At 68.9% G+C, this 56399-nt stretch carries 54 protein-coding genes and 2 pseudogenes (2 of these 56 running past the window's edge); 32 read left to right on the top strand and 24 right to left on the bottom strand.

Translation table 11 applies throughout. From position 1 onward, the window contains the following. The 3 genes and pseudogenes from AB0F88_RS32285 to AB0F88_RS32275 form a co-directional block, all read left to right on the top strand. Positions 1 to 702: the 3' portion of a DUF6596 domain-containing protein gene (locus AB0F88_RS32285; RefSeq protein WP_362692668.1), read on the top strand. It extends 534 nt beyond the left edge of the window; only the last 702 of its 1236 coding nucleotides appear in the window; its start codon lies beyond the left edge, outside the window; the stop codon is at positions 700 to 702. Between the two features lie 196 nt (positions 703 to 898). Continuing rightward, positions 899 to 1120 (top strand): annotated as a pseudogene (locus tag AB0F88_RS32280) (transposase); the annotation flags it as partial. A 1102-nt stretch (positions 1121 to 2222) separates the two neighbouring features. Further along, positions 2223 to 3230 carry an RNA polymerase subunit sigma-70 gene (locus AB0F88_RS32275; protein WP_362692665.1) on the top strand — a complete coding sequence of 336 codons (1008 nt, stop codon included), beginning with the start codon at positions 2223 to 2225 and terminating at the stop codon, positions 3228 to 3230. 377 nt (positions 3231 to 3607) lie between these two features. Here the strand turns inward: AB0F88_RS32275 and AB0F88_RS32270 are convergent, their stop codons facing one another. Then, positions 3608 to 4192 (bottom strand): dihydrofolate reductase family protein, encoded by a 585-nt coding sequence (locus tag AB0F88_RS32270; protein ID WP_362692662.1) that lies wholly within the window; start codon positions 4190 to 4192, stop codon positions 3608 to 3610. A 183-nt stretch (positions 4193 to 4375) separates the two neighbouring features. Further along, a complete protein-coding gene (locus AB0F88_RS32265; protein WP_362692659.1) occupies positions 4376 to 5272 on the bottom strand; it encodes a hypothetical protein in 897 nt (298 codons plus the stop codon). A gap of 727 nt (positions 5273 to 5999) precedes the next feature. On the opposite strand from AB0F88_RS32265, the gene AB0F88_RS32260 reads away from it, so the two are divergent. Further along, complete coding sequence (locus AB0F88_RS32260) at positions 6000 to 6545, top strand: DUF4232 domain-containing protein (protein WP_362692656.1); 546 nt, start codon at positions 6000 to 6002, stop codon at positions 6543 to 6545. A 7-nt stretch (positions 6546 to 6552) separates the two neighbouring features. On the opposite strand, the gene AB0F88_RS32255 is transcribed toward AB0F88_RS32260, so the two are convergent. Beyond that, the gene (locus AB0F88_RS32255) at positions 6553 to 7041 is read right to left on the bottom strand and encodes an Rrf2 family transcriptional regulator (protein WP_362692721.1); all 489 of its coding nucleotides are present in this window, start codon (positions 7039 to 7041) and stop codon (positions 6553 to 6555) included. A gap of 542 nt (positions 7042 to 7583) precedes the next feature. On the opposite strand from AB0F88_RS32255, the gene AB0F88_RS32250 reads away from it, so the two are divergent. From AB0F88_RS32250 to AB0F88_RS32240, 3 genes are read left to right on the top strand one after another with little or no spacing between them, the layout of a single operon-like run. Next, positions 7584 to 8981, top strand: coding sequence for a cytochrome b N-terminal domain-containing protein (locus tag AB0F88_RS32250; protein ID WP_362692653.1), 1398 nt, complete (start codon positions 7584 to 7586; stop codon positions 8979 to 8981). 20 nt (positions 8982 to 9001) lie between these two features. After that, entirely contained in the window at positions 9002 to 9241 is a 240-nt protein-coding gene (locus AB0F88_RS32245) for a hypothetical protein (protein ID WP_362692650.1), read from the top strand. Between the two features lies 1 nt (position 9242). Beyond that, positions 9243 to 9713: an FAD-dependent oxidoreductase gene (locus tag AB0F88_RS32240; RefSeq protein WP_362692647.1), complete on the top strand. Its 471-nt coding sequence runs from the start codon at positions 9243 to 9245 to the stop codon at positions 9711 to 9713. 19 nt (positions 9714 to 9732) lie between these two features. On the opposite strand, the gene sigJ (AB0F88_RS32235) is transcribed toward AB0F88_RS32240, so the two are convergent. Continuing rightward, positions 9733 to 10695 carry an RNA polymerase sigma factor SigJ gene (sigJ, locus tag AB0F88_RS32235; RefSeq protein ID WP_362692644.1) on the bottom strand — a complete coding sequence of 321 codons (963 nt, stop codon included), beginning with the start codon at positions 10693 to 10695 and terminating at the stop codon, positions 9733 to 9735. 152 nt (positions 10696 to 10847) lie between these two features. Next, positions 10848 to 13307: a pyruvate dehydrogenase (acetyl-transferring), homodimeric type gene (gene aceE / locus AB0F88_RS32230; protein ID WP_362692640.1), complete on the bottom strand. Its 2460-nt coding sequence runs from the start codon at positions 13305 to 13307 to the stop codon at positions 10848 to 10850. A 59-nt stretch (positions 13308 to 13366) separates the two neighbouring features. Here aceE and AB0F88_RS32225 point away from each other — a divergent pair, with 59 nt between their 5' ends. Beyond that, positions 13367 to 13978, top strand: a complete 612-nt coding sequence (locus AB0F88_RS32225) for a GntR family transcriptional regulator (protein ID WP_362692637.1) — start codon at positions 13367 to 13369, stop codon at positions 13976 to 13978. Between the two features lie 157 nt (positions 13979 to 14135). Here AB0F88_RS32225 and AB0F88_RS32220 read toward each other — a convergent pair whose 3' ends face one another. Further along, positions 14136 to 14864 carry a sigma factor gene (locus tag AB0F88_RS32220; protein WP_362692634.1) on the bottom strand — a complete coding sequence of 243 codons (729 nt, stop codon included), beginning with the start codon at positions 14862 to 14864 and terminating at the stop codon, positions 14136 to 14138. Between the two features lie 618 nt (positions 14865 to 15482). On the opposite strand from AB0F88_RS32220, the gene sigJ (AB0F88_RS32215) reads away from it, so the two are divergent. From sigJ (AB0F88_RS32215) to AB0F88_RS32205, 3 genes are all read left to right on the top strand, one after another. Continuing rightward, the gene (sigJ, locus tag AB0F88_RS32215; protein WP_362692631.1) at positions 15483 to 16442 is read left to right on the top strand and encodes an RNA polymerase sigma factor SigJ; all 960 of its coding nucleotides are present in this window, start codon (positions 15483 to 15485) and stop codon (positions 16440 to 16442) included. A 255-nt stretch (positions 16443 to 16697) separates the two neighbouring features. Next, entirely contained in the window at positions 16698 to 17582 is an 885-nt protein-coding gene (sigJ, locus tag AB0F88_RS32210; protein ID WP_362692628.1) for an RNA polymerase sigma factor SigJ, read from the top strand. Positions 17583 to 17968: 386 nt separating this feature from the next. Beyond that, the gene (locus AB0F88_RS32205) at positions 17969 to 18712 is read left to right on the top strand and encodes an isocitrate lyase/phosphoenolpyruvate mutase family protein (protein WP_362692625.1); all 744 of its coding nucleotides are present in this window, start codon (positions 17969 to 17971) and stop codon (positions 18710 to 18712) included. A gap of 271 nt (positions 18713 to 18983) precedes the next feature. Here the strand turns inward: AB0F88_RS32205 and AB0F88_RS32200 are convergent, their stop codons facing one another. The 3 genes from AB0F88_RS32200 to AB0F88_RS32190 all read right to left on the bottom strand — a co-directional run bounded on the left by AB0F88_RS32200 (position 18984) and on the right by AB0F88_RS32190 (position 22357). Next, positions 18984 to 19838: a type II CAAX endopeptidase family protein gene (locus AB0F88_RS32200; protein WP_362692622.1), complete on the bottom strand. Its 855-nt coding sequence runs from the start codon at positions 19836 to 19838 to the stop codon at positions 18984 to 18986. Between the two features lie 579 nt (positions 19839 to 20417). After that, entirely contained in the window at positions 20418 to 21287 is an 870-nt protein-coding gene (locus AB0F88_RS32195; protein ID WP_362692620.1) for a type II CAAX endopeptidase family protein, read from the bottom strand. Positions 21288 to 21694: 407 nt separating this feature from the next. Beyond that, a complete protein-coding gene (locus AB0F88_RS32190) occupies positions 21695 to 22357 on the bottom strand; it encodes a hydrolase (protein WP_362692617.1) in 663 nt (220 codons plus the stop codon). A 269-nt stretch (positions 22358 to 22626) separates the two neighbouring features. Between AB0F88_RS32190 and AB0F88_RS32185 the strand changes: the two genes are divergently transcribed. Then, the gene (locus AB0F88_RS32185) at positions 22627 to 22887 is read left to right on the top strand and encodes a LysR family transcriptional regulator (protein WP_362692614.1); all 261 of its coding nucleotides are present in this window, start codon (positions 22627 to 22629) and stop codon (positions 22885 to 22887) included. A 43-nt stretch (positions 22888 to 22930) separates the two neighbouring features. Here AB0F88_RS32185 and AB0F88_RS32180 read toward each other — a convergent pair whose 3' ends face one another. Next, entirely contained in the window at positions 22931 to 23896 is a 966-nt protein-coding gene (locus tag AB0F88_RS32180) for a chlorophyllase (RefSeq protein WP_362692611.1), read from the bottom strand. A gap of 115 nt (positions 23897 to 24011) precedes the next feature. Here AB0F88_RS32180 and AB0F88_RS32175 point away from each other — a divergent pair, with 115 nt between their 5' ends. Beyond that, positions 24012 to 24659, top strand: coding sequence for a TetR/AcrR family transcriptional regulator (locus tag AB0F88_RS32175; RefSeq protein ID WP_362692608.1), 648 nt, complete (start codon positions 24012 to 24014; stop codon positions 24657 to 24659). A 293-nt stretch (positions 24660 to 24952) separates the two neighbouring features. On the opposite strand, the gene AB0F88_RS32170 is transcribed toward AB0F88_RS32175, so the two are convergent. The 3 genes from AB0F88_RS32170 to AB0F88_RS32160 form a co-directional block, all read right to left on the bottom strand. Further along, positions 24953 to 25711 carry a MerR family transcriptional regulator gene (locus tag AB0F88_RS32170; protein WP_362692606.1) on the bottom strand — a complete coding sequence of 253 codons (759 nt, stop codon included), beginning with the start codon at positions 25709 to 25711 and terminating at the stop codon, positions 24953 to 24955. Between the two features lie 406 nt (positions 25712 to 26117). Continuing rightward, on the bottom strand, positions 26118 to 26474 hold the full coding sequence (locus AB0F88_RS32165) for a hypothetical protein (protein WP_362692603.1): 357 nt from the start codon (positions 26472 to 26474) through the stop codon (positions 26118 to 26120). Between the two features lie 436 nt (positions 26475 to 26910). Beyond that, on the bottom strand, positions 26911 to 27411 hold the full coding sequence (locus AB0F88_RS32160) for a MarR family transcriptional regulator (protein ID WP_362692600.1): 501 nt from the start codon (positions 27409 to 27411) through the stop codon (positions 26911 to 26913). Between the two features lie 97 nt (positions 27412 to 27508). Between AB0F88_RS32160 and AB0F88_RS32155 the strand changes: the two genes are divergently transcribed. The 4 genes from AB0F88_RS32155 (at position 27509) to AB0F88_RS32140 (ending at position 30673) form a co-directional block, all read left to right on the top strand. After that, entirely contained in the window at positions 27509 to 28579 is a 1071-nt protein-coding gene (locus AB0F88_RS32155; RefSeq protein ID WP_362692597.1) for an LLM class flavin-dependent oxidoreductase, read from the top strand. Continuing rightward, on the top strand, positions 28576 to 29244 hold the full coding sequence (locus AB0F88_RS32150) for an NAD(P)-binding domain-containing protein (protein WP_362692594.1): 669 nt from the start codon (positions 28576 to 28578) through the stop codon (positions 29242 to 29244). Before AB0F88_RS32155 ends, AB0F88_RS32150 begins: the two co-directional genes overlap by 4 nt. 120 nt (positions 29245 to 29364) lie before the next feature. Further along, positions 29365 to 30096 (top strand): pirin-like C-terminal cupin domain-containing protein, encoded by a 732-nt coding sequence (locus AB0F88_RS32145; RefSeq protein WP_362692718.1) that lies wholly within the window; start codon positions 29365 to 29367, stop codon positions 30094 to 30096. 1 nt (position 30097) lies between these two features. Next, the gene (locus AB0F88_RS32140) at positions 30098 to 30673 is read left to right on the top strand and encodes a TIGR03086 family metal-binding protein (protein WP_362692591.1); all 576 of its coding nucleotides are present in this window, start codon (positions 30098 to 30100) and stop codon (positions 30671 to 30673) included. Here the strand turns inward: AB0F88_RS32140 and AB0F88_RS32135 are convergent. Then, on the bottom strand, positions 30668 to 30868 hold the full coding sequence (locus AB0F88_RS32135) for a hypothetical protein (protein ID WP_362692589.1): 201 nt from the start codon (positions 30866 to 30868) through the stop codon (positions 30668 to 30670). The two genes, AB0F88_RS32140 and AB0F88_RS32135, sit on opposite strands and share 6 nt — an antisense overlap. A 170-nt stretch (positions 30869 to 31038) precedes the next feature. On the opposite strand from AB0F88_RS32135, the gene AB0F88_RS32130 reads away from it, so the two are divergent. Next, positions 31039 to 31959 carry an NmrA/HSCARG family protein gene (locus AB0F88_RS32130; protein WP_362692715.1) on the top strand — a complete coding sequence of 307 codons (921 nt, stop codon included), beginning with the start codon at positions 31039 to 31041 and terminating at the stop codon, positions 31957 to 31959. Between the two features lie 393 nt (positions 31960 to 32352). Here the strand turns inward: AB0F88_RS32130 and AB0F88_RS32125 are convergent, their stop codons facing one another. The 3 genes and pseudogenes from AB0F88_RS32125 to AB0F88_RS32115 all read right to left on the bottom strand — a co-directional run bounded on the left by AB0F88_RS32125 (position 32353) and on the right by AB0F88_RS32115 (position 34665). Beyond that, complete coding sequence (locus AB0F88_RS32125) at positions 32353 to 33165, bottom strand: methyltransferase domain-containing protein (RefSeq protein ID WP_362692713.1); 813 nt, start codon at positions 33163 to 33165, stop codon at positions 32353 to 32355. Then, positions 33166 to 33447: pseudogene (locus tag AB0F88_RS32120) on the bottom strand (GNAT family N-acetyltransferase); the annotation flags it as partial. A 15-nt stretch (positions 33448 to 33462) separates the two neighbouring features. Beyond that, on the bottom strand, positions 33463 to 34665 hold the full coding sequence (locus AB0F88_RS32115; RefSeq protein ID WP_362692586.1) for a low temperature requirement protein A: 1203 nt from the start codon (positions 34663 to 34665) through the stop codon (positions 33463 to 33465). Between the two features lie 717 nt (positions 34666 to 35382). Here AB0F88_RS32115 and AB0F88_RS32110 point away from each other — a divergent pair. The 4 genes from AB0F88_RS32110 to AB0F88_RS32095 all read left to right on the top strand — a co-directional run bounded on the left by AB0F88_RS32110 (position 35383) and on the right by AB0F88_RS32095 (position 38793). Continuing rightward, complete coding sequence (locus tag AB0F88_RS32110) at positions 35383 to 36840, top strand: arabinofuranosidase catalytic domain-containing protein (protein WP_362692583.1); 1458 nt, start codon at positions 35383 to 35385, stop codon at positions 36838 to 36840. Positions 36841 to 37094: 254 nt separating this feature from the next. After that, positions 37095 to 37370 (top strand): hypothetical protein, encoded by a 276-nt coding sequence (locus AB0F88_RS32105; RefSeq protein ID WP_362692581.1) that lies wholly within the window; start codon positions 37095 to 37097, stop codon positions 37368 to 37370. Positions 37371 to 37671: 301 nt separating this feature from the next. Beyond that, positions 37672 to 38256 carry a recombinase family protein gene (locus AB0F88_RS32100; RefSeq protein WP_362692578.1) on the top strand — a complete coding sequence of 195 codons (585 nt, stop codon included), beginning with the start codon at positions 37672 to 37674 and terminating at the stop codon, positions 38254 to 38256. An 18-nt stretch (positions 38257 to 38274) separates the two neighbouring features. After that, positions 38275 to 38793: a hypothetical protein gene (locus AB0F88_RS32095; protein ID WP_362692575.1), complete on the top strand. Its 519-nt coding sequence runs from the start codon at positions 38275 to 38277 to the stop codon at positions 38791 to 38793. 112 nt (positions 38794 to 38905) lie between these two features. Here AB0F88_RS32095 and AB0F88_RS32090 read toward each other — a convergent pair whose 3' ends face one another. From AB0F88_RS32090 to AB0F88_RS32080, 3 genes are all read right to left on the bottom strand, one after another. Next, positions 38906 to 42022, bottom strand: coding sequence for a Tn3 family transposase (locus AB0F88_RS32090; protein WP_362692572.1), 3117 nt, complete (start codon positions 42020 to 42022; stop codon positions 38906 to 38908). A gap of 136 nt (positions 42023 to 42158) precedes the next feature. Beyond that, entirely contained in the window at positions 42159 to 42323 is a 165-nt protein-coding gene (locus tag AB0F88_RS32085; RefSeq protein ID WP_362692569.1) for a hypothetical protein, read from the bottom strand. A 78-nt stretch (positions 42324 to 42401) separates the two neighbouring features. Then, positions 42402 to 43880: an alpha/beta hydrolase gene (locus tag AB0F88_RS32080; RefSeq protein ID WP_362692566.1), complete on the bottom strand. Its 1479-nt coding sequence runs from the start codon at positions 43878 to 43880 to the stop codon at positions 42402 to 42404. Positions 43881 to 44030: 150 nt separating this feature from the next. Between AB0F88_RS32080 and AB0F88_RS32075 the strand changes: the two genes are divergently transcribed. The 5 genes from AB0F88_RS32075 (at position 44031) to AB0F88_RS32055 (ending at position 48150) form a co-directional block, all read left to right on the top strand. Further along, the gene (locus AB0F88_RS32075) at positions 44031 to 44735 is read left to right on the top strand and encodes an alpha/beta hydrolase (RefSeq protein WP_362692563.1); all 705 of its coding nucleotides are present in this window, start codon (positions 44031 to 44033) and stop codon (positions 44733 to 44735) included. Between the two features lie 3 nt (positions 44736 to 44738). Beyond that, positions 44739 to 45092, top strand: coding sequence for a DUF5996 family protein (locus AB0F88_RS32070; protein ID WP_362692560.1), 354 nt, complete (start codon positions 44739 to 44741; stop codon positions 45090 to 45092). Between the two features lie 138 nt (positions 45093 to 45230). Next, the gene (locus tag AB0F88_RS32065; RefSeq protein ID WP_362692557.1) at positions 45231 to 46838 is read left to right on the top strand and encodes an alpha/beta hydrolase; all 1608 of its coding nucleotides are present in this window, start codon (positions 45231 to 45233) and stop codon (positions 46836 to 46838) included. A gap of 49 nt (positions 46839 to 46887) precedes the next feature. After that, complete coding sequence (locus AB0F88_RS32060; RefSeq protein WP_362692554.1) at positions 46888 to 47724, top strand: alpha/beta fold hydrolase; 837 nt, start codon at positions 46888 to 46890, stop codon at positions 47722 to 47724. A 171-nt stretch (positions 47725 to 47895) separates the two neighbouring features. Then, entirely contained in the window at positions 47896 to 48150 is a 255-nt protein-coding gene (locus AB0F88_RS32055) for a hypothetical protein (protein WP_362692551.1), read from the top strand. 105 nt (positions 48151 to 48255) lie between these two features. Here the strand turns inward: AB0F88_RS32055 and AB0F88_RS32050 are convergent, their stop codons facing one another. Further along, on the bottom strand, positions 48256 to 48672 hold the full coding sequence (locus AB0F88_RS32050; protein WP_362692549.1) for a (4Fe-4S)-binding protein: 417 nt from the start codon (positions 48670 to 48672) through the stop codon (positions 48256 to 48258). Continuing rightward, positions 48665 to 49099, bottom strand: coding sequence for a GNAT family N-acetyltransferase (locus AB0F88_RS32045; RefSeq protein WP_362692546.1), 435 nt, complete (start codon positions 49097 to 49099; stop codon positions 48665 to 48667). Before AB0F88_RS32045 ends, AB0F88_RS32050 begins: the two co-directional genes overlap by 8 nt. A 73-nt stretch (positions 49100 to 49172) precedes the next feature. Between AB0F88_RS32045 and AB0F88_RS32040 the strand changes: the two genes are divergently transcribed. The 4 genes from AB0F88_RS32040 (at position 49173) to AB0F88_RS32025 (ending at position 54018) form a co-directional block, all read left to right on the top strand. Further along, positions 49173 to 49547, top strand: coding sequence for a hypothetical protein (locus AB0F88_RS32040; RefSeq protein WP_362692543.1), 375 nt, complete (start codon positions 49173 to 49175; stop codon positions 49545 to 49547). 254 nt (positions 49548 to 49801) lie between these two features. Then, entirely contained in the window at positions 49802 to 50287 is a 486-nt protein-coding gene (locus AB0F88_RS32035; RefSeq protein ID WP_362692710.1) for a hypothetical protein, read from the top strand. A gap of 313 nt (positions 50288 to 50600) precedes the next feature. Beyond that, positions 50601 to 51689, top strand: coding sequence for an LLM class flavin-dependent oxidoreductase (locus tag AB0F88_RS32030; RefSeq protein ID WP_362692540.1), 1089 nt, complete (start codon positions 50601 to 50603; stop codon positions 51687 to 51689). Positions 51690 to 51858: 169 nt separating this feature from the next. Continuing rightward, positions 51859 to 54018 (top strand): alpha/beta fold hydrolase, encoded by a 2160-nt coding sequence (locus AB0F88_RS32025; RefSeq protein ID WP_362692537.1) that lies wholly within the window; start codon positions 51859 to 51861, stop codon positions 54016 to 54018. 229 nt (positions 54019 to 54247) lie between these two features. Here the strand turns inward: AB0F88_RS32025 and AB0F88_RS32020 are convergent, their stop codons facing one another. Beyond that, entirely contained in the window at positions 54248 to 54760 is a 513-nt protein-coding gene (locus tag AB0F88_RS32020) for a hypothetical protein (RefSeq protein WP_362692534.1), read from the bottom strand. A 502-nt stretch (positions 54761 to 55262) separates the two neighbouring features. Between AB0F88_RS32020 and AB0F88_RS32015 the strand changes: the two genes are divergently transcribed. Further along, the gene (locus AB0F88_RS32015; protein WP_362692531.1) at positions 55263 to 56270 is read left to right on the top strand and encodes a zinc-dependent alcohol dehydrogenase family protein; all 1008 of its coding nucleotides are present in this window, start codon (positions 55263 to 55265) and stop codon (positions 56268 to 56270) included. Between the two features lie 41 nt (positions 56271 to 56311). Here AB0F88_RS32015 and AB0F88_RS32010 read toward each other — a convergent pair whose 3' ends face one another. Then, positions 56312 to 56399, bottom strand: the end of a protein-coding gene (locus tag AB0F88_RS32010; protein WP_362692528.1) for a hypothetical protein. It continues 107 nt past the right edge of the window; only the last 88 of its 195 coding nucleotides appear in the window; its start codon lies beyond the right edge, outside the window; its stop codon occupies positions 56312 to 56314.

Raw genomic sequence — 56399 nt, 5'->3', positions numbered from 1 at the left:
GTCTCCGGCGTCCTGGCCGTCCTGTTCCTCGTCTTCAACGAGGGTTACCTGGCCAGCGGCCCCGACACCGATCCCGTACGCCACGACCTGACCACTGAGGCGATCCGGCTCACCCGCCTGATCCGCGCGCTCCTGCCGCAGGACGGAGAAGTGGCCGGGCTGCTGGCGCTGATGCTGCTCACCGAGGCCCGCCGCACCGCCCGGATCTCGGCGAACGGCGAACTGGTCGCGCTCGACGAGCAGGACCGTGGGGCCTGGGACGCGGAACTGATCGCCGAAGGTCATCGGCTGGTGCGCGAGCGCCTGGCCGCTGCCGCTGCCGGGGTGGCTCCGGGGCGCTACCAGATCCTCGCCGCGATCAACGCCGTGCACACCTCCGCCCGCGACAGCCGCGACACCGACTGGTCGCAGGTCGTCGCCCTCTACGACCAGCTCGTCCGCCTCGACCCCTCACCGATCATCGCCCTCAACCAGGCCATCGCCGTGGCCGAGCTCGACGGGCCGGAGGTGGCACTGGCCATCGTTGACCGCCTCGCCGAGGCGTTGGCCGGCTATCACGCCTACCATGCCACCCGTGCCGACCTGCTGCGCCGGCTGGGCTGCAGTCAGAAGTCGCGCGTGGCCTACGACAAAGCCATCGAGTTGGCGGGCAACACCGCCGAGACCGCCTACCTGACACGCCGCCGCGACCAGCTGGGGTAGTGCCCGTCGAAACCCCGCGCAAAGCGGCGCCCGGCCCCGATGGAACCGCGGTCTGGACACCGACCAGCACCACGCCCTCAGAGGGCGGTTCGCAAGCCGATGCCTGTGATGTCACAGTGTGATCGGGTGGACGTTTAGCGTTACAGCTGGCTGGCGGGCCAGGATGTGCTGGGATGACCGGTTACGCGAGCGCAAGCCGTACCCCAGCGACTTGTCCGACGAGCAGTGGGCGCTGATCAAACCGGTCATCACGGCATGGAAGGTCGCGCACCCGCCGGTCAGCGGCCACAAGGGCAACCACGCGATGCGCGAGATCGTCAACGCGATCCGCTACCAGGGACGAACCGGCGTCCAATGGAAGTACCTGCCGCATGACCTGCCGCATGACCTGCCGCCCAAGAGCGCGACGTACTACTAACTACTAAGAAATAAGCTCTGGGTTCCCGAGCGTCTCCCCAGGTCGCCCAGCCCCAGGACCAGGGCGTTTTCGCGTAGAGCGCGTTAGCCTGACAGCTGGGGGGATCTCGGGATCGGTGAAGTTTCTCCCTCGTTGCTGAGGTTTTTGTAGCGGTGGTGAAGCCGAGGAGTCGTGTGCCGGCCCTGGTCGAGGACGGCACGATCCGGTGCCGAGTGTTGCCCTGACAGAGAACGCCTGCTCACGCGGGGAGCGGCTCCGCACACGAGCTCAGCCGCTCGCGAGGCCGGGGCGGCCGCCGTCGTCTGCCCTGGGCACTGCCCGGTGCCGCTCCGGGACCGGCCATAGGAATCCTTGGGTTCTGACGAACCCAAGGGTGCATAACTTCCCAGACCACCCCAACAGCTTTCATATGCTCGCCCCGGCGGAGCCCGATCAGCGCCAGGTCCTCCTCATCCAAGAGGAACACCCGATCCAGGTCCGCCCGCGCCAGCGGTCCGGCGTACCAGCCGTAGCCCGCCGCTTCAACATCAGTCAAGAACTCCACCGGCATACGCCGCAAAGTAGGACCGACACGCCGGTAATCAACACACAGCGATCAAACCATTACAAGATCCCTGCCGGTTCGCCGTTCACCAACATCGGAACGGTGGATGGCGGCAACTCCACCCGAGTCCACTCGCTAACGCCACTGGCCGTTCCGTTGTCGCTCAAGGCCCTCGTCGAGGACGTGCCGCGGTTGTCGCCGTTCGCGCGCCACCACATCAGCATCGACGAGCTCACCTACCCGACCTCGGCGGCGACCACCGTCCGTTGCGTGACCCGGACGCCGAAGACGACGCATAGGGCTGCCTCTGGCCGGCCGGGATCGGCCGCCGCACCGGGCGATCAGCCAGACCGGCCAATATCCGCCCGATCTTTCCCCAGTACTACGGGGACCCCACCTCGACGTCCAGGGTGTGCCCGACCCGAACACGTCCCCTGGGTCGACCCGACCCATCCGGCCTGACGAACGGCCCGGTGCCGGCGGCTTCACCGCTCAGAAATCCTCCCCCACGTCGTCAGTTCTGGTGGCCCCTCGCCACCCGCGGAAGGATTGACGACCATGACCGACTCCAGACTGCTACGCGACGACGAGGCCGCGTTCATCGCGGCGGCCCGCTCGAATGACGCGGCACAGTTCGCGCTCATCACGGAGCGCTACCGGCGTGCGCTGCAGGTGCACTGCTACCGGATGCTCGCGAACTACGAGGACGCCCAGGACATGACGCAGGAGACGTTCCTGCGGGTGTGGAACAAGCGGGAGTCGTTCAAGGGCCACGCCGCGCTGCGGACCTGGCTGTACCGGATCGCGACGAACGCCTGCCTCGACTTCCTGGAGAAGCGCAACGACCGCACACCCGTGCCTGCCGAGCTGCCGGGCGCGGACTCGGAAGTGCGCTACCTGCAGCCCTACCCGGACCGGATGCTCCCGGAGGACCCGCAGGAATCGGTGGTGGCGCGGGAGACGATCGAGCTGGCGTTCATCGTCGCCGTCCAGCACCTGCCGCCGCGGCAGCGGGCGGTGTTCATCCTGCGCGACGTCCTCGGCTGGCCGGCGTCGAAGGCCGCCGACGCCCTCGAGCTGACCGTCGCATCGGTGACCAGCGCACTGCAGCGGGCGCGCGTGACGATGCGCGAGCAGCTGCCCGACCGCCGCCTCGACTGGCGGAGCCCTGCCGCGCACGAGCTGTCGGATGACGAGCGCGGCGTGGTGAAGTCGTATATGGACGCCCATGAGCGCAACGACCTCAACGGGCTGATGGCCCTGCTGCGCGACGACCTGCGCTTCGCGATGCTGCCCGAGCCGGGCACCTTGATCGTCACGGCCAAGGACGCGGTGGACGGCTGGGTCTCCGGTGGGCTCTTCCAGCGCGGCCACGACGACTGGCGCTGTATCACCACGACGGTCAACCGCATGCCTGCCGCCGCGCTGTACCTCCGCACCCCCGGCGATCCGGAGTACCGGCTGTTTGCCATCGCGGTCCTGCACATCGTCGACGGGAAGATCGCCGAGCTCACCGGATTCGACGCCATCGACAAACCATGGCTGGGCCTGCCCCCGGCACTGTGATCGGACGAGTCCCCGTCGTCGACGAGTCCAGCGCACGGGCCGCCGTCACCGAAGTCACCGCGGAATGAGCACCCCGACCGGCTGAACACCAACGCGACAACTCGAACACCACCGCCCCGCCGGCGTTGCCGGCGGGGCATCCGAAGAACATCGTCATGATCAACGACGCCGTCGTCCTCAGCTTCGGCGAGTCGGTCGGCAGCTCACTCGGAACGCGAGGAAGGGCCCGGGGAAGGTTCCCTCATCGCCGAGGGCCGCCGAGGGCCGCCGAGGGCCGCCGAGGGTCGCCGAGGGTCGCCGAGGGTCGCCGAGGGTCACGGTGAGCACGCCAGGAAGGATTTCGACCCGGCCTCACGAGCCGGGCATTCGGCCCCTGCTCATCGCCTCGTCTCGTACCTGGTCAGCACCACGCCGCCGGGAAACGTCCGGGTCTCCACCAGGGTCAGGTTCACCCAGCTGTCCAGCGCGGTGAAGAACGGCGTGCCGCCGCCCACCAGGACCGGATGGGTGACCAGCACGTACTCGTCGATCAGCCCGGCCCGCATGGCCGCCCCGGCGAGCGTGGCGCCGCAGATGTCCATCGGACCGCCGTCCTCGGCCTTGAGCCGGGTGATCTCGGCGACCGCGTCGCCGGTGACCAGACGGGTGTTCCAGTCGACCGTGCTGGTCGTAGAGGAGAACACCACCTTCGGCATGTCCCGCCAGCGGCCGGCGAACTCGATCACCGCCGGTGTGGCACCCGGCTGCTTGTCGGCGGTCGGCCAGTGGGAGCTCATCGCCTCCCACAGCTTGCGCCCGTACAGCGCCAGGCCCGTCGCGTCCACCCGGTCGGACCACCATTGGAACAGCTCGTCGCTCGACGATGAGTCCGGTCCCTCCCCCCCACTCCAGCCGAGGTCGTCGCCGGTCGCGGCGATGTAGCCGTCCAGGGTCACGTTCATGCCGAAGATCAGTTTTCGCATCGTGCCAGCCTCTCGTGAGTCGATCTCACACGTACAGACGGGCGCGGCGCGGAAACCTGATCGGTGCGCGACACACAAGGCGGCGCCCTCCGGGCGGAGGAGATACCTGGCCCTGCTCCTCGACGGGGATCTCTCACCTGAGCCGACCACCTGTCCAGACGATCGGCCTGTGGGCCTCGGGTGTTACTTGAGGCGGCGGCGGACGGCCCAGGCGATCAGCACGAGAGCGGCCCACCGCAGGGGCCGGCTCATGGACTCCGGCGGGGGCGCGGGAGTCCTCGCGCCGAGCCGCGGAACGGCGTAGACGAGCCTGATCAGCACGGGGGCCGACGCCGGCATCGCGAGGAGAATGACCGTGATGGCCAGCCAGGCGGGGGTGGGGTTCCAGTAGACGTCGGCATACGCCAGGAGCATCCCGAGCGCGATGGCCATCACGAACGCGTAGCGGACGGCGCCGAACGTGCCTTTCGACAGCTGGCGCGCGAGGTCCGTCGCCGCGGCCGTGCGCCGCAGCCGTATGCGGATCAGCACGATGACCGCCAGGATCGCCGCGAGGTAGGCGTACACCGAGGCGATCAGCCAGGTCGGTGGACGGGTGCCGAAGGAGACGTAGAGGTAGTCCAGGGAAGTGGTGAACAGCAGCACGATCGCCAGCACCGCCACGCCGTGCAGGACGGCGCGGGCCAGCCGCTCCAGGCCGATCGTCTCGTCCCAGACGTCGCCGTCGGTGTCCTGTTCGAGGTGAGCGGCGAGCAGCCAGACGATGCCGCTGGTAAGAGCCACGACCCCTACTCCCAGCAAGCCACTGGCGATCATTGTTTCGGACCAGATGCGATAGCAGGACCCGCCCTTGGGGGTTTCGCCGGCGATCACCGCGAACAGGTAGCTGTTGAGCGCCAGCGCTGCGAACGCGGCGACGAAGAGGCTGATGGCCGGGATCCTGCGCCGCTTGGGCCACGACTGGCTGAGCATCACCACGATGCTGGTGAACACGAAGCCGGCCAGGACTCCCGCCAGCTGGGACAGCTCGGGAGCGAGTGTGATCGGGTTCCAGCCAGGCTCCGGGCATAAATCGTTCACGACCGCCAGTGTGAAGGAACGCGCCACCCCCTGCCGGGGAACGGCGGGGGACGACCGGCGGGGGACGACCGGCGGGGGACGACCGGCGTGATCCCGCGCTCGCGCCGGGACAGGGGTGCCTGCCATACGGGACCACGCGTGACCAACCCATGTGGTTCTCGCCTGCCTCGCGATCTCCGGCCGGGGCCTGTCGCCGTGTACGCTCATCCGTTGATCACACACCTTCGAACTCCTATGATCACGCCATGCGAGGCCTCGACGGCCTGTTCCCCATCGTTGCGAGCCGAGGTTTGCCGTGCGTCACGATCGGATGCGTACCACCTCCCTCGGCCTTCCCGCAGTGCTCGCTGGAGTCCTGCTCCTCACGGCGTGCGGATGGGAGGGGACCGCTGTGCGAAGCGGCGGCTCGCAGCGGACGCCGGGGCCCGACTCGGCAGACCGGCGCGGTGACCCCTCATGCGCCTCGTCCACCGGTACGCCGTCCACGTCCGGCACCTCGGCACTTCCCGGCGGCTCCGCGGATCTGGAGAAACACGGCGTCAGGATCACTGGCCTGAGCGGACGGTCCCGAACCTGCGACCTCCCCCCGTTCTCCGCCGAGTTCCAGGTCACCAACCACGAGACCGAACCTTTCACGTACACCATCGCCTTCGAGTTCGTGTCTCGTTCCGGAGAGGCGCTGGCGGATACGAAACAGACGGTTCCATCGGTCAGGCCCGGTCAGACCGTGAAGCGTACGGTCGACATGGTCGAACTTCCCTCGCAGGCGTCCGCCGGGGTGCGTGTGCGAATCGCCGAGGTCAGAAGCGTCCCGGCGGACGAGGCACCCGCCCCGGCAGGTCCCTGCCCGCCCTCCGGCATCCGCGTCACATCCGGCAACGGTGACGCCGCCATGGGGCTCCGCGTGGTGGGGCTCCGTCTGGAGAACTGTTCGACCCGCACGTACCACCTCAACGGCTACCCGCGGCTCCGGCTCCTCGACGAGGACAGAAAGCCCGTCGCCGGCGTCAAGGTCCTGCACGGCAGCGGCGGCATCTCCGCCGTCACCGGCTTCGACGACCCGCCTCGGGCGGTGACCCTGAAACCGGGCGAGAGCGCGTCCGCCGGCCTGATGTGGCGCAACACCGTCACTGCCGGCACTCCCGTGAACCTGCCGTACGTCAGGGTGAACGCGAAGGCCGGTGCTCGTCCCGTGATGGTGACGCCGGAGCTCGATCTCGGCACCACCGGGAAAATCGGCGTCAGCCCGTGGAAGAAGGACGAGGTTCCGTAGATCCTTGCTAGGTTGCCGGTTCGGCCTCGCCCGCGTCCAACCAGGTCCTGATCCCGGCCAGTGCGCCGGGGCCGAGGTCGGAGCCGACGTCGTGGGCCAGATCGGTGACGGAGACGGAGCGAAGGGCCTCCCGCCAGGCCGTCTCGGCGCCGGCCATGGCGCGGGAGACGGCACAGGGCGTGGTGCAGGACTCCGGCGAGGCGGCCAGCGGGCCGCGCCGGCGGATCTCGGTGCAGACGAAGGGCGAGCCTGGCCCGTCGACGGCCTCGACGACGTCGAGCACGGTGATCAGCGCGGGGGAGCGGGTGAGGACGTAGCCGCCCGCCTTGCCCTGGACCGAGCGGACGAGACCGGCACGCGAGAGGGCCTGGAGCTGCTTGGCGAGGTAACTGGGTGAGACGTCGTGCAGTCGCGCCAGCCGCGCGGCCGGCACCGGTTCTCGCACCGTGGTCAGGACGACACAGCAGTGCAGAGCCCACTCGACCCCACTGGACATCTTCACGTGTTCACTCCGGTGCACCCCCTGCCGGCCCGGGCGCGATGCCCGCCGTAATCGCCGAAACCATCACATCGGCCGCGGCGACGCTTGGGCCGACCTTTCGACGTTCTTCGGAGACATCAAACCGCTGCCCCCGTTCCAGCCGACGTGACGAGGCGGATCGATGCCCTGCGGTGGACGACCCTCTCCGCGTTCTCACTCAACACGACGAGACAGGACCTCTTTTTGTGATGGTGCCGGACGGATATCCATGATCCGAGACGGCGCGGCTCGAAGCGCCCGATCGCCCGCTTCGGGGCGATCCCGCTGAGCGGGCCCGGTCGTGGGACCCGGCTTGACCGGCCTGCCCAACGTGATGGCGCATCCAGCCTCACCCGTCACCTGGCGCACAGGCGCCGTCCGAGACCGGCGCGGTCGTGTCCGGCCCTCATGACGCCGGTCCGGCGGTGGTGACGCTTGTCACCGTCGTCGACGCGCCGTCGCCGTCACAACCGCCGGCGCTGTTTCGTCATGTGAGTAAGGCAAGGTTAGGGGCCCGAATGCTTTCCTCGACGGCCAAGCGCCGCTCGTTTCAGTTCTCGCACTGGTCGTTCATGTTCGCGGAGATCGCCGTCTGGTCATTCGTCGTCCTGGCGGTGACCGGGGCGGTGCTGATGGTGTTCTACGACCCCGGCATGTCCCAGGTGACCTATGACGGCTCGTACGGCCCGCTACGCGGATTCCCCGTCAGCAAGGCCTTCGACTCGACCATGCGTCTGAGCCTGGAAGTGCGCGGCGGCCTGCTCATCCGCCAGATCCACCACTGGGCGGCGCTCGTCTTCGTGGCGGCCGTCGTGTCGCAACTGCTGCGCATGTTCCTCACCGGCGCGTTCCGTCGCCCGCGCACCGGGCAGTGGCTGGTCTGGGTGGCGCTGCTGGCGCTGGGCATGGCCGCGGGCGAGACCGGCAACGCCCTGCCCGACGACATGCTGTCGAGCGGGAGTCTGTGGCTGATCATGTCGGTCGCGCAGTCCGTCCCCGTGGTCGGAACCTGGGCGCTGTCGGTGCTGTTCGGCCCGGACTTCCCCGGTGACAGGGTCGTTCCGGTCATGTACGGGGGGCACCTGCTGATCGCGGTCGTCGTGGCCGTGCTGCTGATCGCCCGTGAACTGCTGGTGCGGCGGCACGGCCACTCCCGGTTCGCCGCCTCGCTGCCGGCGCGGCGGAGCGCGCGCCCGGCGATGGCGCTCGCGACGGTCGGCATGCTGATCATCCTCGGGTTCGGCTTCCAGATCGCCCCGGTATGGCTGTACGGCCCCGCCAAACCGACGCAGATCTCGGCGGGCTCGGTCCCCGACTGGTACATGGGGTTCCTCGACGGCGCCCTCCGGATCATGCCCGGGTGGGAACTCACCATCGGGGACCACACGCTCAGTCTCGCGGTCCTCGTCCCCACACTGGTGCTACCCGGGGTCTTCTTCACCGTCCTGGCCGCCTACCCGACGGCCGAGCGCTTCCTCGTCTCGCGACGCGGCCGCCGCGACGCGCTGGGCCGGCCCAGGACCACGAGCCGTACGGCCCGCGGGACGCTCGCGCACGGCCTGCTCGATCGGCCACGCGAGACGCCGGTGAAGACGGCCGTCGCGGTCGCCGGCGTCACGTTCTACGGCCTGCTGTGGGCGGCCGCGGCCAACGACCAGATCTCTCATCGGTTCCACCTCACCCTCGAGGCTGTGACGATCTTCTTCAGGTTCGCCGTGGTCATCGGCCCCGTCATCGCCTTCGTCGTCACCCGGTGGATCTGCCTCGCACTGCGGCAGACGGACCACCACGTGGCCGAGCACGGCGTGGAGACCGGGATCATCACACGATCCCCGGACGGCGGATACCACGAACGGCCGGCACCGGCGCGGCAGGAGCGCCGGGAGCCGGCGATCACCTCGGGGAGACGACGGTGACACCGGACAGGCCACAGGTTGTGATCGTCGGAGCGGGGGTCGCCGGATACCAGGCGGCGCTGACCCTGTCCCGCAAGGTGGGAGACGGTGCGGAGATCGTGCTGGTCAACCCGGCCGCCGTCACGCTGCCTCCGGAGTCGCTCCCGCAGCTGATGACGGGCGTCCTCGACGCGGGTCAGGTGGGCAGGCCGCTGGCCGCGATTGCACCGGCAGCCGATCCGCTGGATCCTGGCCGATCCCGCCGAGCGACTGCTGCCTGACATGCGGCACCGCCTGTCCAGGACCACGGCGCGGGTGCTGCGGTCGCGGGGCGTGGAGATCCGGACGCAGACCTCGATCGGCCAGCTCACCTCCCGGGGGCTGCGGCTCACCGACGGCGAGTTCGTCCCCACCCGCACGATCGTGTGGAGTTTCGGGGTGCGTCCCGATCCGCTCGTGACCGACCTCGGGCTGGCGGCCGAGCAGGGCAGGATCAGGGTGGACGAGTACCTCGCCGTACCCGGCGTTCCGAATGTCTACGCCTGCGGCGATGTGGCCGCCGTCCCCGACCCCGCCAGGCGCGGCAAGATCGCCCCGATGAGCGGGCGGCACGCGCTGTGTCAAGGCGGGCTGGCGGGCGCCAACGTCGCGGCCTCCCTCGGCTACGGCTCGCGCCGGCCGTACCGGCACCGGATCCAGGATTCCGTCGCGGACCTGATCCGCACGCCGGGGCAGCCGCTGCGTGCGGCCTGAAGCCGGCGGCACGCTCCGGTTACGAACCCGAAGGGAGGCCGCGTGTCGTTCGGCCGGCGCCCTGGCCGGTCCAGGCGTGCAGCTTGTCGGGGTTGACGACCATCCACATCCGGGTGAGCACCTCGCCGCGGGTTTCGGTCGCGATCACCGCCACGGTGACGCCGCCCCTGCGGATGACGGCACCGGGCCGTCCGTTGACGTCCTCCCCGCTGAATTCCATACCCGGTTGCTTGCGTAGCAGGCCGAGGAACAGACGGGCCGCCTTCCGGGCGCCGGCGACCGGGCGCAGGGCGGCGTGTGCCCTGCCCCCGCCGTCGGAATGAACGACCACGCCGTGATCCAGCGTGGCGACCAGGGCGTTGATGTCCCCGCTCTCGCAGGCCCGCCTGAACGCGGAGATGACCTCGCGGTGCCGCTCGACATCGTTCGCCGGGCGGGCCCGTTCCCCGGCCAGCCTGCGTCGTGCGCTGACGGCGAGCTGGCGGCAGGCCGCCGGGCTGCGGCCGGCCACCTCGGCTATCTCGGTGAACGGCATGCCGAAGACGTCGTGCAGCACGAACACGACACGTTCGGCGGGTGTGATCGTCTCCAGCACCGTCAGCATGCCCATGCTGACGGACTCCTGCAGCATCATCCGGTCGGCAGGGTCGTCGACCAGGCCGGCGGCGCTGGTCCAAGCGCCGTGGTCGCGCAGAGGCTCGGGGATCCACTCACCCACGTAGTGTTCGCGCCGCACTCTGGCCGACATCAGGTGATCCAGGCAGATCCGGCTCGTCACCCTGCTCAGCCACGCGATGGGTGACCTGATGTCGCGCCGCTCCCGCTCGGCCATCGTGTACCAGCGTGAATACGCCTCCTGCACGACGTCCTCGGCGTCGTGCACGGAACCGAGCATCCGATAGGCGAGCCCCAACAGGGTCCAGCGCTCGGCGGGAGCCGTGTCGCCGAGGATCCGCACCCCCCGCCGTACTTCGTCTGTCATGCACCTATGACGATGTGGCCGGCGCGGATGTGAGGATCCGTACCCGCCGGCTGCCGTCCTCTCACCGGAGGGGGTTCCACGGGCCGGCGCACACTGCCGCCGAACGCTGCCGCCGAACCGCTCAAGCTCGCCTCGACAGCCGGGCGACCCGCTCATCTCCGGCCGGCCTCCTCGACGGACTTGAGCACGGCGTCGGCGATCGAACGCGGGTCGACGCCGAAGTGCTCGCGTACGGACTCCCTGGTGCCGGAGAGGCCGAACCCGTCGGTGCCGAGGGAGGTCCACGGCCGGTCGATCCACGGGCTGATCTGATCCGGCACGGCGCGCATCCAGTCGCTGACCGCGATCACCGGGCCCTCGGTCCCGGCCAGGGCCTGCCGGAGGTAGGGCACCGCGGTGGAGGTCATCGCGTCGCGGCGCAGCTCGCTCCACGAGGTGACCGACCAGACGTCGACGCCCACGCCGTACTCCTCCTGGAGCAGCCGTTGCGCGGCCAGTGCCCAGTGGATCGCGGTGCCGCTGGCGAGCAGATGGGCCTGGCCGCCGCCGGAGGAGTACCGGTAGATGCCCTTGAGGATGCCCTCGCGCACGCCCTCGGGCATCGCGGGCTGGGGGAGCGGCTCGTTGTAGAGGGTGAGGTAGTAGAAGACGTCCTCGCCGTCGGGCCCGTACATGCGCCGGAGCCCTTCGCGCACGATCTCCGCGACCTCGTAGCCGAAGGCGGGGTCGTAGGCGAGGCACGCGGGGTTGGTGGAGGCGATCAGCTGGGAGTGCCCGTCGCCGTGCTGCAGCCCTTCGCCGGTCATCGTGGTCCGTCCCGCGGTGGCGCCGATCAGGAATCCGCGGCCGAGCTGGTCGGCCAGCGCCCACATCTGGTCGCCGGTCCGCTGCCAGCCGAACATCGAGTAGAAGATGTAGAACGGGATCATGGCCTCGCCGTGGGTGGCGTAGCTGGAGGCGGCGGCCGTGAACGACGCCATCGATCCCGCCTCGGTGATGCCCTCGATCAGGAGCTGGCCGTCGACCGCCTCCTGGTAGGACAGCAGCAGGTCCCGGTCGACCGATTCGTAACGCTGGCCCAGCGGCGAGTAGATCCTGGCGGTGGGGAACAGCGACTCCATGCCGAAGGTCCTGGCCTCGTCGGGCACGATGGGCACCCAGCGGCGCCCGGTCTCCGGCTCCTTCATGAGGTTCTTGACCAGGCGGACGAAGGCCATCGTGGTGGCCATCGGCTGCTTGGACCCCTTCTCCAGGGACCGGAACGGCCCCTCGGCCGGCGCCGGCAGCGGCCGGTGGGAGACGGTTCGGCGGGGGATGGGCCCGCCCAGTGCCCGGCGGCGCTCGGCCACGTAGCGGACCTCGGGCGAGTCGGCCCCGGGGTGCAGGTACGGCGGCAGGTCCGCGTCGAGCGCCTCGTCCGGCACCGGCAGCCCGAGCCGGTCGCGCAGCGCCCGGAACTCCTCCTGGGTGAGTTTCTTCATCTGGTGGTTGGCGTTGCGCGCCTCCACGCCGGCTCCGAGCGTCCACCCCTTGACGGTCTGCACGAGGATCACCGTGGGCGCGCCCCGGTGGTCGAGGGCCCGGCGGTAGGCGGCGTGCACCTTGCGCGGCTCGTGGCCGGCCCGCGAGCCGCCGACGATGCGCCGCAGGTCCTCGTCGGAGTACGGCACGTCCAGCCCGTGGAACAGATGCTGCCTGATGTAGGCCCCGGTCGAGGTGGCGAAGGTCTGGAACTGCCCGTCCGGCATCTCGCCCAGCCGGGACACCAGCTCGTCCGAACCGAGCAGCCCGTCCCATTCGGCGCCCCACAGCGCCTTGACGACGTGCCAGCCCGCGCCCCTGAAGACGCCTTCGAGCTCCTGAACGATGCGGGTGTTGCCGCGTACCGGTCCGTCGAGCCGCTGCAGGTTGCAGTTGATCACGAAGGTGAGGTTGTCCAGCCCTTCGCGGGCGGCCAGGGTGAGGGCCGCCGTGGACTCGGGCTCGTCCATCTCGCCGTCGCCGAGGAAGGCCCATACGTGGCTGAGTGAGGTGTCCTTGATACCGCGGTTGTGCAGGTAGTGGTTGAACCTGGCCTGGTAGACCGCGTTGAGCGGCCCGAGGCCCATGGACACCGTGGGGAACTGCCAGAATCCGCGCATGCTCCGCGGGTGCGGGTACGACGGCAACCCGCCCTCGGGCTCGCGCCGGAACAGGTCGAGCTGACCCTCGGTCAGCCGTCCCTCCAGGAACGCGCGGGCGTAGACGCCCGGGGACGCGTGGCCCTGGAAGTACACCTGGTCGTGACCGCCGTGGAAGAAATGGTTGAACCCGACCTCGTACAGCCAGGCGGCCGAAGCGTAGGTGGCCAGATGGCCGCCGAGCCCGAGCCTGCTGCCCCTGGTGATCATCGCCGCCGCGTTCCACCGGTCGTAGGCCGCGATCCGCTCCTCCAGTTCGAGGTCACCGGGGTAGCCGGGCTCCTCCGACGTCGGCACGGTGTTGATGTACCGGCTGCTCGTGGCCAGCCGCTTCAGCAGATACTCGGCCCGTTCCGGACCTGCCGCCCGGCGGACCGCCTCCAGCGACTCCAGCCATTCCGCGGTCTCCTGCGGGTCAACGTCCTTCTCCATATCACCATTAAACACCCGATGATCGATCATCGGGTGTTTTCATCTGCCATTATGGACCTGTGAAAACTGTCACACGACTCCCACTTCGTGATCAGATCCGGCAGGCCGTGCTCGACGGCCTCATCAGCGGCCGGTGGGGGCCCGGTGACCGCGTGGTGGAACGGCGCATGGCGGTGGAGCTGGGCGTCAGCCAGGCTCCGGTGCGCGAGGCGCTGCGCGAGCTGGAGGCGCTCCGGCTCGTCGAGTCGTCGCCGCACAAGGGCGCGCGGATCCGCCGGCTCACCGTGACCGACCTGCGCGAGATCTACGAGGTGCGGGCGGGCCTGGAGGAGACGGCCGTGCGGCTGCGTCACCCGCCCGTCGAGGCGCTGCGGGTCCACCTCGCCGGCCTGCACCAGGCCACGGCCGCCTCCTCCGTGGCCGACCAGGTACGTCACGGCGTCGCGTTCCACCGCGAGATCGTCGCGGCCTCGGGCAACGACGTGCTCCTGGCGGTGTGGGATTCACTCGGCATCGAGGTGTGGACACATCTGTCGATCCGGCTGTTCCGGATGCGGCCTTGCGAGAACGCCGCCGACCACGAGCCGCTCATGGCGGCGTTCGAACGCGGGGACCCCGACGCGGGGGCCCTGCTTCGCGACCACATCCTCGGCCACGCCGTGCTCGACTGAGGTCACAGCGAGGATCTCCCGCAGTCCGGGCAGGATGTCGTCACCGGCCCCGGCCAGGGTCCGGCTCACGACCGGCGGGGCGAACAGGCCGGACCGGCACGACCGGTCGCCTCGCGAGAACGTGAGTCCTTGCCGACGTCGTCCAGGGCTCACGGCATCATGTCCACGTCGTGCCCGCCGGAGGGTCCTCAGGCCCTCGAAACGCGCCGAGTTTGTCGGGGTTCATCACGATCCACACGTCCGAGACGAGGTCCCTGCAGAAGTGCAGGACAACGACCGCGGCCGTGGTGCCGGCCACGCGGACGATGAGCCCCGGCCCGCCGTTGACCGACGTTTTCACGAGGGTCACGCCGGCCTGACCGCCGAACAGATCGAGGATGTATCGCGCGGCCTGCTCGGTGCCGCTGACCGGCTGCAGCGGGACACGCACCCGGCCGCCGCCGTCGGTGATCACGATGACGTCAGGAGCGAGCAGGGCGGTCAAGCCGGTGATCTCGTCCGTCCCCTCGCAAACATCCTTGAACACCTGGACGATGCGATCATGCCGGTGGCCGGGCGCGGAGGAGCCCGCCGGCCGGCCACCGGCCGCGCCTTCCCGGGGACGCGGGTGCTCGGTCGCGTGCGGCGGACCCAGACGTGCCCTGTTCAGCCGGTCACAGCACAGGCGGCTCGTGACGCTGAGGAGCCAGGCGGTCGGCCAGCCGACCTCTTCCTGCACGTCCTCCGGCATCGCGTACCAGCGGGCATAGGTCTCCCGCACCACGTCCTCGGCGTCGCGTGCCGAACCGAGCAGACGCTCGGCGACCTCACCCAGCAGCCGCCGCTCACCCACGATCGCGCTGATCCCCGCGCCGGCACAGCGCACAGGCCGGTGCGGCTCAAACATGACGCACACGGCGACGGCGAACGGGCTCGGCCCGGAGGCAGGCGCCGGCGCGGCGGCGTTCCCGGGCCGGCGTACGGCGAACGTGCCGGTCGTCGATCTCGTCACACCCGGCGCCGGGTACGGTGCCGCGGGGCATGCCGTCGGCCGCCCGGATCGTTCCGGAGGGGCGGTCTGACACCACGTCCGCGTAACCGCCGCGCGCGAGGCGGGCTTTCCACAGTTGCGTGAGGCTCATACCCTAACGACGACGCAGGGGTCCTCCGAGTAAGGCGACGCGCGGGGATCGGCCGGCGATGTCGCGTGTGGCGGGGAGGAACCTCCGCGTCCGCCGTCGACGAAGACCGCGAGTTCGATGCCGGACCGTCGCCGCCGCATCTCGTTCCCCGGTCAGGGCGGCCGGCATGCGCCTCGACACCGGCCCCGGTGCCATGACCCGCTGCGCGTCCGTGGTCATGAACGGGCTGACCGCCCTGCCCGTACACCTGCGCCGAGTCTGGACGACGTCAAAGGCTCTTTGCCCGCGATGGGGGATGGACCTGGCGCACAGCGGCATAACTCGGGCAACGGGCGACATAGGGATTCTCCGTGGTAGGCCCACCCGGATCGCGAAGGAGTGCCGTGGTGCCACCTGACCGGCGGCAGGCCACCCCCTCCCTGCGCCCGATCTTCGACGGGCGCGGCGCTGTGACGCCTGATGATCGCGTCACCTTGGTCAACATCGCGTTCAGGATGCTCGGCTCCGCCAACGACGCCGAGGACGTCGTGCAGGAGGCCTACGCGCGGTGGTACGGCCTGTCCGACGAGGCGCGGCGCGAGATCCGGTCACCGGCCGCCTGGCTGGTACGGGTGACCTGCAGGATCTGCCTGGACCAGCTCAATTCGGCCAGGGTACGCCGGGAGCGGTATGTGGGGGACTGGCTGCCCGAACCGCTTCCGGACGAGGCCCGGTGGACCAGCGCCGGGAAGTCCCGGCCGGGCGATCCCGCCGAGCAGGTGAGTCTCGACGACTCCGTCAGCATGGGCGTGCTCGTCATGCTGGAATCCGTCACCGCCGCCGAGCGGGTCGCCTTCGTCCTCCATGACGTCTTCGACCTGCCCCACACCGAGATCGCCGAGATCGTGGGGCGCAGTCCGGCGGCCTGCCGTCAGCTGGCCGCCTCGGCCCGGCGCCACCTGCAGTCCGACCGGCGCCGCGCGGTGACCGCCCACCAGCATCGCGACATCGTCTCCGCCTTCAAGAACGCCTGCGAGCACGGCGACCTCGACGGCCTGATCAGCCTGCTCGACCCCGAAGTCCGCGTGCGCGCCGACGGCGGAGGAAAGGTTCGCGCGGCCCTACGCCCGATCCTCGGCGCCGAGAAGACCGCGCGTTACTTCCTCGGCCTGTTCAGCGAGCGATTCGCCCAGGAGATCGTCGAAGAGAACGTCAACGGCTGCCCCGGGCTGGTCGGCTACGCCGACGGTGAAGTCCACGCCGTCATGGCCATCGCCGTCCGGGACGGTCGCATCACCGACATCTGGAGGATCGTGAATCCCGACAAACTCCACGCCTGGAAAGGCCTCAGCCGCCGGATATGAGCGCTGAGCCGCCGTTCCGGGCAGAGATCCTTACCCGAACCGAAACCGCGAACGTCATCACAACCGGCGGTCCTGTTCCGTCAGAGAAGAAGGAGGAGACCGAAGGAGACAGGGTGATGGGCCATATGACGAATCGTGAGGCCGGGAGCACTTTCACTCGGCCGCGGAACGAGACGCGGGAGAGCCGTCGTGCCGGCTGACCGGCGGCAGGGCCCCCTCTCCCCGCGCCCGATCTTCGATGAGCACACCGCCGTGATGCTGGATGAGCGCGTCACCTTGGTCAACATCGCGTTCAGGATGCTGGGCTGCGCGCATGACGCCGAAGACGTCGTGCAGGACGCCTTCGCACGATGGTTCGCCCTGTCCGACGAGGCGCGGCGCGAGATCCGGTCACCGGCCGCCTGGCTGGTGCGGGTGACCTGCAGGATCTGCCTGGACCAGCTCAATTCGGCCCGGGCGCGGCGGGAGCGGTATGTGGGGGACTGGCTGCCCGAACCGCTGCCCGATGACTCCCGGTGGGCCAGCACCGGCAGGGACAGGGCCGGCGACCCCGCCGAGCAGGTGGCTCTCGCCGACTCCGTCAGCATGGGCATGCTCGTCATGCTGGAATCCGTCACCCCCGCCGAGCGGGTCGCCTTCATCCTCCATGACGTCTTCGACCTGCCCCACACCGAGATCGCCGAGATCGTGGGGCGCAGTCCGGCGGCCTGCCGTCAGCTGGCCGCCTCGGCCCGGCGCCACTTGCAGTCCGACCGGCGCCGCGCGGTGACCGCCCACCAGCATCGCGACATCGTCTCCGCCTTCAAGAACGCCTGCGAGCACGGCGACCTCGACACCCTGATCAGCCTGCTCGACCCCCAGGTCACCGTGCGCGCCGACGGCGGAGGAAAGGCCCGGGTGGCCCTGCGTGCGATCCTCGGCGCCCAGAAGACGGCGCGTTACTTCCTCGGCCTGCTCCGGAACAAGTTCGCCCAGGAACTCACCGAGGAGAACGTCAACGGCTGCCCCGGCCTGGTGAGCCATGTGAACGGCGAAGTCAACGGCATCGTGGCCTTCGCCGTTCACGGCGGCCGCATCACTCAGATCTGGGTGATCGTGAATCCGGAGAAACTCCATGCCTGGAGGGAGCCCAGCCTCTGAAGGTCACGACCCTCCGCAGGCCGGTGGCGTCCCGCCCACGGTCGCGCCGGGTTCGCGACGAGCCGCAGCGCTCCCGGCACCGCAGACCGGCACGCACGGTCGACCCGGTCGCGGGGGAATCATTCCGGTCACCCCCTCCCGGGTTTCGTGAATGGCGACGCGTGTAAGAGGGGGCATATCTCTGACGATTCAGCGGGGCGAAATGTGAGGTCCGGCAAATATGAGATATGACCTACTCACCGACTGAAGGAAATGGCAAGTCGGCCCACAGCGGACACCCGGGCAGCGGGCCGCTGTGGCGGTAATCACATCGCGATCCTGTCACAAACGGAGGCCCGATTTCTTCATACCTATGACGCACCGACCCCGACGACAAGGAACGGCCGATGACGAACACCCGGACCGCGCTGCTTCGCGACCTGCACAGATCCGGCGACCCGCTGATCCTGCCGAACGTGTGGGACGCGGCCTCCGCCACCGTGGTGGCCGAGGCGGGAAACCCCGCCCTGGCGACCGCCAGCGCGTCCATCGCGGCCATGCTGGGGTACGACGACCACGAGGGCGCGCCCGTGGACGAGATGCTGGACATCGCGTCCAAGATCATCCGTGCGGTGGACGTACCGGTGACCGTGGACGCCGAGGCCGGATACGGCCTGCCGCCCGCGGAGCTCGTCGAGCGGCTCACCGCCATCGGCGCGGCCGGGTTCAACTTCGAGGAGAGCGACCATCGCGCGGGCGGCCTGCTCGACGTGGACACGCAGGCCGCCCGCATCGCGGCGCTGCGGGCGGCGAGCCCTGACCTGGTGATCAACGCCCGGATCGATCTCTTCCTGACCGGTTCGCCCTCGGTGGAGGAGGTCGCCGAACGCGGCCGCCGTTACCTCGAGGCCGGCGCCGACTGCGTCTTCCCCATCCTGGCCCCCTCGGAGGAGGTGATCGCCGAGCTCGTCAGAGCCATCGCCGGACCGGTCAACGTGACCTTCCTGCCCGGCATGGACCTGGGCAGGCTGGCCGCGCTCGGTGTGGCACGGGTGTCGTTCGGCCCGATGACCTACCTCACGGCCCTGGATGCCCTCAAGTCCATGACCGGCCGGATCCGCTCGGGCCAGGACCCCTACAGCTCTATTTGAGGCAGCTGACGCCCTGAGCAGGCGCGATCGGTCTGATCCTTGTGAGCGAAACGAAGGTTCGCCTCATGTGAACCGCGCCGGGTTGTGTGGAGCCTCCAGCAATCCCGGCGCGGTTCAAGCCGGCTGCATCCGGAGCAGTCGACGGATGCGTTTGTGTTCCATCACCCGGAGGCCAAGTACTTCTCCGTGTGACCTCTGGGGCCTCGTGAACGCGGGTGCCGCTCGCGCGCCCCCGGTACGGGACACGCGGGCGGCCGGAGCTCGAGTGCTCTCAGCGGTTCCCGGGCGCCGTCGAGTTCGAGCGCTTGGAGCGCTTGGAGCGCTCCACGAGCCAGACCATGACGACGACCAGGACGTTCATCACCATGAGGATGATGATGGAGGCGCCGGGCCCGGAGCCGACGGCACGGTCGATCACCGACGGGCCGCCGCCTGCGAAGAGGCCGTTCACGATGCCTGCGAGAACGTTATTGGAGACGTGGAATGCCATCGCGGCTTCCAGCCCGCCGCTGATCAGGCCCATGAGCGCTGTGCACGCGGAGAAGACGAACAGATAGCTGACGAGCCACGGGTCCAGGGACACGTGGACCACTGCGAAGAGCGCTCCGGAGACGATAACGCCGAACGCCATGGCGAGACGGATGCTACGGAACCAGGAGCCGGCGGCGGGGATGGCCGCTCCTCGGAAGGCTATCTCCTCACCTGCCGACTGCAGAGGGGTGGCGAGAAGAGTGGCGATGAGGATGGCGACGGTGGATGCCCCGATCTTGAATTCCCCCATCCCGGTGGACCCCGGCTGGATGAGTGCCGTCACGATGATCGTAAGACCGACCAGGCCCGCAGATCCGAGGAGATAGACCCCGACGCGGCGCCAGTCGAAGGTGCGGGTGTGACGGAACACCGCCCGCCACGGCACCTTCGCCATCTTCGAGACCAGTATCGTCGTGAGCAACGCGGTGATGGCGGTGCTGAGGCCCGTGGCGACGATCGTGAGCGGTGTGAGCGCAGGCTTGTTCGGGTCCGCCGGGCCTTCGATCAGGACGACCGGTTGGAACACGATGATCTGGACCAGGAGCAGCATCGCCGGTATCGCGATCAGGACGACCAGGGACTTCCAGCGCACCATCCGGAAGTGGACGCCGAACGGACGTTCGGGCAGTGTCCCAGGCAGTGCGACGGCTGCGTCACCGGCGTGAAGAGGAGCGGCGTGGCCCTGCTCCGCGGGCCCCGTCACTGTTCGGCTCCCGACCAGCGCGATCCGCTGTCGCCGCCCGTGACGACTGGTGCCTGCCCCGCTGCAGCCCGGCTGATGGGTGCCGCGGGGCCGGGTCGGGGATCCGCGCTCTGGGGCCCACAAGGCTCTGGTGTGCGCACGATGAACAACCTTTCTTGAGGAGGGATCGATTGATCCGCTCTTGAGTGGACAATCCGCCGTAGAGGCAAACACAAACGGTCAACGGTGTGGCCCCAGGAAACACTGAACCGCCCCCGAGACTGCTGCAACAGGGCTGCACCAGGCCTGAGCGCCTCGTGTGGCGCTCCTGGTACAACGAGCTCTCCGCCTGACCGCGGCCTCGGATCGTCCTGATCGATGGACTACCCGTCAGTCGGGGAGCACCTGGACCGGGCGGGGCCGAATTCGCCGCGCGCTCGTGGCACTGGTTCTCCTCGCCCAGCCGCACCATCCCGGAGCGTCCGGGGACCTCTAGACAGTCGAGGTCTGCGCAGGAGCCCCTGCCGCCCTCGGCGTCAGAACCGTCCCTGTGCGTCGAGTACGGATCGCCACGACGATGACGACGCCGATGACGAGCGGAACAGGGATGAGGACGCTCAGGTCGATCGCGCCGGCGGAGCGGTCGGTAGCCACGGTCGGGTCCACCTGGAGCGCGGCGTCGATGACGAACTGCGTAGCGTTGTACACCGCATGGAGCGCGACGGCGATCTCGAGCCCGCCGGTACGCCAGGTGATCCACGCGGTGCCGACCGCGAAGACGATGTACCAGAGGTTCAGCAACCCGCTCGTGGAGAAGTGGACCGATGCGAAGAGCACGCTCGAGATGATGATGGCGAGCACGAGCCCGAGGCGGGCATTGCGCGTCCAGCTGCCCACGACGCGGAAGATGAGACCGCGGAAGCCGTACTCCTCGCCCGCGGCCTGGAACGGCGTCAGGACGAGTGCCGTGGCGGCGAGAAGCAGGGTGTCGTGCCATGTCCAGGTCGTCTGCGGCAACGGCGTCCAGTAATACACGATCTGGAACACGCCAATCACCGGAAGGAGGACCACGAGGGCGCGGCCGAAGACGTCGAAGCGGAAGTGCGACAGCACCGAGGACAGCGACCCGCCGCGCACGCCGTAGAGCCAGCGCTGGATCAGCATGCTCCACGGGATCAGGAAGGTCACGGACAACGCACCCGCGGCGTTGACGAGTGGGGTGTACCCCTTTCTGGCCTCGGTGCCGATCGCCGAATCGATGAGGGTGGCGATGATGGCGAGCGCAAAGATGAAGATCTGCATGCCCCCGAGGAGGAGGGCGATGGCGAGGATGCCTCGCCCGATACGGCGTTTGTCGCTCACGAGCCCACGGTGGTACTCGACAGGCGTGATGGGGTGTTCCATCATGTTCTCTCTGTTCTCAATGGGTAGACGTTCTTAATGGGTGGGCGCGAGGTCGGTATGGCGTAAGCCGTCGGACGCCGATGCCGTCGAGGAGCCAGTTGCCTCTGAGGTGGAGGACACGCTCCGAGACCGGTCCCGCTCAGCGTCGCGTGCTCGATCCACACGCTCCAGGAGCGGCACTGCCAATATCCGCGAGGATGGTGACACGCCCACCTTTCGTCGTTGTGAGTACTGGCCGCGATGCCGAGGCATCTCGGCACTTTCCCAGTTGAAACCGTGCCCTAGGGACCAGGTCAAGTCTGAGACAGGAGGCGGCCTGGCGCGCCACGAGCGCCAGGCCGCCTCCAGCTCAGCGACAGACCGGACTACGCACCGGCACCGTCGGTGGTTGGCGTGGCCAGCAGCTGCAGCTCCCACGCGAGCGCGACGCCGGTGGCGCCGCCGTGCTCGAAGAGGATCGGCCCGAGCTGGTTGGCCGTCTCCTCGCGCGCCCAGTCGCGCTGCCACTCGCTGGACACGACCAACCAGGTGACCGGGACGACGCCCGCGCGCTCCATACGGCGCACCGCCATGTCGTGCGCCTCGGCGCTGACCCCGCCACTGGCGTCCGTGACGACGAAGACGTCATACCCGTCGGCGAGCGCGTGAATGGCGGGCATGGCGACGCAGATCTCCGTCCACAACCCCGCGATGATCAGCTTCTTGCGCCCGGTCTCCTCCACGGCCTCGACCACACGACGGTCCTCCCAGGTGTTGATGGAGGTGCGGTTGATCGGCTTCTGGTCAGGGAAGACGTCCTGGATCGCCTGGATCAGGTGGCCACCCCGCTCCTCGATGACGGTGGTCAGGATGGTCGGCACGCCGAACACCTTGGCGAACTTGGCCAGGCCGACGGTGTTGTTGATGACGAGCGTCGGTTCGTGGCTGTGGAGGTTGGCGACCTGGAAGGGCTGGTGGTCGATGAGCACCAGGACGCTCTCCTCGGGGGTGAGCAGTGCGTCGAGTCCGACCTTTGGGGTACGCGTCACGATGATTCCTTCTGTGTGATGGGGGCGATCGCCAAGAGGAAAGGGCAGGCTCAGAGCTGCCAGGCTGTGCGGGAGGCCGTTCGGTCACGCCGACCGGGACCGGTTCCGGGCATGCCGGACCGGCGTCGACGAAGTGGGGCGAAGTCCCTCCCGTGGCGTGACCCGACGCTGTGGCGGGCGTCCCGCGGGCGTCCAAGACTTGGCCCGACGCCCGACGATAGGATCTGCCTATCGATATCGGCCCGCGCCTCCTGCGCTACTTCCTGGCCGTGGCCGAGGAGCTGCACTTCGGCCGCGCGGCCATGCGGCCCTACATCTCCCAGCCGTCCCTGAGCCATCGGATCCGTAAGCTCGAGGAGATTCTCGGCACGCCGTTGTTCGTGCGCTCCAGCCGTCGGGCAGGGCTCACCGCTGCGGGGCGGGCTCTGATCATTCCCGCGCATATGCGCATTACCGCCATCCGTGCGCATCCGCCTCGGGGAACGGCGCCGCGGCGCGCGAGGGATGATGCGGCTCAGGTCGGTCGCTGACGACCCGGTCGAACCAGTCGCGCTGGGGACTACGTGCCCGGGGCTACTTGCTGTCGATGCGGCCGAGTGCCGCACCGGTCTCAGCCAGCGCTGCGGTGGCCTTCGCCCATCCGGTATCGGCCGGGTCCAGCGCGCTGCGCAGGTAGGCAGTGGTCAGTCGCTGCAGGACCGCGACGCGCTCCGGGTTCTCGTCGGTGGTCTCGGCGGCTTCCCAGCTCGGGATGCCGCCCAGGGAGTGCTCGGCGCCGAACAGGGTCAGCAGGTCGGTGGCGCCCGGGCTGTGGGCGTAGGCGTCTGTGAACCAGTCCGGGCCGCGGCTGGACATCTTCGACTGGTCGTGGTCGCCGGCCACCACGAGCGTGGGCGTGGTCAGCTCGGTGAACGACGGGTTCATGAACGGGAAGTGCTCCCGGGCGAACGGGTACAGCTCTTCTCCCCTGATCCCGGTCGCGGCCAGCAGCACGCCGGCCTGCACGCGCCGGTCCGCGTAGTCCTGGCCGGCCTTGCCCGTGCTGTCGAGGACGCGGGCGCCGAGCAGCATCTGCACGGTCTGGGCGCCCCAGGAGTGTCCGGCCGCGACGGCCCGGTCCTGATCGACCCGCCCGGCAAGGCCTGGCACCGCACGTTCGATCGCCTCGAGCTGGTCCATGGCTCGCACGAGGTCGGCATGCCGCTCGGTCCAGACGTGGCCGAACCCGGGGTCGTCGAACCCGATGCCGTCACGACGGGAGTCCAGGTGCGTCGGCTGGACGACGACGAACCCACGAGACGCCCAGAAGGCCGTCAGGGGTGCGTATCCGTCGAGCGACCACCCGTTGCCGTGCGAGAACAGCAGCACCGGCAGGTGCTGCCCGGTCACGGGGGCAGAGACGCGCACGTCGAGGGGGAGCGCTCGCCCTGGCGCGTCGAGGCGCACCGGGGCGACCGAGACGACTGGGGCACCGGGGCCGACGACGGCGTCGAGCATATGGACGATCGGGGTGTCGGCCGTTGCGGGGGTACCACTCATGGGAGATCACTTGTCCTTTGCGTTCGGAGCCCCCGCCGAGGACAATTTAAGCGGAGCGTCGCTCCGAAACGATACGGAACAGTGCTCCATTTCGCAAGTCTCGACGGAGGTTCCCATGACGACTCCCGGTCCTGCCGGCTCGACACCCCGCGCGAAGCGCGTCGATGCCAGGCGCAACGAACAGGCCCTGTTGGAGGCCGCCGCCGCTGTTTTCGTGACGGACGGCGTGGACGCGCCTGTGCGGCTGATCGCCGAACGTGCGGGGGTGGGCATGGGGACGATCTACCGGCACTTCCCCACGCGTCCCGCATTGGTGGCGGCGGTGTATCAGCACCAGGTGGAAGCGCTGGCGGAAGCAGGCCCTTCACTCCTGCGCGAGTCCGGCGACCCCGGGGTCGCCCTCCAGCGATGGGCGGCCGGCTTCGTCGACTTCCTCGTGACCAAGCACGGGCTCGCCGGCGCTCTGGGGTCCGACAAGGAGGGCGTGAATACCCTGCATCAGTACTTCGTCGACCGGCTCGTCCCGGTCTGCGACGCCCTGCTTGACGCCGCGCTCGAACCGGAGACCACCGGGCGAGTGTCCGGGTACATGCTCATGCGCGGCATCGGCAACCTCTGCATCGGCGGCGGCAACGATTCCCACTATGACGCCGCCCGCCTGGCCGCCCTTCTGGTGACAGGGGTGCTCACCGGGGCACGGCACGGCCGCGGTTCGGACACTATCGCTCCGGAAGACGACTCCAACCCGCCGCGCGGCAAATAGTGACCCGAACACCGATCACGGACGTCGCACTCGATCCGGCGGCTGCACTATCGGTGAGTTGTCGGTTCGCCGATCGGAGAAACGGCGGCGCCAGGGCCGGCCGTCCGCTCCAGCGTGACAGTCGCTCCCTGGCACCAATGGCCGAGTTTCTGCAGCTGGGATTCGGTGATCGCCGTGGCGACCGCGACGATTGTCGCCGTATTGCTGATGCGCGGCGAGGCGGCAGGTTCCCCATCCTCCCGGCTCCGAACGGGCCTTGCTGCCCTTGGTCGTGAGTTTCCCGACGGGAGGAGTCAAGCGGGATCTGTGTCGTCCTCGGCCGCCTGCGCGAGGCCCAGTTGCCGGTGCGCGAGGACGCTGGCCCGGGTGAGCACGTCGATCTGCGCGGTGTTGTAGAGCGCGGTTACGGCGTCGACGAACGTCTGCTGAGTGGTGTGCTCGCTCCTGGACAGGCGCCCGGCAGGGTTGTTCAGCCACGGATAGTCGATGAGGTTCTGGGCGATGAGCGGTGCAAGTCTCTCGGCGAGGCTCTGCCGGGTGGCCTCGTCCGCGTCCGGAGGAAGGGCGTCCACCTCCGCGTTGACGGGATCGGTGTCGGTTTCCGCCATGCGCTGCAGGTCTTTCAGGGCGTCGTCGTCATACAGCCGGGTGTAGACGTGGATGAGGGAGGTGTCGGCCGCGGACAGGTGCCCAGCGGCGGACTCGAAGCCCGCCGGGGTGTCAGCCGGCACGCCATCGCGCAGAATGACGGCGATGTCGGAGCGGGCCCTGCGCAGGCGCTCCATCTCGGCTGCGAGCTGGGCGTCGACCTGGCGCAACACCTCCAGGGGAACGTCCCCGTTCGACTTCGCCACGCCGATCTCGGACAGTGGCACCCCGAGCTCCACAAGGCGGCGGATGCGCAGCAGGCAGACAAGATGCGGTACGCCGTACTGCTTGTATCCGTTGTACCGGCGCTCCGGGTCCTCGAGCAGGCCGAGCCGGTGGTAGTGCCGGATGGTGTTCACCGTGGTGCCGGCGAGCTCGGCGAGTTCTCGGGTGCTCCAGGCCATGTCTGTCCCTTCCTGGATCACATCGGACACGGATGCATGTCGTGGCCGACGCCTGGAGGTCCACGCGATGATCTCGATGCGAGTTTACGGGATTCGACGTGATCCCACCGTCGAGCCAAGTCCACAGGAGAGTTCTCGAAACTGTGTTCCCATCGGTCCTCGCGGGCACGACAGCGGATGCGGTTGCGTCCACGGAGGTAGTGTACGAGTTTTCCCAGGTGGCAGGCGTGACGTCGTGAAATGAGGACGGCCATCGCGTGATCCTTCAGGTTGCTGAACCAAGATCGAAGGAGCACAGAGCGATGGCCGTGAACATACGTCCCCGCCACCTGGGACGCCGCCTACGCCCGGTCCGATCAGATCCTGCCCCGCAACATGGGCCCGACGCAAAAAAGGCGGCCCAGGGTCACGGGCGCCCGGGCCACTTGAGGGAGCAGACATTGACGGTGCGGGTCGAGAACTTCGGGATCTGGATGAGCCTGGATCTCGGTGCGATCCGTCCGTTCGCGAGGCGCTTCACCCGGTAGGCGCCGGGCCGGCCCCGGAAGTAGTACGTGCCGTTTTCGTCGCGCGCGCTGCCCGCGACGCCCGGACCCACGACCGTGACCGACACGGCCCCCACGTGGGCACACCTGAAGACCAGCTTGAGGAGTCCGTACGGCGGTGTCGCCGCGGCCGAGGGAGGTGCGAAGCCGACGGTGGCCACGGCGAGGCTCATCGCGAGCGCGCCTGCAAGGGCAGAACGCCGGACAATGCTGAGCATGATGATCCTTTCCTGGAGAACTCGGCCACTCTAGCCTCGTCTCCCATATGCACAACATGGTTCGGAAAATGGGCCAGGGTGGTGTCCGGCAGGGCTCTGGCAACGGCGAGCCCGTCCAGGACATCGCCGCCTCCAGCGCGGCAGCCGCCGTCAGCGTTGCGATCGCCGTCCGATAGTCGAGCGAGGCTGCGCGCCTGTCGCATCCGGGAGTGGTGGGGTCGGTGAGCTCACGGGTGGGTGCAGGACCAGGACAACGATCACGAGCACGAGGATCATGGCGGTCAGGGTGATGGGGACGGGGATGAGCGCGGGCTCGATCTCGGTATGACCCCGCCCTCCTCCACGACGAAGCCGCCCTGCGACGGCGAGTCGAAGGTGAATCTCACCTTCGGCCACCCCCTGTCGAACCTGTAGGTCTTGCCGACCATCTGCGTGGTCATGGAGTTCCCTTCTCCTGATGCACGCGCTGCGGCTCGAGGTCGAGGTGTCGGCGTAGCGCCTCAGTGAACTCGTCGACCTGTACCAGCTGTTGTGGGGAGAGCGCGTCGACGAAGAGCTCGCGCACGTCACGCAGGTGCGGCACCGAGCCGTGCCGGAACGACTCCGCTCCGAAGTCGGTCAGCCGCACGTCGATGCCGTGGACGTCGTCGGGGCACGGGGCTCGGCGTACGAGCCCGCGCTTCTCCATCCGCCCCAGGTGGTGTGACAGGCGGCTGCGTTGCCAGCCGATCAGTTGGGCCAGCTCGGAGGAACGCATCGTCCTTCGATCCGCCTCGCTCAGTGCGAGCAGCACTCGATAGTCAGCGGAGGACAAGGACGACTCGCTCTGGAGCCGTCCCTCCAGGAGGGTGCGCAATGTTTCGGTGGTCTCGATGTAATTGCGCCAGATACGCAGCTCCTCGCGCGTGGGCATCACGCGGCGCTTCTTCTGCGCCATGGTACCTCCCGGAATTGACACGTCAACTCTGCACGTTACAGGATTGACACGTCAATCCCAATCACGGTGAGACCCGTATCCCGCAAGGAGCGAACCCATGACCGACAGCACCGCCGTCCAGTTCGGTATCGACAGCTTCGGTGACCTACCTCGCGACGATCAAGGAAATGTCGTCTCCCATGGTCAGGCGATCCGCGCCGTCGTGGACGAGGCTGTGCTCGCCGACCAGGTCGGCGTGGATGTCATCGCCCTCGGTGAGCACCACCGCCCCGAGTACTCGATCTCCACTCCCGAGACGGTGCTGGCCGGCATCGCCACCAGGACCGAGCGCATCCACCTCGCCTCGGGTGTGACAGTCCTGTCCTCCGACGACCCGGTGCGCGTCTTCCAGCGTTTCGCCACGGTCGACGCGCTCTCGAACGGGCGCGCCGAGGTGATCCTGGGCCGCGGGTCGTTCACCGAGTCGTTCCCGCTGTTCGGGTATGACCTGGCTGACTACGAGATCCTCTTCGAGGAGAAGATCGACCTGTTCCACAAGCTGCTGGACGAGGGACCGGTCACGTGGGAGGGCACCACGCGCGCTGCGCTCAAGGACGCCGACGTGTTCCCCAAGACGGAGTCCGGGCGGCTGACGACCTGGGTCGGTGTGGGCGGGTCGCCCCAGTCCGTCATCCGGACCGCGCGGTACGGGTTCCGGCTCATGCTCGCGATCATCGGCGGCGCGCCCGACCGGTTCGCCCCGTACGTCGACCTGTACCGGCGCGCCACGGAACAGCTGGAGACCACCGCCTACCCGGTCGGGATGCACTCGCCCGGCTTCGTTGCCCAGACCGACGAGGAGGCCAAGCGACTTTTCTGGCCTGGATACAAGGAGATGCGCGACCGCATCGGCGCCCTGCGGGGCTGGCCCCCTGTGCGGCGTGAGGAGTTCGAGGCCGACGTCGAGCACGGCTCCCTCTACGTCGGTTCGCCCGAGACCGTCGCGCGCAAGATGGCCCGTGCCATCCGCACGCTCGACGTCGGGCGCTTCGACCTGATCTACTCCGCCGCCGGCTCCGTCTCGGCCGGCGACCGTCTGCGCGCCGTCGAACTGTACGGCACCAAGGTGATCCCAATGGTGCGCGAGCTGCTCGCCGAGGAGCCCAGCACGCTGGAGGTGGCCCGATGACGGTGCGCACGGCCGTACGCACCATCGGCGTCCTCGGGGCCGGCAAGGTGGGTACGGTCCTGGCCCGCCTCGCTCTCGCCGCCGGGTATCGAGTACTCGTCGCGGGGTCGGGGGACCCCGCGAAGATCGCCCTCACCATCGACGTCCTGACGCCCGGCGCCACCGCCGTCTGGTCCGTCGAAGCCGTACGGGACGCCGACGTCGTGATTCTCGCCCTCCCGCTCAGCAAGTATCGCGCGCTCCCGACCGACGAGCTGCGCCACAAGCTCGTCATCGACACCATGAACCACTGGTGGGAGGTCGACGGGCCCCGCGAGCGGTTCCTCGCGCCCGGCGTCTCCTCCAGCGAGGAGGTGCAGCGTTTCCTCGACGGTGCACGCGTCGTCAAGGCCTTCAACCACATGGGGTACCACGACCTGGAGGACGAGAGCCGGCCCGCCGGGGCACCGGGCCGCAAGGCGATCGCGGTCGCCGGTGACAGCGAGGCAGACGTTACCGAGGTCGCGGCGCTCGTCGATGACCTGGGCTTCGACCCCGTGCCTATCGGACCTCTCGCCGAGGGTGTCCGGCTCGAGCCGGGCACCGCCGCCTTCGGCGCCAACGTCCAGGCCGCCGAGCTCCGACTTCTGACCCAGGCAGCCGTGCACAACACGATCGTGGAGTGATCCAAGTGAGCAATCCGGAAGCGGCCTCGGAAGTGATGCGGTCCGTGACACAGGTCGGAAGCACCACCGGGGTCGAGGTGCTCTCGGCCCGCGACGTGCCCCTGGGCGGACCGCTCGCTCATCCGTCCAGGAGAGCTCAATCTCATGACCGGCGGCCACGGCATCGCCCACTCCGAGGTCTCCACCGCGGACACCGCGGTCCTCCACGGCGTCCAGTTGTGGGTGGCCCTGCCCGACGCGGACCGGGAAGCCGGGCGTGACTTCCAGCACCACGTGCCGGAGCCCGTACGGATCGACGGGGCCGAGCTGCGGGTCTTCCTCGGCTCAGTGGCAGGCGAGACCTCTCCGGTGCGGACGTTCACACCCCTGCCGGGTGCGCAGCTCGACCTCGAGCCGCACGCCACGGTCACGCTGTCCATCGACCCCGGATTCGAGCACGGCCTGCTCGTCGATGCCGGTGACGTACGCCTGGACGGTACCGCGGTCCCCGCGGGGGAGCTCGGCTACGTGGCGCCGGGCATCGACATCCTGACGGTGACGAACCGCTCGGACGGTCCGGCACGCACCATCCTGCTCGGTGGCCCGCCGTTCGAGGAGGAGATCGTCATGTGGTGGAACTTCGTCGTCCGCGACCACGAGGAGATCCTGCGAGCCCGCCAGGACTGGGAGGCCGCTTCGGACCGCTTCGGAAGCGTCGAGGGCTACCACGGGCACCGCCTTCCCGCGCCGCATCGCCGTTCCGCTTCTTCCGGCTCGGAGCGGCGAGGGATCGACCGGCGGCGCCGACGGCACTTGACCCTGTTGCCGGAACACAGTGTTGAATGCCCGCGTGATTTTGACTTTGCTCGATGACTTGGCGCGGGTAGCGGCCGACACCACCGTGGAGCAGTACGCGCTGCCGACTCCGTGCGACGGGTTCGACGTGCGGCGCCTGCGGCAGCACCTCACCGGCGGACTGACCTACTTCGACGCCGCCTTCGGCGACCCTGGCGCCGAGGAGCGAGCAGCGGACCCGCACGCCTACTCAGGGCCCGACCAGCTTGAAGCCGTCCTCCCGCGGCTCTCGGCAACTTTGCGATCCGCGCTGGCGGCCGGGGTCGAGACGACCATCGTGAACGTGCCTCACCTCGGTGGAGCGTTTCCCGGCGCCGTGGTGCTGGACATGCTGCTGATCGAGGTGATCACTCACGGCTGGGACATGGCCACCGCGGCGGGTCTGCCCTGGAAACCGGACGAGGCGACCTGCGAGCGAGCACTTGCCTTCTACCGGGCGACGCTCAAGCCCGAGTGGCGCGGCCCCGGCATGGCGTTCGGCCCGGAGCACGCGGTCTCGCCCGACGCTTCTCCGGTGGAACGGGTCGTCGCCTTCGCCGGCCGTGACCCTGGTTGGTCGCCGGCAACCCACCGGTACGGGCCCGCCGATTCATAGGATGCCTGGCACCAGGGGTGCGAGCCGGCCCTGGGTGAGCCCGGAGGCGAACTGCAGGATCAGGAGAAAACCGACGACCGACGCCACGCCGGAAAGGGCCGCGGCCGAGCGCCGCTTCATCGCGATGCTCGACGCGCCCGCGACGCTGCTCGCACGCTGCCGCCGATGGTTGCCGGCCGGCGTCCTGCTCTTCACCGCTGAAGTATGACGCACCGCTCGAAACCTTGACCTGGTGGTGAGAACAGGGTGTCACCTGGTCCGGACTGAACGACGACCTGCTCCGACTCACTTCCCAGTACCCCAGGGGGATCAGCAATGTTCGCCAGGAACACGTCCGTGATTGCCGGGAGCGCAACGTGGCCGGCATGACCGACATCAGCAAAACCGTCGTCGTCCTGGGCGCCACGGGGCAGCAGGGAGGATCGGTCGCCGCTGCGCTGAGGGCCGACGGCTGGGCAGTCCGCGCGGTCGTGCGCGATCCGTCCGGCCCCCGGGCCCGGTCCCTGTCCGCCGCCGGCGTCGAAACCGTCCGCGGTGACCTCGCCGATCCGGAGTCGCTCCGCGCTGCCTTCTCCGACGCCCACGGCGTCTTCAGTGTCCAGCCGAACTCCGGCCAGGCCGGCGCCGAGGTGACCAACGAGGACGAGGTCCGCTTCGGCACGGCGGTGGCCGACATCGCCGAGCGCTGCGGCGTCGTCCACCTCGTCTACAGCTCGGCGATCACTGCGGGCTCGACGACGGGCGTCGACCATCTCGACACCAAGAGCCGCATCGAGCCCCACGTCCGGAACCTGGACATCGCCAGCACCATCATTCGGCCGGCGACATTCATGGAGCTCCTGGTGACCCCCGATATGGGCCTGGCACGGGGACACCTGTCCTTCCTGATGCGCCCCGACCAGGCCATGCAGTTCATCGCGGTACGCGACATAGGCCGCGTCGTCGCCGAGGTCTTCGGCTCACCCGATCGCTATACCGGCCGCACCATCGAGATCGCCGGTGACGCTCTCACCGGCGATGCCCTGGCCGCGCAGCTGACCCAGGCCACCGGCCGGCCGATCAGCTACAGCCGCCTGCCGACGACCCTGCTGGCACAGGATGAGGTTCTCGGCAAGTTGGCGGCACTCGTCGACGACGGCAGGCTGGCCGGAAACGCGGAACTCGACGCGTTGCACGCGGAGTTTCCCTTCCTGCTGCGCTTCGACCGCTGGCTGGCGGGCCCTGGGGCGGATCTCCTCGAATCGGTAGGTGTCAAGTCAAATGCGACAGGGCGTCGGCTGGTCTGATCGCCAGGCGGCCTCTTCCTCGGGTTCCTCGGGTTCCTCGGGCTGGTTGATGTAGGCGACCTGGGGAATCTTGGGGAGTCGGGGTGCGCGGGCGATCAGGTAGGGCTTCTTGCGGGCTTCATGGCGGGCTTCATGGCGGGCTTGGGCGCGGCGCTCGATACCCGTTCTCGCCCTGCTCATATCAGTTAAGGAACTTAGTCCCTGTTTGTCTCACTTGAGCTTGACGCAGAGGGGGGGGCGCCGCCGGCCCGCGTGGAAGGGGAGGTCGCTCTGCGTACGCTGTTCGACCGTTTTCCGAAGATCGAGCTCGCGGCGGCCGCCCCCGGATCGCGATGGCGGTCGAGCCCACTGGTCCACAGCCTTCGGACGCTGCCAGTCCGATACGAGCGCTGATCAAGGGGCGGGCTTCGTGCCGGTGACGACCCAGATCGTGAGCACCGCGAGCAGCGTGCCGTCGGCGACGGCTCGGTCCACCTCCGCCAGCCACGGCTCCGCGGTCTCGCCCAGATTCAAGAGAGGGCCTTGCAATACGGCGCGGTCCACGACGGACATCAGGGCGGCCGCCTCGGCATAGTCGGTTATCGCGACGGTGACCGGCTCGGCACTGACGTCGGCGAGACCGGCCGTGACCAGTCGGCGGCGCAGCGTGCGCCCGGTGGACGTCGCGGCCGGCAACGCCGGAGCGAGCTTTCGGTACGTCTCACTCAACTGCGGCGTCCCGTCGAACAGCATGGACTCCCAGTCGGTGTCGATCAGGCACACCCGGCCGCCGGGACGCAGCACCCGCACCATCTCGGCGATGGCGGCATCGGGATCGATGACGTGTTGCAACACGCGCTCGCACCGGACTCCGTCGAAATGATCGTCCGGGTACGGCAATGCGAGCGCGTCTCCCTGGTCGTACCGCACCACCGCGGCGTCCGCTCGCTCGCGGGCGAAGTCCACGGCGGCCTGCGAGTTGTCGACGCCGATCACCTCACCGGCCGGGCCGACCAGTGCTGCGAGGTCGCGCACCACCTCACCCGCGCCCGAGCCCACGTCCAGCAGCCGGCCAGGATCCTGGAGGTCCCATGCCTCCAGCGCCCTTCGGCGGACTCGACGGATCGTCGGCAATCGGGCGGCCACCTCTATGTGCCGCAACAGGAAGCGCCGATTGTCGGCGCTCTGTTCGTCCAGAGCGGTGAAGGGGGTTCGTACGTTGTTCACGTACAGCAAGTCCTGGTACTCGGGGTGCCGGGCGATCCACCCCGTGTAGAACGGGCAGATCGCCAGCACCCGCAGGTTCGCGGCGCGAGCCTCGTCAAGGGAGGCGCGGGCCAGCGCCGCTCCTACTCCCTTGCCTTCGTATTTCGGAGGAACTTCGGTGTGTACGAACGTAACGAGCTCCGCCGTGCGAATGTATTCCGCGATGCCCGCCAACTCGGTCTCTCCTTCTTGCCGGGCCTCGTACCGTTTGGCCTCGGGAACGTTTACAACTTCGACTGCCATGTGCCCTCCATCTGTCTACTTCGGGGTCGATGTCATCAGAGCCGCAGGGTGAGCTTGTGGCGTGCGGTTCAGAGGCTTCTGCCAGATCAGGGCGGCCACCACACCGGTGAGGATGACGGCGGTGAGCGCGAACGGGATCGGGATGAGAGGGTCGATGAGGACGAGGACCCCTCCGACCGGCACGATGATGTTGATGTGGCTCCCGGCGCTGCGACGCATCACGAGCAGCCAGATCCCGAGGATGAAGACGGCGATCGGAATGGTGTAGGCGAAGGACGCGACCACCGGGTCGAGCTCACTGTGGCCGGTGATGACATCGACCTCGGCTTCGATTCCGGCGGAGAGCGCGCCGGCCGCGGCGAAGATGAAGTAGTGACCGTAGCCGTAACCGAGCGAGAGACCCAGACCGCTGATGGCGGTGTGGTGCGGTGCCCAGAAGTACACCCACCACAACGCGGCCGTGACGACGAGCGTGAGCACGGCCACCCTGATCAGCGGCCCGGGTGTGTCGCCCTCATGAAGCGCCTCGATGATCGCGTTGGCCGAGGCCAGCAGACTCTCGCCCAGCAGGATGAGGGTGAACAGGCCGAACCGTTCGCTCAGATGGTGCGGATGCCACGGGGTTCCGGCCCGTCGTTCCGCGGCGACCGGCACAGCGAGCTCGGCCCCAATCAGGACGATCACGGCGACCCAGAACGCGGCGGCGGGCAGGAGCAGAGAGGCCAGCCAGAGCATCTGAACGACGGCGATCCCGATGGCGTAGGTGGTGGTGGACCGGCGGGTGTCCCCGGCCGAGCGTGACGCGCGCATCCATTGCGCGACGAGCGCGATGCGCATCACGACGTATGCCAGCATCAGTACGACATAGTCCTGGTCCTCGAACGCCGCCTGTATGCCGGAGGCGAGCACGAGCACGCCGCCCATCTGAACGATGGTCAACAGTCGGTAGAGCCAGTCGTCGGTGTCGAACGAGGTGGCGAACCAGGTGAAGTTCATCCACGCCCACCAGATCCCGAAGAACACGACGGCGTAGTTGACGATGCCGTCCAACAAATGCGCTTCGGTGAGCTGGTGGTGCAGCTGGACGGAAGCGATGCTGACCGCGATGACGAAGACCAGGTCGAAGAACAGCTCCAGTGACGACGCGGTCCGGCCGGCCTCGTCCGGGTCGCGTGGCCACATCGGCACGAGCCGGTAGCGAGACGTGGGTGCATTCATATGGGCTCACCTAGGTCGACTCGTCGGGTCCCCAGTAGAGACCCTGTTGCCACAACAGGGTCAACCGCCGTGTGCCCGACCGCCCCCGGGGCGAGCACATCCCGCTCGAGAAGCACCACCCGTCGCGCGTGGTCGGCCAGTGTTCGCGCCGCCGGCGGCCCGGCGACAGGGGCGGCCGGAGTACGCCAGAAACACACCGCGCTCCATCCCCTTGCCGCTGCGCGATCGTCCACGTCCACGGACGATCTCGCGCGTCTGCACGGCGGCTGCGGTCGTCCGTGGACGCCTCCTATGTCTAGATCACCAGCTCGTACTCGCCGGAGAGACGGAGGGGGCACTGGTACTACCCTCCGGTCCGCTGGCAGGCGCCTCGCCGCGCCGCCCGCCGGCGACGCGGATGCGGCCGTGCGCGACCGGGGTATTCCGCTCGCGGCTCACCGCCCGGCGGACGCCTAGGATGAAAGTTTCACGGCGTCTCGTCGCGGCGGTGCGGACGCGTCCCGGCAAGAGCCCAGGTGGTGCGCCGACGGCGCCCGGCTGTCCGGGGGATCGGATCCACGCTCTTGACGCCGGGACCCTCGTTGAATTGACTCCAGCCATACTGTCAGCCGCGAACCGGCATCGGGCGAGAAGGGATGTTAGCGCTAACATTCCCTCTGGCCAGGCCTGCCGCGCCCGCGTCGTCCGATCGTGATTTCCTGACCGAAAGAAGAAGACATGATGCTTTTCGGGAGCCTGAGAAGGGCGTTCGCGGCCGGTGTGAGCGTGGTGGCCGCCGCCGCCTGCCTGGTCGGCGCCGGCGGCGCCGCCCGGGCCGCCGCCACCGGCCCGTGTGACATCTACGCCACGGGCGGCACGCCGTGCGTGGCGGCGCACAGCACCACCCGCGCCCTGTACGGCGCCTACAACGGCCCGCTCTACCAGGTCCAACGCTCGTCGGACAACGCCACCCAGGATATCGGTGTGCTGGGCGCGGGCGGTGTCGCCAACGCCGCCGCGCAGGACTCGTTCTGCGCCAACACGAACTGCGTCATCACCGTCATCTACGACCAGTCCGGCCGGAACAACCGCCTCACCCGGGCGCTCGGCGGCGGCGTGCCCGGCCCACGTCCCGACGGATCGGACAACTTCGCCGACGCGAAGGCGGCCCCGATCACGATCGGTGGCCAGCGGGCGTACGGCGTCTACATCCCTCCCGGCACCGGCTACCGCAACAACAACACCAACGGGGTGGCGACCGGCGACCAGCCCGAGGGTATGTACGCCGTCCTCGACGGCACGCACTACAACGGGGGGTGCTGCTTCGACTACGGCAACGCGCAGACGAACGCCCTCGCCGACGATATCGGCATCATGGAGACCATCTACTTCGGCAACAACAAAGTGTGGGGCTACGGGGATGGCAACGGCCCCTGGATCATGATGGACATGGAGTGGGGACTGTTCTCGGGGGTGAACCCGCGCTACAACCCCATGCCGTCGATCAACCACCGCTTCGTGACCGCCATCGTCAAGGGCGAGCCGAACCACTGGGCGATCCGGGGCGGCAACGCCCAGTCCGGCGGCCTGACCAATTACTTCGACGGACGGCGCCCCAACGGCTACCACCCGATGAAGAAGGAAGGCGCCATCCTGCTCGGCATCGGCGGCGACAACAGCAACACCGCCCGCGGCACCTTCTACGAAGGCGTGATGACCTCCGGCTACCCGACCGCCGCCACCGAGGACGCCGTCCAGGCCAACATCACCGCCGCCGCCTACGCGCCGTCCGGCGACACCCCCACCCAGGGCGTCCAGATCGTCGGCGCCCAGTCCAACCGCTGCCTCGACGTCACCGGAAACAGCACCGCCAACGGGGCCCAGGCGCAGCTGTGGGACTGCGGCAGCGGCACCAACCAGCGCTGGACGCAGACCTCGGGCAAGCAGTTGCAGGTGTACGGCAACAAGTGCCTGGACGCCTTCGGTCAGGGCACCGCCAACGGCACCCAGGTGATCATCTGGGACTGCAACGGCGGTACCAACCAGCAGTGGAACGTCAACGCCAACGGCACCATCACCGGCGTGCAGTCCGGCAAGTGCCTGGACGCCAACGCCGCCGGCACCGCCAACGGCACGAAGCTTATCCTCTGGTCCTGCAACGGCGGCAACAACCAGCGCTGGAGCCTGCGCAGCTGACTCCGGCCGACCGGTTCGGCGCGTGAGGACGAACGGGGAAGGCACCTCACCGGCGGAGGTCCGGGCACCCGGGCGGGACCGTGGCCCCGGGGCCGGGTCTCCGCCGGTGAGGAGGTCGGTGAGGAGGTCGGCGAGGAGTCGGCGCGGCACCGGACGGCGGGCCGCCGGCCGGTCCACGGAAGACGCGGCACGCGCCTCGCCGCCTCAAGCCCAATCCGCTCGAAGCCACCACGAAGGAGCAGTTCCTCCAGTGCATGAGGGATTTTCATGTCTGGGCCAAGGAGTTGTCCTTCCGCGAGATCGCCCATAGGTCCGGGCGAACCGTCGCGGCCAGCACCCTGTGCGAGACGCTGAGCCTTCACAAGCCTCCTCGTCTGCCCTCCATGAAAATCGTGGAGGCCTTCATCGTCGGCTGCGGAGGCAACGAGGACGATCTCGCTCAGTGGACCACGGCCTGGCGCCAGATTCGCCTGGCCAAGACGCGCAGAAACGTCACGTCGCTTTCCGCCAACCGCCGTACCGCCAGCTAAACGATCGACGCGAACGCCCCGTCCCGGCTCGAGCCGTGCGGCGGGGCGTTCATCATGTCCGGCGACCAGACGAAAACACGCCGTCGGCCACTGGCCCGTTTCCCGCCCTGAGGGCGGGCCGGTGACCCATCAGGGCGTTCATCTAACGAACGTTTGACGAACGCAACCAAGGACACCCGGCCGAACGAGGATCTCCGTGTGCCATGTCTGGTTCGGATGTTCATTTTGCCGTTCATCTTCGGCCGCTCTTTGCTACCGTTCACATCCCTCACACGAGACGTTTGATGAACGGAGGTGCTTCATGATGGCGCTCATCGGCCTGGTCCGGGTCAGCACCGACAAGCAGAACACCCAGCGACAGCACGACGTCCTCGATCCGATCTGCCTGAAGGTCATCGAGGAGAAGGCCAGCGGCAAGCTCGCCACCGCCGACCGGCCCGACCTGCTCACCGCGCTGTCCTACATCCGCGAGGGCGACCTGCTGACCGTCCAGGAAGTCGACCGGCTCGGCCGCAACCTCCTGGAAGGACTGATCGTCCTCAACGACCTGTTCCAGCAGGGCATCGGCGTCAAGGTCCTGGAGGGCATCGCGGTCGGCGAGCACACCGAACGCTCCTTCATCCTCGACCTGGCCCTCGCCCTGGCCGAGGACCGCCGCCGCGACATCGTCCGCAAGACCAAGAACGGCCTGGAGACCGCCCGAAAGCAAGGCAAGGTCGGAGGCCGCCGACCCGTGGTCGACGACGACAAGCGCGCCGCGATCCTCGCCCGCCGCCGACGCGGGGAATCCATCCGCACCATCGCCGCCGGGGTGAAGGTCTCCGTCGGCGTCGTCCACAAAACCCTCGCGGCCTCCGCCGAGGGCACCCCGCTGACCAGCCCCTGACTCCCTGAGGAGAGCGTCATGACGTTGCCCAAGATCCCCCTCGACGACCCGCGCGTGCTGGCCCTGGCCAAGGCTCGTCAGCAGTTCGCCCACGACTGCGCCCACCTCCCGACATGGGAGGAGCTGACCGACCAGGAGCGGGAGGACTCGCTGCCCGGCGCCCGCAACTACCTGGAGTCGGCGATCAACGCCGGACTCGTCCCCGCCGTGGAGCTCATCGACAGCGGATGGCGCGCGAGCCTGACCAACGTCAACGACGAGATCGAGCGGCAGGCCACCGCCATGGCCACCGCGGCCGCCGACCTCTCGCTGCTGCTCTACCGGTTCCGCACCACCCCCACCGGCGGGATGAGCGTCGGGACCGTGCTGGACAAGCTGGCCGAGACCGCCGAGCACGTCGGCGAGTTCGCCCGCGAGTTCGGCGAACAGAACTGGGTCGACATGGACAAGGACGAGGCCGCCGACTGGCGCAAGGTCCTCGCGGACCTGGAGGCCGCAGCCGCGACCTTCCGCCGCACTGTGAACCTCATCGGCTGACAGGGGCTCCGTAGACCCACCGCGGACGCCCACCCGCACGGGAACGGCCAGTCACAATAGAGCCGCTTGCCGAGTTTCCTCATCGTGACCGGCCTTTCGGTTCCTGCCAGCATCAGGGGGCGAATAGGACGCGGGGTTCGAGATCGAGCCGAGTGGTGGGGGCGGCAGCGGGCGGGGTGAGGTTGAGCGTCCAGTTGCCGAACCGGCGGATGGTGTGGGTGATGTAGGGGGAGATGGTGGCCAGGTCGTCGGTGTCGACGGGGTGGCCTTCGGCGGCGATGGCGTTGGCGGCGTCGGTAATGTCGCAGGCAGTGGAGCAGATGACGCAGTTGGCGATCAGCTCGTTGAACTTCACTACCTTCTCCTGGTGATCGGGGTCGTTGTGGCCGATGAGCTTGCCGCCGAACATCAGCCAGTCGGCGAAGCCGTGGAAGGCTTCGTTGCGGTTGGTGACCTGGGTGATCTGCTCGCGCAGGGCGGGTTCGGACAGGTAGCGCAGCAGGGTGATGGTGCGGATCGCGCGGCCGAGTTCGCGGAAGGCGCGGTAGAGGCGGTTCTTGCGGGAGTGGTTGCCCAGGCGGCGCAGCAGCGTCACCGACGACAGCTTGTTCTCCCGGATCGAGATCGCGGTGCGCAGCAGGTCGGTCCAGTGCGTCTCGATCAGGCGCCAGTCAATCGCCTCGTCGCCGAACAGCGAGTCGATGTGGGCGTAGCGGGTGCTGGCGGCCGGGCGGTAGAAGACCAGGTCGTGCCAGTTGCGGATGCGCGGCAACAGGTCGAAGCCCAGCAGCGCGCCGAGGCCGAAGACCGGCAGCGCCTGGCCTTGGGTATCGGCGTGGATGGTGTCGGGCTGGATCTCGGAGGTGTTCTTCAGCAGCCCGTCGATGATGTAGACCGCCTCCCATACCCCGCACGGGATGAACCGGGAGAACAGCGCGACGTAGGTGTTGGAGACGTGCCGGTAGGCGATCCCGCCGTACCCGCCATAACGGATGGAAGTCTCGGCCAGCAGGTTGTTCTCCCAGGTGTCGATCTGGGAGCCGTCGGCGGCGACCGTCTTGCCGTCGCCCCACACGCTGGCCACGTCCAGCTTGCTGAAGGCGTTGATGACGTCCACCGACGCCTTGTCGACCTTGGTGGCGTTGGTGTGCTTATTGCCCGCCAGCGACAGCTCGTGCACGCTGACCAGGCCGCGCATGTGCGCGGCGACCTGGGTCGGGCCCAGCAGGGTGCCGTGCGCGAACGCGGTCAGCACGTACCGGGCCATCGCGTCGCGGATCTTGGGGTCCGAGCCGGATGCGGGCCCGAAGTGGCGGTGCCATTTCAGCAGGTAAGCGGTGCGGGTGAGGATGTCCAGCAGCGCCCGCTGCGGCAGCCGGTCGTGGATCGCGGCCTCCAGCGCCAGCGCCGAGGGCCGCCGTTCGGCGCCCTTGCGGCGGCGCAGCACAGGCCGTCCGCCTTCCAGCAGCAGGTCAGTGTTGGCCGGGTATCCGGCGTCGACCGCCGCGGCGACGGCGGCGAGCTTGTCGCGGTAGTGCGCGGTCAGCGCCGACGCGGTAGCCGGGATGCCCGCCTGGGCGCAGGACGCCGGCACCAGCGGGCGGCACTCCTGCCACGACATCAGCTGGTCGTGCAGGTTGGCGTAGGAGTCCGACCCGGCCACCGCGATGTCGCCCGAGCGCAGCTCGGCCGCCAGGTAGGAGAACACGCACACCTCCAGGTGGCGGCGCACCAGCATCCCGGGACGGTTCTTGTCCCGAAGGATCTTGCGCCACTGCCCCGAGGCGAACGCGTTCACGTCGATCCGCAGCCGCACCTCGACCGGCTCCCCGGCGGGACCAGGCCGCTTCACGGTGATCTCCTCCGGTACGAACGCGGCCTTGGCGCCGCGCAACTCGCGCAGGAACTCCACCGCCTCCAGCACGCTGCGCTCGGCGGTGGTGGCCTCCACCTCGATCGCCTCGGCCAGGGTGAACAGCGCCGGACGGTGCGAGCGGTAGTGCTGGTCCAACAGCGGCAGGTAGTTGTTACCGTGGTGCGCCGAGACCGCCTCGTGCGCGCTGGCCAGCGCGTCCACACCACCGGACTGCTCCAGGGTCTTCAGCACCAGCCGTCCGGCCCGCTCAGCCACATCCTGCACCGTCGGCGCCGCGACCACCACCGGGGCCACGGTGTCCGGCGCGACGGTGCCGCCATCGCCTGTCGGGGCGGTGGCCGGGGTCATGGCCTCGGCCACCACCGACAGCACCTCACCGAACACCCCCAGCAGCCGCTCGGACTCGGCCCGGTGCGCCTCCCGCAACGCCTCCAGATGCTCGCGGCCCTTCTTGTGGATGGCCGCGATCCGCTTGCAGAACATCGTCACCACGTCGTCGCGGACCCCGGTCGCGGCCGTGTGCACGAAGCTGGCCAGCAACGTCAATTGCTTGTCGGTGCCCACCTTGCGCATGTCGGCGACGTCGGTGACGTGTGCCTCCCCTGCGAAGTGCCCGACCTTCCCATGCGGCACGCCCTGCAGCCAGACCTCGGTCGGCCCGATCGCCTCGATGTCGGCCAACAGCGCCAGCCGCTGTTTGAACTTGCTCAGCGACGCGGCCTTGGCCACGTCCTTCAGTCGATCGAACTCGCTGCGCCGAGTCACCGGGTCCACCACCAGCAACCGGGCCAGCCGCGCCCGCGCGGCCGCGTCCAGCCGTCCCGCCACGGTCTGGAAGAACCCGGTGTTCACCTCGGTGCGGATCGACGCGGCCATCGCGTCCAGTGTGGTGTAACCCGGCAGCTCACACCGCTGCCGGATCAGCTCCTCCAGCGCCACGTTGATCAGGTCGGCTGGGTCGTCCTTGGACTGCACCGCTTCGCGGATCGCTTCCTCGGCGATCCGCCGGACCCGGGGCGCGTCGTACACCACGCCCAACCGCTCGCGGACGAACGCGCGATGTCGGCTGGCCGACATCGGCGCCACCCGCCGCAGCTCCACCTCTTCGGCCAGCCCCAGCGCGCCACGCATATGCCCGACCACCGCCGCCGGAACGTCCTCGACCTTCGGGAAGTACCCGAGCCGCTGGTAGGACTTCAGCCACACCACCAGCGCCAGCAGATGGTGCTCATCCTGGGTCCGGCCACGGGCCCACGCGACCTCGGCTTCAGTCGGCGTGAACGCCTCCGCCAGCTCCCGCGCCGAAACCACCCTGGCGAACCCCGGATATGCCGTCCGATCGACCGAGGTCACCCGAATCCCCCAAGACCGCCACCAACACGACGACGATCACCCTAACGACCGGCCTTCAGGTCCCGCGGTGTCTTTCCGGCGTATTCCGGCCGCCCCCCGGCGAAGCTCGCACCGATGACGCAGGCGGTTTCAATCGTCATGTCCGGCTCGAACCCGCCTGAGCGGTCAGCGGTCCGGTGCGCCGAGTGGTGAGCCAGACGATCACCACGGTGACGAGGACGACGGCGCTCGGGATGAGCGTGGCGGCGGTCGCGGCTCCGGCATCACGGTCGGTCACGACGCTGTTCGAGTCGGACCGCATGGCGATGGAGAAGACGAAGCCCCGCGTGTTCCACAGCGCGTGCAGGACGATCGCGATCTTCAGGCCGCCGCAGGTTGTTCAGCTGGCCCTGCAGGTGGTGTCGCGGGCCGGCATCTTGCCCTCGACCAGCCAGTCCGTGGTGATGTGGAGGGCGCAGGCGTTGGTGTGGACGAGGAAGACGCCGTGGCCGCTCTCGTCGGCGGTCACCAGCTTGGCGCGCGAGGCGAACTTGTCGCGCAGCAGCTTTCCGCCCACCCACGGGGTCACCGGGTCGTGGCGGTTCTGCAGGATCAGGATGTTGGCCGGGCCCTTGGCGTCGACCTTCACCGGAGGCTCGTACGGCTCGTGCTTCCAATAGGCACAGGGTGTGATGTTGGCGGTCGCGGCGCCGAACAGCGGGTACCGCTTGCGGTCCTCGGCGACGGCCCGGCGGTAGGTCGCCACGTCCTCGGGCCAGTTGACGTCGTTGCAGGTGGTCGCGAGGAACGCCGTGAGGGCGTTGTCGATGGGGTTCGCCGGCGCCGCTTGTCTGGTCGCCGGGGCTTCGGCCGGGTTGAGGTACGTCTGCAAGGTGCGCGCTGCCCGCCCGTACGACAACTGGCTGTAGAGGCCGGCGAAGGTGAGGTACCGGACGACGGCGCCGTCGGCACCGTCCGGCGCGGGGGTCTCGTCGAGCCGCTCGGTGATCCGCAGGAAGGTCCGGCGGACCTGCTGCGGCGTACGACCCAGGCCGTACGAGTCGTGCCGGGTCGCCACCCAACGGGCGAAATCGGGGAACGTCTGCTCGAAGCCGAGCCCGAACCGACGCATGCCCGCCGGGTCGAGGTGGGTGTCGCCGACGTTGCTGTCGAAGACGATCCGGTCGGTGGTCTCCGGGAACAAGGAGACGTACGTCGCGCCGAGGGCCGTGCCGTAGGACGCTCCGTAGTAACTGGCCTTCTTCTCACCGAGCGCCGCCCGGACCCGATCCAGGTCGCGAGCCGTGTTCGCCGTGGTGATGTGCCGCAGCCGGCCGTCCTTGTCGGTGGCGGCGCACTTGTCGGCCACCTGCTTCGCGATCGCGGCCTGCCGGGTCACCGCGTCGTCGTCGGCCGCGTACGGCGGAACGTTGGCCCAGTACGGATCCTCGAGCGTGAAGCCGCAGCTCATCTTCGTCGAATGCCCGACCCCCCGGGTGTCCATGCCGATCAGGTCGTACGCATCCGATACGGTGGTCGGCAGGCCCCGGCTGACCAGGAAGACGCCCTGGTCGATCCCGATGCCGCCCGGGCCGCCCGGGTTGAGCAGCAGGATGCCGCGCCGCTTGGCCGGGTTGGTGCTGGCGATCTTCGAGATCATGATCTCGATCTGCTCGCCGTCCGGGTCGCGGTAGTCCAGGGGTACGGGGATCTTCGCGCACTGCACCGCGACCGGCGCCGGCATCACGACTTCGGCCGGGCACGCTTCCCACGTCAGCTCGGGTGCGGCTTGCCGGGCCACAGCAGCCGGCCCGGCCACGACAAATGTGCCGAGCAAGGCGAGCACCCCGATCAGCACAACGCCACGTTTTCGGTACATGTACCACCTCATGCGTCGTCCGTCGGCATTCGGTGTCATGCGACACCATGTCGCGGGAACACAGTCAAGGTCTTGACCCTGTTCGGAGAACATGGTTTCTGCTGGGCCGGAGCCGCGACCTGACCTGCCGGCCCGATGAAAGGAACCGAAGTGAAACCCACCATCGTTCTGGTGCACGGCGCGTTCGCCGAGTCCGCCAGCTGGGGCGGCGTCATCCAGCGTCTGCTCGACGACCGCTACCCGGTCATCGCCGCGCCCAATCCGTTGCGCAGCCTGTCCGGGGACGCCGCCGTCGTCTCCAGCATCCTGAGCACGATCGACAGGCCGGTCGTGCTCGTTGGCCACTCGTACGGCGGGGCGGTCATCTCCAACGCCGCCGTCGGACACGACCACGTCAAAGCGCTCGTTTTCGTCGCCGCCTTCGCGCCCGAAGCCGGTGAGAGCATCGGCGCGTTGTCCGGCAAGTTCCCCGGCAGCACCCTGGGCGCGACTTTGCGGGAGGTCCCCCTGGCCGACGGAACGGTTGATCTGTACATCCAGCAGGAGAAGTTCCACCAGCAGTTCAGCGCCGACGTCCCGGCCGAGCGGGCCGCCATCGACGCGGCCGCTCAACGCCCGCTGAACACCACCGCGCTCAACGAGGGATCCGGCGACCCGGCGTGGACGAGTGTGCCGTCCTGGTTCATCTACCCGGAGCTGGACTACAACATCCCGCTCGAGGCTCACCGCTTCATGGCCAAGCGGGCCGGCGCTCGCGCCGCCGTCGAACTCGCCGGCGCGTCGCACGCCATTCCCGCGTCGGAGCCGGTCGCGGTCGCCGAGATCATCCTCGATGCCACCCGATCGATCGGCTGAACCGTGGAGAAAACGATCACCAACTTGTGGCCCCGGCTGCGCGTGGCCGACTGGACCGAGACCCGCGACACCCTGCACATGTGGACCCAGATCGTCGGCAAGATCCGGATGTCGTACACGCCGTCGGCCAACCACTGTGAGGAAGGCGCCTTCTACGCGTACGCGTATCCGGAACCGCCGGGCTACCGGGAGCGCACGGAGGCGTACTTCGACAAGACCCTGCAGGAGTGTGTGCTTCCGTACGAGAAGGTGGCCGAGTCAGCCGATCCCGACGCGACACTCCTCGACTTCCTCCGCGCAACCTACGGTGCCGCCGCCGACCTGGCTGCCTGGGACCGCTCGGCCGTGGAGGCGTGACCGTCGCGTCCCCTGGACGGGGGCTCAGGGGACGCGACGCCGAGGGCGCTGCTGTTGCTCCCGCCGCGTCGGTCGTCTCGCTTGACCCGGTGGCGGGAACATGGTTTTGGCTTGCGGAGACGAAGGGGAGTCCGCACTGTGCCCAGAACGAAGATTGACCGGCTCTTCGCGCGGCGAGCCCGGGTATCCCGCCGCTCCGGCCTCTCTGGTCTCGTACTTTCGATCTGCGCGATTTCGGCCATGGGCTGCACTCCGGCAGAGAATGAGCGACCCACGCCGGCCGCCAGTTCGTCAGCGGCCGACCTGACGAAATTCTATTCTCAGAAACTGGACTGGTCGGGCTGCGCCGAGTTCGCCACCAGCAAACGGGAAGCGGAGATTCTCGCGGACCCCAAGGCCCGGTGCGCACGGTTGTCGGTTCCGCTGGACTACGACGACCCGGAGGGCGCCACCGCGTCCGTCGCGGTCCTGCGCGTCAAGGCGCGGGGGGAGTCGAAGGGCTCGGTGGTCTTCAACCCGGGCGGCCCGGGCGGCTCCGGCGTGTTGGGCGGGCTGGCCGTGAGCCGGGGGCTGGCCAAGAGCCGCATCTCCGAAGCCTTCGACATCGTCGGCTTCGACCCGCGCGGTGTCGGTGCCACCGAGCCGGCTGCCGACTGCTATTCGGAGAAAGGCACGACGCGGGGGGACAAGGTGTTCCCCACGTTGACCTTGACCGTCGATCTGACGGAGGAGGACACCCGCGCGGTGTTCGACCGCTGCGCCGAGGGATCCGGGGGCGCGAAGGGGCTCGCTTCGATGGGCACCCGCACGACCGCTCGCGACATGGACGTTCTGCGAGCCGTTCTGGGCGACGAGAAGCTGACCCTGCTCGGCCAGAGCTACGGCACCCGGCTCGGCTCGGTCTACGCCGAGCAGTTCCCGCAGCGGGTGCGGGCGATGATCCTCGACGGCGCGTTCGATCCGGGGCTGGGCACGATCGAGCGGCGACTCGCCGCGTACGGCGGGTTCCAGCGAGCGTTCGAGGTGATGGCGGCCACCTGCGCCAAGGACGCCTCGTGTCCGCTGGGGACCGACCCGAAGGCCTGGACCTCGAGATTCCAGGCGCTCGTGCAACCGCTGCGGGACAAGCCCGTGCCCGCGCTGGGCCAGGAACTCGACTTCGACGGGGCCGTCGGCGGTGTGATGGCGGGACTGTACAGCCCGACGCTGTGGCCCACCGTCGTGCGCGGCCTGAACGAGGTGCGGCAGGGGCGCGGCGACAGTCTGATGCGTCTGGTGCAGGACCTCGGCGGCGGTGCGGCCGACAACGCGGTGAACGGCAACGTGACCGAGGCCCTCTTCGCGATCAACTGCATGGACGAGCGGCGCCTCACCCCGCAGGACGTCGCCCAGTTGCGCGCCCGGGCGTTCGAGGTCGCTCCCTTCATGAGCCCGGGCGGCGACGTCGGGCGGGGCGCCCGGGACGGATGCGAGTTCTGGTCGGCGCCGCCGACTCTCGGCATTCCGTACGCCCAGAACATTCAAGGCCTTCCGAAGACGCTCGTCATCTCGATCACCGGTGACCCGACGACCCCGCACGCGGGCGGCGTCGAACTCGCCGAGACCCTCGGCAGCGCTTTGCTGACCGTGAAGGGTGAGGGGCACACGGTTGTCTCCGGCGGGGCCAACACGTGTGTCGACAAGATCGCCGCCGACTATCTGATCGATCTCAAGCTGCCGGAGCCGATGCCGGAGTGTTCGGTCTGAGCCGGCGGAAAGGCGGTGTTGTGTTGACGACGAACTCAGGGTGGGCGGCATGCGGCCGATGATTCTCGTTCACGGCGCGTGGCACGGCAGTTGGTGCTGGGCGTCGGTCACGCCCCACCTGGCCGCTCGTGGCATACCGTCGGTCGGGGTGGACCTCGCGGGGCACGGCTTGAACGGCCGGCCGCCGTTCGCCCGCTCGGCGCGGCCCTTCGATCCGGCGGCGCTGGCCACCGAGCTCTCGCCGGTCGCCGGCGTCAGCGTGCGCGATGCCGCCGAGGCGCTCGTCGACCGGATCCGGCTGGCCGGGAACGGCGAGCCCTGCGTCGTCGTCGCGCACAGCCTCGGTGGCGTGATCGCGACCGCCGCCGCCGAGCTCGCTCCCGAGTTGTTCGCCCACCTCGTCTATCTCAGCGCGTACGTCCCTGTCGCCGCGTCCGTGGCCGAACTCGCCGCGAGTTACCACTCCTTCGACCGGGTGCTGGTCGCCGACCCCGCGGTGGTCGGCGCGCTGCGTCTCGACCCGGCGAACCCTGCCCTCCGGGATGAGATCCGGGAGCTGTTCTACGGCGACGTCGACGTGTCGGCGGCCGAGGCGGCCATCGCCTTGCTCAGCAACGACGCGCCCGCGCAGTTCGCCGCCGAGAAGGTGACGGTGACCCGGGAGCGCTTCGGCGCGGTCCCGCACTCGTACATCGTTTGCGCCAAGGACAACGCGATCCCGGAGGTCCTGCAGCGCCGCCTGGTGCGGGTCATCGACGCCGCTTCCGTCGCGGCGACGGGGGTGGTCACGCTGGACAGCTCCCACTCCGCCTTCCTGTCCCGCCCGGCGGAGCTGGCCGGGGTCCTCGCGGAGGCCGAACGGGGCGGGGGCTCTTGGAGCCGCTGAGGCCGACGACGGCGCCGGAGCCGCGGGTTCCGCTCGGACTGCGCTTTCCGGTGCTCGGCCCTGCAGAAGATACATGCCCGGGTTCTCGCCAGGGATCCGGATCTGCTGGCCACCCGGTCTCCGGCCGCGCGCGTCACCCCCGCGCAACCGCCGGCCGACCTGCCTGACTTCGTGGGCCGGGAGGCGGCCGGGGCGCGCTGGCTGAGCCTGCTCGCACCCGATGCGGCGCGTACGCTCCGGCTGCTCGCGGTGTCGCGGGGCTGGGAGATCACCGTGCCTGTCGTGGCCGCGCTGCTCGTGGTGCCCGAGACCCATGCCGAGGACCTGCTGGAGGCGCTGGCCGACGCCCATCTGATCGAGGCGGACGGCGACGGCGGGCACCACTACCTGAATCCGGTTGGAACTTCGCCCATCGCAGGGCGTTGATCGACGACGGCCCGGACGACGTACGAGCTGTGCTCTCGCGGTGGCACGCGTACCGCGTCAGTATCGCGCGCCGGGGCGATGACGAGTACGCGCGCTCGGCGGCCGTCAGGTGCTGCGGCACGCGTTGTCGCAGAACGGTCGCTTCACCGATCGGCCGCAAGCGCACAGCGTCATCCGATATTTCGGGTGAGGTCGCGGGCCGGGGCCGGGACCGGTCAGCGTCAGGTTGCCGTGCAGCAGGATCTGCCCGCGCTCGTTCGCGGTCACGACGGTGGGGTCGGGCGGTGTCTCCTCGACGCTCCCGTCGTGCCGGGTGTATTGCAACGCGCCGCTGGGGCAGCGTTCCACGACGGCGGCCAACGCGGCGGCGCCGGCGTTGTCCGGGGTGATCCAGGGCCGTGCGGAGACGTCGAACACCTCCGGGAGCCCCCGCACGCACTCGGCGAAATGCAGGCACCGGCCGCCGTCGAACGTGACCGTGATCTCGGATCCCGGGTACGACTTCAGGTTCGGCTCACTCATCGTGCTCGCCCAGGACGGCGCGGGAGCCCTGGCCGCGACGGGTCAGATCCTGATACTCCGGGTGGATCTTGATGAACCTCGCGAAGAACGGGCACGCCGGCACCACCGACAGGCCCCTTCCGCGTACGTCGTCGAGGGCCTGACGCGCGAGCCGGCTGCCCAACCCTCGTCCTTCGTAGGCGATCGCCACCTCGGTGTGGATGAAGACGATCCGCTCCTTCTCGAGGTAGTAGACGGCGAAGCCCGCGAGATCGCCGTCCACGGCGATCTCGTAGCGGTGCTGTGCGGGATTGTCGCGCACGTCGACGTTGTCGCTCATGGTGTCCTTTCGGTGGGGCGGCCGGCAGCGGGACCGGATCCGTCGTCCGCCGTTCCGCGATCCCGAAGTGGCGCACTCGCCCCTCGGTCCGTTGTCAGCCAACACCATGTGGTTGGAACACCGTCAAGCCCCACCGGTCGGTACGCGGGCGGGTCTTTAGAGGCGGCGTTCTTCGAGTTTCATGGCGATCAAGAGCGCGAGGGCCGCGGCACACCAACCCGAGGGGGCCGATGGATCGTTGTCCCCGGTGCTGTGCGGAGAATTCGTGCTGCGGGAGGGCACGTCTTCGGCCTCGATGCAAGAGGAGGCGACGTGCCTGTCGACCCAGGCCGCGGCGACCGAGGTCGTCAGCGCCGGCCGGGACACCGGATATCACCTGATCAGCCGGGCCGGTCACTACATCGCCGCGCGTCTGGTGCTCTCGCCGCGCACCGTATCGGCGCATCTTTATCGCGTCTTTCCCAAGCCGGGCATCAACTCACGGGCCGCCCTGCGCGACGCCCTCACCGACCGGCAGCGGATGACGCCCGCTCGAGAAGTCCGCAACCGCCCTTGACCCGGTGCCATCTTGCGCGTCGGTGCGTACGCGCAGGGGTCGATCACGCTTGACTGTGTCCCTGGAACATAGTCTTCGATGACCGGGTGTTCGACGAATGGCGGCGACGCCGAGCCATCCAGCGCCTCAAGCTCGGGGACGGGCACGCGCTGAAGCGATTCCGTTGGTGGCAGCCTCTGTCCCGGTCCCTGTTCTATCTTCCCGCGGACGCCGGCGCGGGCCGGCCGGCGGAATACGCGGTCGACGTGAACCACATGAAGAGCAACGAGAACCTCGACACCGAAGCCCACCTGTATCGCGACGGCCGGCACTTCGAGCGGGCGAGGCTCCCTGCCGTCTTCCCGATCGAGGGCGGCGCGATCGAGGTGGAGACGTCGCCCTTCGGCCTCCGGCGGTGCCACTTCGTCGCCGACGACGGGACCGAGCAGCAGCTCGTGCCGGATCCGCGCTCGGCCGAGGGGCGCCGCGCCCGGCTCGACCGCGAGCGTCCGTTGCTCAGCCGCTGGATCGGCGTGATCTCCCTCGTCCTGATCCTCGTGCCGCTGATCCTCGGCCTTCCGCAGACCGTCGAGTCGATCTCCCGGCTCCCGCCGCTGGCCGAGCGGTTCGGTGTCTTCGAGTCGCCGATCGACGCGCCGGCCTGGCTCAACATCGCGCTCGTGATCAGCGCGACGGTGGGCAGCACCGAGCGTGCCCTGCGCCTGCGGTACAACCGGTGGCTGGACGCGGTGGCGGACTGACGGCGGGTCAGCCTTCCGCCCGCAACTGACGGAGGTTCTGCCGCGTCGCCTCGTCGGCACTCGCCTGCTGACAGGCCTGCCCACGAAAGGTACGCGGCAGGAGGATGATCGCGACAATGCCGCGACCGATCCGGCGTTTGTCGGCTGCCGGCACCCGGCGCTACTCGACTCCAGCGGGGGCTCCACCAGGGTCCTTGGGACACGGCTGTGCGATGACGTTGACTGTGTGGCCAGCACACGGTTTCTGATGGGCGAACACCGCCGGCTCCGGCCGGTCGACAAATGAGGCGGCCCGGTTCGAAGGAGACTCGTGATGCAGTTCGGCATTTTCACCGTGGGTGACGTCACTCCGGACCCCACGACGGGCCGGACCCCGACCGAGCACGAGCGCATCCAGGCCATGGTGACCATCGCGCTGAAGGCCGAGGAGGTGGGCCTCGATGTGTTCGCCACCGGCGAGCATCACAACGTGCCCTTCGTGCCGTCCTCGCCGACCACGATGCTCGGCTGGATCGCCGCCCGGACCGGGAAACTGCTGTTGAGCACGGCCACCACGCTGATCACCACCAACGATCCGGTGAAGATCGCCGAGGACTACGCGATGCTGCAGCACCTGTCCGGCGGTCGCGTCGACCTCATGATGGGCCGCGGCAACACCGGGCCGGTCTACCCCTGGTTCGGCAAGGACATCCGGGCCGGCATCCCCCTGGCGATCGAGAATTACGCGCTCCTGCGCCGGCTGTGGCGGGAGGACACCGTCGACTGGTCCGGCAAGTTCCGTACGCCGCTGCAGTCGTTCACCTCGACGCCGCGCCCCCTCGACGGTGTTCCGCCGTTCGTCTGGCACGGCTCCATCCGCAGCCCGGAGATCGCCGAGCAGGCCGCCTTCTACGGTGACGGCTTTTTCGCCAACAAAACTCTCTGGCCCACCTCGCACACCCAGCGCATGGTCGGGCTCTACCGCGAGCGGTTCGCCCACTACGGCCACGGCGACCCCGACCGGGCCATCGTCGGTCTCGGCGGTCAGGTGTTCATGCGTAAGAACAGCCAGGACGCGGTGAACGAGTTCCGGCCGTACTTCGACAACGCGCCGGTCTACGGCCATGGGCCCTCGCTGGAGGAGTTCACCCGGGACACACCACTCACGGTGGGCAGCCCGCAACAGGTGATCGACCGCACCCTCGGGTTCCGCGATTACGCCGGCGACTACCAGCGCCAACTCTTCAACCTCGACCACGCCGGTCTGCCGTTGAAGACGGTGCTGGAACAGCTCGACCTGCTCGGCGAAGAGGTCGTGCCGGTGCTGCGCAAAGAGTTCGCCTCGCTCAAACCGGCCCACGTGCCGGACGCCCCGACGCACGAGTCCCTGAAGGAGGCAGCGGCCACGGCAACGAGCACCTGAGCGATGCCGACACCGATGGGCGTATGGTGCGGGATCTTGCACATCGCGACGGCTCGGGCGAGGACGGCTGTCACTTCGATCTCCACGACGAACTCGGACGTGAAGAGAGCCTGGACCCCGATCATGGAGATCGGAGTCGCATACGGGGAGACTCATGGAAGGAGCTGGCATGACACTGGAAGCTGCGATCCGTTCCAACGACGTGGCGGCGTTGGTGGAACTGCTCGAGTCGGGCGCGGACCCGCACCGCCGCGGCGCCGATGGTCTCACACCACTGATGGTCGCCTCCGGGCTCGGTCGATCACGCCTGGTGGAGCGGCTGCTGGAGGCCGGCGCGGATGTGTTGACGGTCGAGCCGCGCATGGGCGCCACGGCGTTGCACAAGGCGGCGCAGGCCGGTGACGACGGCGTCATCGGCCTGCTCCTCGACCATGGCGCCTTCGTCGACCAGCAGTCGCCCCGGCTCGGTCACACGCCGCTGATGGACGCGGTGCAGCACAAGCACGAGGCGGCGGTCCGGCTGCTGCTGGCCCGCGGAGCCCGTACCTCTGTGCGCAACCACTGGCAGGAGACGGCGCTCGACCTGGCGTTGCGCGACGGCTCCGAGGCCATCGCCGCTCTCCTGCACGCGCGGATGGCGGCCGACGCCGACCGGATCCGGTCGCTGGCGCTGACGGCGGCGGTACAGGTCGGCGACCTCACCGCGGTGAGACGGCTCATCGGGGCCGGTGCGGCCCTCGACGAGCGGCTGCCGGCCGTCGGCGATCGTGACGACGACTACACGCCGCTCGGGATCGCCGCTCGCGACGGGCACGCCGGCATCGTCCGCGTGCTGCGCGAGGCCGGTGCGGATCCGCGCCGGCTCAACGGGCTGATGGGCGCGACGCCGGGCCATGAGGCCGCCTTCGCCGGGCACGCCGGCGTCATCCGGGCGCTGACGACGCGTGGCCCCAGCGGTACGCCGACGCTCGAGATCGACGCCCAGGGTGCCTACAACGGCTTTACCGCCTTGCACGACGCGGTGTGGCACGGGCACCGGGAGGCAGCACAGGCCCTGGTCGAGGCGGGCGCCCGCCTCGACCTCACCTCGCACACCGGTCACACACCCCGGCAGCTTGCGCTCAACTACGGGTACGACGATCTCGCGGCGTATCTGGCCGAGGCCGAGAGCAAAGCCGTCCGGCCATCGCCCTTTGCCTTCGCCGAGGCCGCGCTCGACGATTTGCGCGAGCGGCTTTTCCGTACGCGATGGCCCGATCTCGAACCGGTGGAGGACTGGAGCCAGGGCGTGCCGCTGCGCAGGCTGCGAGCACTGTGCGACTACTGGCGGGACGGCTACGACTGGCGGGCCTGCGAGGCCCGGCTGAACGCGCTCAACCCGTCGACGACGCGCATCGACGGACTCGACATCCACTTCCTGCACCTGCGGTCGCCCGAACCGGAGGCGATGCCGCTCGTGATGACCCACGGCTGGCCCGGCTCGGTCATCGAGTTCCTGAAGGTGGCACCGATGCTGGCCGACCCGCGGGCCCACGGCGGCGACCCCCGGGACGCGTTCCACGTGGTCCTGCCCTCGATGCCCGGCTTCGGACTGTCCGGCAAGCCGACCGAGACCGGGTGGGGACCCGAGCGGATCGCGTGCGCCTGGGTCGAGCTGATGCGGCGGCTGGGCTACGACAGCTTCGGCGCGCAGGGCGGCGACTGGGGGCACGCGGTCACCACCGCGCTGGGCGGCATCGGCGAGCCCGCCGTCCGGGCCATCCACTCCAACATGTTCCCCACCTACGGCACCGAGGAGGCCACGAACGAGCAGGAGGAGCGTGCCCTGCAACGATGGCGTGACTTCCAGGCCAACGAGTCGGGTTATCAGCACGAGCAGATCCAGAGCCCTCAGACGATCGGGTACGCGCTCACCGACTCGCCGGTGGGGCAGGCGGCCTGGCTCTACGAGAAATACGAGCAGTGGACGGACCACGACGGCGATCCGGAAAACCTGCTCAGTCGCGACGAGATGCTGGACAACATCACGTTGTACTGGCTGACCGGCACCGCCGCCTCCTCGGCTCGCATCTACTGGGAGAGCTTCCGCACCTACCGCGACCCGAAGGTCGAGGTGCCGGTCGGCGTCAGCCTCTTCCCCCGCGACATCTATCTCGCCGCACGTCGCTGGGTGGAGCAGCGTTACCCGAACCTCGTGCACTACAACGAGCTGCCCAAGGGCGGACACTTCGCCGCCTGGGAACAACCCGAGCTGCTGGCTGCGGAGGTGCGCGCCACCTTCCGCCACGTACGCCAGAGATCCGCGACGAAAAGGACCGGCGCTTCGTGAAGCCGATGCCAACCATCGCTTCCCTCGACAACGCCCGTCCCTTCGGACACACATCGGGATGATCTGATGGAAGTCGCTGGTCGTCATCGCCGCGATACCGCTGACGTTGCTCCTGCTTCAGCCGTCGGTGGCCGCTCGGCGACGGCTTCCACCCGGGTCGACCCGCTCCATCCGGGTACGGTTCGCACGTGCCAGCCGATGCTGAGATCCGCAAGCGTGGAGCCGGAGGTCAAGCCACCACGAACGAGACGACACCCCAGACCAGGGTGGTGGTCAACGTCGTCCAAAAGACGATCGCGATCGCCTGCCACAGCAGCACCCAGGAGCGCGAGGTCCCCGAGGCGATGAGCATGGCCGCGGTGAACTGGGTCGGCACGGCCAGCGGTCCGAGCAGGCTCGCTCCGGGCACACCGAAGCGCACGAGGTAACGGCGGAAGCGCCGGCGCCCCTTGGACTCGGGGCGCTCCTCGCGGCTGCTCGGTCGGCGTCCGTGAGCGACCGCGGCGGCGCGGGCCCGCGAGCTGATCAGCACGACGACGAGTACGCAGAGGAAGTTGCCCGAGGCTGCGGCAACCGCGGCCACCACGGGATGGATCCCACCGACCACTCCGATCGGCGATGCGCCCTCGCCTTCGATGAACGGGATCGCGCCGGCCAGCATGACGACGAACGGCTGGACCAGTTCGGGCACCTCGGCCACGAGGTCGCGGAAGTTCTGAACGAGCGTTTCGACGGGATTCACGGCGGGCTCCTTGAGCGGGGAGATGCGTCACCGCCGAGTAGAGACCGTGTGCTCAGCACAGAGTCAAACGCCCTGTTCGTGGCATTCCCGAGGATCAGGCGCGTTCCCCGTCGGGGTCCGCCTCGGGTTATTGGCTCAGTGCTGTTGAGCGAGGGCGCCGGCTCGGCTCAGCACGTCGAGCTGGGACGCGTTGTCGAGCGCGACCGCCGCGTCGGCAGGGCGTCGATCTCGCGCAACGACTCCGGACCGAAGTCGCCTTCTGACCGCTCTGCGCGCGGCCTCCAGCACGGCGGGACAGTCACCCAGACGCACGCCTGCATTTCATCAGGCTACTCGTGAGTAAAGAAGTGCCCGGGCCGCCATCCGGCGATGGGCGAACCGGGTACGGTGACCCCGTTCACCGGCCGACGGCTGGACTATGTGGTAACCACACCGTTTTCACTGGATGGATGCCGACTTTGCCGTTGCGTCACGCACCAGAACCACGATGAGGAGCACCGATATGACTGATCTGATGAAGGCTGTTGTGCTCGCCCGTTTCGGTGGGGCCGATGCTTTCGAGCTGCGCGACGTCTCGGTACCGCGAGTCGAACCCCGCCAGGTACGGGTGCGCGTCCATGCGACCGCCCTCAACCCGCTCGACTATCAGATCCGTCGCGGAGACTACGCGGATCATGTGCCGCTCCCGGCGATCATCGGACACGACGTCTCCGGAGTGATCGAGGAAGTCGGATCCCACGTGACCGAGTTCCGCGCCGGCGATGCGGTGTACTACACGCCCCGGATCTTCGGCGGCCCCGGCTCCTACGCCGAGCAGCACGTCGCCGACGTCGACCTCGTTGCCCGCAAGCCGGAGAACCTCAGTCACCTGGAGGCGGCGAGCCTGACTCTCGTCGGCGGAACGGTCTGGGAGTCCCTGGTGACGCGAGCTCAGCTCACCGTGGGGGAGACGATCCTCATCCATGGAGGCACGGGCGGTGTCGGCACGATCGCGATCCAGATCGCGAAGGCGATCGGCGCACGAGTGATCACCACCGCGAAAGCCGGCGACCATGAGTTCGTGCGCTCTCTCGGAGCGGATGCGGCGATCGACTACACCTCCGCGGACTACGTCGATGCCGTGGCCGAGCTGACGCGAGGCAAAGGGGTCGATGTCGTCTTCGACACGATCGGTGGCGACACGCTCACACGAAGCCCGCTGACGCTCGCCGACTCCGGACGCGTCGTCAGCATCGTCGACATCGCGCAGCCGCAGAACCTCATCGAGGCGTGGGGCAGGAACGCCGCCTATCACTTCGTCTTCACACGACAGAACCGAGGAAAGCTGGACGCGCTCACCACGCTGGTCGAGCGCGGTCTCGTGAAGCCGGTCATCGGCGCGACTCTTCCGCTCGCCCGAATGGGCGAGGCTCACGAACTCCTGGAGAACAGGCAGTCGTATGCACTGCACGGCAAGGTCGCGATCGACGTGGCGGGCGAAACTCTTGCACTTCCCCCTCGCATCTCGTAGTGGAACGTTCCACGCCCTCGGGCGCGTACACCATCGGTTGATCAGCAGGAGCGGGTGCGGTCGGCGGACCGGGCCCGCCCCGCCCGGGCCGTGGCGAGCAACAGGCCACTGGTCAGCACGGCGTCTACC

It is taken from the genome of Streptosporangium sp. NPDC023963 (assembly GCF_040639135.1).
Classification (GTDB): Bacteria; Actinomycetota; Actinomycetes; order Streptosporangiales; family Streptosporangiaceae; genus Streptosporangium.
Note: the sequence above shows the minus strand (reverse complement) of the source record. Positions and strands in the feature narration are given on the sequence as shown.

What these genes read in the sequence shown, in the direction of transcription:
- AB0F88_RS32275 (WP_362692665.1), top strand. Translation starts at nt 2,223, where the DNA reads ATGACCGACTCCAGACTGCTACGCGACGACGAGGCCGCGTTCATCGCG.
- AB0F88_RS32270 (WP_362692662.1), bottom strand. Translation starts at nt 4,192, where the DNA reads ATGCGAAAACTGATCTTCGGCATGAACGTGACCCTGGACGGCTACATC.
- AB0F88_RS32255 (WP_362692721.1), bottom strand. Translation starts at nt 7,041, where the DNA reads ATGTCCAGTGGGGTCGAGTGGGCTCTGCACTGCTGTGTCGTCCTGACC.
- AB0F88_RS32250 (WP_362692653.1), top strand. Translation starts at nt 7,584, where the DNA reads ATGCTTTCCTCGACGGCCAAGCGCCGCTCGTTTCAGTTCTCGCACTGG.
- AB0F88_RS32240 (WP_362692647.1), top strand. Translation starts at nt 9,243, where the DNA reads ATGCGGCACCGCCTGTCCAGGACCACGGCGCGGGTGCTGCGGTCGCGG.
- sigJ (WP_362692644.1), bottom strand. Translation starts at nt 10,695, where the DNA reads ATGACAGACGAAGTACGGCGGGGGGTGCGGATCCTCGGCGACACGGCT.
- aceE (WP_362692640.1), bottom strand. Translation starts at nt 13,307, where the DNA reads ATGGAGAAGGACGTTGACCCGCAGGAGACCGCGGAATGGCTGGAGTCG.
- AB0F88_RS32220 (WP_362692634.1), bottom strand. Translation starts at nt 14,864, where the DNA reads ATGTTTGAGCCGCACCGGCCTGTGCGCTGTGCCGGCGCGGGGATCAGC.
- sigJ (WP_362692628.1), top strand. Translation starts at nt 16,698, where the DNA reads ATGCTGGATGAGCGCGTCACCTTGGTCAACATCGCGTTCAGGATGCTG.
- AB0F88_RS32205 (WP_362692625.1), top strand. Translation starts at nt 17,969, where the DNA reads ATGACGAACACCCGGACCGCGCTGCTTCGCGACCTGCACAGATCCGGC.
- AB0F88_RS32200 (WP_362692622.1), bottom strand. Translation starts at nt 19,838, where the DNA reads ATGGTGCGCTGGAAGTCCCTGGTCGTCCTGATCGCGATACCGGCGATG.
- AB0F88_RS32180 (WP_362692611.1), bottom strand. Translation starts at nt 23,896, where the DNA reads ATGAGTGGTACCCCCGCAACGGCCGACACCCCGATCGTCCATATGCTC.
- AB0F88_RS32175 (WP_362692608.1), top strand. Translation starts at nt 24,012, where the DNA reads ATGACGACTCCCGGTCCTGCCGGCTCGACACCCCGCGCGAAGCGCGTC.
- AB0F88_RS32170 (WP_362692606.1), bottom strand. Translation starts at nt 25,711, where the DNA reads ATGGCCTGGAGCACCCGAGAACTCGCCGAGCTCGCCGGCACCACGGTG.
- AB0F88_RS32165 (WP_362692603.1), bottom strand. Translation starts at nt 26,474, where the DNA reads ATGCTCAGCATTGTCCGGCGTTCTGCCCTTGCAGGCGCGCTCGCGATG.
- AB0F88_RS32160 (WP_362692600.1), bottom strand. Translation starts at nt 27,411, where the DNA reads ATGGCGCAGAAGAAGCGCCGCGTGATGCCCACGCGCGAGGAGCTGCGT.
- AB0F88_RS32155 (WP_362692597.1), top strand. Translation starts at nt 27,509, where the DNA reads ATGACCGACAGCACCGCCGTCCAGTTCGGTATCGACAGCTTCGGTGAC.
- AB0F88_RS32150 (WP_362692594.1), top strand. Translation starts at nt 28,576, where the DNA reads ATGACGGTGCGCACGGCCGTACGCACCATCGGCGTCCTCGGGGCCGGC.
- AB0F88_RS32130 (WP_362692715.1), top strand. Translation starts at nt 31,039, where the DNA reads ATGACCGACATCAGCAAAACCGTCGTCGTCCTGGGCGCCACGGGGCAG.
- AB0F88_RS32115 (WP_362692586.1), bottom strand. Translation starts at nt 34,665, where the DNA reads ATGAATGCACCCACGTCTCGCTACCGGCTCGTGCCGATGTGGCCACGC.
- AB0F88_RS32110 (WP_362692583.1), top strand. Translation starts at nt 35,383, where the DNA reads ATGATGCTTTTCGGGAGCCTGAGAAGGGCGTTCGCGGCCGGTGTGAGC.
- AB0F88_RS32105 (WP_362692581.1), top strand. Translation starts at nt 37,095, where the DNA reads ATGAGGGATTTTCATGTCTGGGCCAAGGAGTTGTCCTTCCGCGAGATC.
- AB0F88_RS32100 (WP_362692578.1), top strand. Translation starts at nt 37,672, where the DNA reads ATGATGGCGCTCATCGGCCTGGTCCGGGTCAGCACCGACAAGCAGAAC.
- AB0F88_RS32095 (WP_362692575.1), top strand. Translation starts at nt 38,275, where the DNA reads ATGACGTTGCCCAAGATCCCCCTCGACGACCCGCGCGTGCTGGCCCTG.
- AB0F88_RS32085 (WP_362692569.1), bottom strand. Translation starts at nt 42,323, where the DNA reads ATGCGGTCCGACTCGAACAGCGTCGTGACCGACCGTGATGCCGGAGCC.
- AB0F88_RS32080 (WP_362692566.1), bottom strand. Translation starts at nt 43,880, where the DNA reads ATGTACCGAAAACGTGGCGTTGTGCTGATCGGGGTGCTCGCCTTGCTC.
- AB0F88_RS32060 (WP_362692554.1), top strand. Translation starts at nt 46,888, where the DNA reads ATGCGGCCGATGATTCTCGTTCACGGCGCGTGGCACGGCAGTTGGTGC.
- AB0F88_RS32050 (WP_362692549.1), bottom strand. Translation starts at nt 48,672, where the DNA reads ATGAGTGAGCCGAACCTGAAGTCGTACCCGGGATCCGAGATCACGGTC.
- AB0F88_RS32045 (WP_362692546.1), bottom strand. Translation starts at nt 49,099, where the DNA reads ATGGTGTTGGCTGACAACGGACCGAGGGGCGAGTGCGCCACTTCGGGA.
- AB0F88_RS32040 (WP_362692543.1), top strand. Translation starts at nt 49,173, where the DNA reads ATGGCGATCAAGAGCGCGAGGGCCGCGGCACACCAACCCGAGGGGGCC.
- AB0F88_RS32035 (WP_362692710.1), top strand. Translation starts at nt 49,802, where the DNA reads ATGAAGAGCAACGAGAACCTCGACACCGAAGCCCACCTGTATCGCGAC.
- AB0F88_RS32030 (WP_362692540.1), top strand. Translation starts at nt 50,601, where the DNA reads ATGCAGTTCGGCATTTTCACCGTGGGTGACGTCACTCCGGACCCCACG.
- AB0F88_RS32025 (WP_362692537.1), top strand. Translation starts at nt 51,859, where the DNA reads ATGACACTGGAAGCTGCGATCCGTTCCAACGACGTGGCGGCGTTGGTG.
- AB0F88_RS32015 (WP_362692531.1), top strand. Translation starts at nt 55,263, where the DNA reads ATGACTGATCTGATGAAGGCTGTTGTGCTCGCCCGTTTCGGTGGGGCC.